This window comes from Leisingera sp. CC-HEC096 (assembly GCF_059429235.1).
In genome coordinates this window covers 666,922-719,034 of record NZ_JCAIJS010000001.1, presented here as the reverse complement: position 1 = coordinate 719,034, position 52,113 = coordinate 666,922, and the positions used below count along the sequence as shown (strand labels likewise).

64 protein-coding genes and 1 tRNA gene (1 of these 65 only partly in view) are annotated in these 52,113 nt (G+C 60.9%); 29 read left to right on the top strand and 36 right to left on the bottom strand.

The window, feature by feature from the left end:
• Positions 1-271: 271 nt before the first annotated feature.
• The 3 genes from AC5STI_RS03605 to AC5STI_RS03595 all read left to right on the top strand — a co-directional run bounded on the left by AC5STI_RS03605 (position 272) and on the right by AC5STI_RS03595 (position 2,052).
• A complete protein-coding gene (locus AC5STI_RS03605; protein WP_495445614.1) occupies positions 272-742 on the top strand; it encodes a transglycosylase SLT domain-containing protein in 471 nt (156 codons plus the stop codon).
• A 162-nt stretch (positions 743-904) separates the two neighbouring features.
• The gene (locus AC5STI_RS03600) at positions 905-1,372 is read left to right on the top strand and encodes a hypothetical protein (RefSeq protein ID WP_495445613.1); all 468 of its coding nucleotides are present in this window, start codon (positions 905-907) and stop codon (positions 1,370-1,372) included.
• Positions 1,369-2,052 carry an HTTM domain-containing protein gene (locus AC5STI_RS03595; RefSeq protein WP_495445612.1) on the top strand — a complete coding sequence of 228 codons (684 nt, stop codon included), beginning with the start codon at positions 1,369-1,371 and terminating at the stop codon, positions 2,050-2,052. Before AC5STI_RS03600 ends, AC5STI_RS03595 begins: the two co-directional genes overlap by 4 nt.
• 66 nt (positions 2,053-2,118) lie before the next feature.
• On the opposite strand, the gene tig is transcribed toward AC5STI_RS03595, so the two are convergent.
• The 3 genes from tig to AC5STI_RS03580 form a co-directional block, all read right to left on the bottom strand.
• Positions 2,119-3,450, bottom strand: a complete 1,332-nt coding sequence (gene tig, locus AC5STI_RS03590; RefSeq protein ID WP_495445611.1) for a trigger factor — start codon at positions 3,448-3,450, stop codon at positions 2,119-2,121.
• 196 nt (positions 3,451-3,646) lie between these two features.
• A complete protein-coding gene (locus tag AC5STI_RS03585; RefSeq protein WP_495445610.1) occupies positions 3,647-4,765 on the bottom strand; it encodes a porin in 1,119 nt (372 codons plus the stop codon).
• Between the two features lie 364 nt (positions 4,766-5,129).
• A complete protein-coding gene (locus AC5STI_RS03580; protein ID WP_495445609.1) occupies positions 5,130-6,245 on the bottom strand; it encodes a porin in 1,116 nt (371 codons plus the stop codon).
• Positions 6,246-6,590: 345 nt separating this feature from the next.
• Here AC5STI_RS03580 and AC5STI_RS03575 point away from each other — a divergent pair, with 345 nt between their 5' ends.
• Positions 6,591-6,836: a hypothetical protein gene (locus tag AC5STI_RS03575; RefSeq protein ID WP_495445608.1), complete on the top strand. Its 246-nt coding sequence runs from the start codon at positions 6,591-6,593 to the stop codon at positions 6,834-6,836.
• A 23-nt stretch (positions 6,837-6,859) separates the two neighbouring features.
• On the opposite strand, the gene AC5STI_RS03570 is transcribed toward AC5STI_RS03575, so the two are convergent.
• The 16 genes from AC5STI_RS03570 to AC5STI_RS03495 form a co-directional block, all read right to left on the bottom strand.
• Complete coding sequence (locus AC5STI_RS03570; protein WP_495445607.1) at positions 6,860-7,066, bottom strand: hypothetical protein; 207 nt, start codon at positions 7,064-7,066, stop codon at positions 6,860-6,862.
• Between the two features lie 15 nt (positions 7,067-7,081).
• On the bottom strand, positions 7,082-7,480 hold the full coding sequence (locus tag AC5STI_RS03565; protein WP_495445606.1) for a thermonuclease family protein: 399 nt from the start codon (positions 7,478-7,480) through the stop codon (positions 7,082-7,084).
• 23 nt (positions 7,481-7,503) lie between these two features.
• Complete coding sequence (locus tag AC5STI_RS03560) at positions 7,504-7,959, bottom strand: hypothetical protein (protein ID WP_495445605.1); 456 nt, start codon at positions 7,957-7,959, stop codon at positions 7,504-7,506.
• Positions 7,960-7,998: 39 nt separating this feature from the next.
• Positions 7,999-8,346: a hypothetical protein gene (locus tag AC5STI_RS03555; RefSeq protein ID WP_495445604.1), complete on the bottom strand. Its 348-nt coding sequence runs from the start codon at positions 8,344-8,346 to the stop codon at positions 7,999-8,001.
• Between the two features lie 42 nt (positions 8,347-8,388).
• A complete protein-coding gene (locus AC5STI_RS03550) occupies positions 8,389-8,832 on the bottom strand; it encodes a hypothetical protein (RefSeq protein ID WP_495445603.1) in 444 nt (147 codons plus the stop codon).
• Positions 8,833-8,843: 11 nt separating this feature from the next.
• Positions 8,844-9,506 (bottom strand): recombinase family protein, encoded by a 663-nt coding sequence (locus AC5STI_RS03545; protein WP_495445602.1) that lies wholly within the window; start codon positions 9,504-9,506, stop codon positions 8,844-8,846.
• 331 nt (positions 9,507-9,837) lie between these two features.
• Positions 9,838-12,324 (bottom strand): tetratricopeptide repeat protein, encoded by a 2,487-nt coding sequence (locus tag AC5STI_RS03540; protein WP_495445601.1) that lies wholly within the window; start codon positions 12,322-12,324, stop codon positions 9,838-9,840.
• Positions 12,325-12,638: 314 nt separating this feature from the next.
• Positions 12,639-12,962, bottom strand: coding sequence for a winged helix-turn-helix domain-containing protein (locus AC5STI_RS03535; RefSeq protein ID WP_495445600.1), 324 nt, complete (start codon positions 12,960-12,962; stop codon positions 12,639-12,641).
• Positions 12,925-13,170, bottom strand: a complete 246-nt coding sequence (locus tag AC5STI_RS03530) for a hypothetical protein (RefSeq protein WP_495445599.1) — start codon at positions 13,168-13,170, stop codon at positions 12,925-12,927. The genes AC5STI_RS03535 and AC5STI_RS03530 overlap by 38 nt, the downstream gene beginning before the upstream one ends.
• A 170-nt stretch (positions 13,171-13,340) precedes the next feature.
• The gene (locus AC5STI_RS03525; protein ID WP_495445598.1) at positions 13,341-13,703 is read right to left on the bottom strand and encodes an HNH endonuclease signature motif containing protein; all 363 of its coding nucleotides are present in this window, start codon (positions 13,701-13,703) and stop codon (positions 13,341-13,343) included.
• Between the two features lie 159 nt (positions 13,704-13,862).
• On the bottom strand, positions 13,863-14,810 hold the full coding sequence (locus AC5STI_RS03520) for a calcium-binding protein (RefSeq protein ID WP_495445597.1): 948 nt from the start codon (positions 14,808-14,810) through the stop codon (positions 13,863-13,865).
• A 475-nt stretch (positions 14,811-15,285) separates the two neighbouring features.
• Positions 15,286-16,212, bottom strand: a complete 927-nt coding sequence (locus AC5STI_RS03515) for a hypothetical protein (protein WP_495445596.1) — start codon at positions 16,210-16,212, stop codon at positions 15,286-15,288.
• Positions 16,213-16,253: 41 nt separating this feature from the next.
• Complete coding sequence (locus AC5STI_RS03510) at positions 16,254-16,868, bottom strand: hypothetical protein (RefSeq protein ID WP_495445595.1); 615 nt, start codon at positions 16,866-16,868, stop codon at positions 16,254-16,256.
• Positions 16,869-17,117: 249 nt separating this feature from the next.
• On the bottom strand, positions 17,118-17,738 hold the full coding sequence (locus AC5STI_RS03505) for a hypothetical protein (protein WP_495445594.1): 621 nt from the start codon (positions 17,736-17,738) through the stop codon (positions 17,118-17,120).
• Positions 17,739-17,933: 195 nt separating this feature from the next.
• Positions 17,934-18,227: a helix-turn-helix domain-containing protein gene (locus AC5STI_RS03500; protein WP_495445593.1), complete on the bottom strand. Its 294-nt coding sequence runs from the start codon at positions 18,225-18,227 to the stop codon at positions 17,934-17,936.
• A 3-nt stretch (positions 18,228-18,230) separates the two neighbouring features.
• Positions 18,231-18,701, bottom strand: coding sequence for a hypothetical protein (locus AC5STI_RS03495; protein WP_495445592.1), 471 nt, complete (start codon positions 18,699-18,701; stop codon positions 18,231-18,233).
• Between the two features lie 166 nt (positions 18,702-18,867).
• On the opposite strand from AC5STI_RS03495, the gene AC5STI_RS03490 reads away from it, so the two are divergent.
• Positions 18,868-19,551, top strand: a complete 684-nt coding sequence (locus AC5STI_RS03490) for a type VI secretion system-associated protein TagO (protein ID WP_495445591.1) — start codon at positions 18,868-18,870, stop codon at positions 19,549-19,551.
• A 29-nt stretch (positions 19,552-19,580) separates the two neighbouring features.
• Here the strand turns inward: AC5STI_RS03490 and AC5STI_RS03485 are convergent, their stop codons facing one another.
• Both AC5STI_RS03485 and AC5STI_RS03480 read right to left on the bottom strand, forming a co-directional pair.
• The gene (locus tag AC5STI_RS03485) at positions 19,581-19,904 is read right to left on the bottom strand and encodes a hypothetical protein (protein WP_495445590.1); all 324 of its coding nucleotides are present in this window, start codon (positions 19,902-19,904) and stop codon (positions 19,581-19,583) included.
• Entirely contained in the window at positions 19,901-20,137 is a 237-nt protein-coding gene (locus AC5STI_RS03480; RefSeq protein WP_495445589.1) for a hypothetical protein, read from the bottom strand. The genes AC5STI_RS03485 and AC5STI_RS03480 overlap by 4 nt, the downstream gene beginning before the upstream one ends.
• A gap of 86 nt (positions 20,138-20,223) precedes the next feature.
• On the opposite strand from AC5STI_RS03480, the gene AC5STI_RS03475 reads away from it, so the two are divergent.
• From AC5STI_RS03475 to AC5STI_RS03445, 7 genes are all read left to right on the top strand, one after another.
• Positions 20,224-20,484 carry a helix-turn-helix transcriptional regulator gene (locus tag AC5STI_RS03475; RefSeq protein WP_039146292.1) on the top strand — a complete coding sequence of 87 codons (261 nt, stop codon included), beginning with the start codon at positions 20,224-20,226 and terminating at the stop codon, positions 20,482-20,484.
• 323 nt (positions 20,485-20,807) lie between these two features.
• Complete coding sequence (locus AC5STI_RS03470; RefSeq protein WP_495445588.1) at positions 20,808-21,077, top strand: hypothetical protein; 270 nt, start codon at positions 20,808-20,810, stop codon at positions 21,075-21,077.
• A 228-nt stretch (positions 21,078-21,305) separates the two neighbouring features.
• Positions 21,306-21,749: a hypothetical protein gene (locus AC5STI_RS03465; RefSeq protein WP_495445587.1), complete on the top strand. Its 444-nt coding sequence runs from the start codon at positions 21,306-21,308 to the stop codon at positions 21,747-21,749.
• An 80-nt stretch (positions 21,750-21,829) separates the two neighbouring features.
• Entirely contained in the window at positions 21,830-21,997 is a 168-nt protein-coding gene (locus tag AC5STI_RS03460) for a hypothetical protein (RefSeq protein WP_495445586.1), read from the top strand.
• Between the two features lie 77 nt (positions 21,998-22,074).
• The gene (locus AC5STI_RS03455; protein ID WP_495445585.1) at positions 22,075-22,392 is read left to right on the top strand and encodes a hypothetical protein; all 318 of its coding nucleotides are present in this window, start codon (positions 22,075-22,077) and stop codon (positions 22,390-22,392) included.
• Positions 22,393-22,409: 17 nt separating this feature from the next.
• On the top strand, positions 22,410-22,613 hold the full coding sequence (locus AC5STI_RS03450) for a helix-turn-helix transcriptional regulator (protein ID WP_495445584.1): 204 nt from the start codon (positions 22,410-22,412) through the stop codon (positions 22,611-22,613).
• Entirely contained in the window at positions 22,607-23,617 is a 1,011-nt protein-coding gene (locus AC5STI_RS03445) for a site-specific integrase (protein ID WP_495445583.1), read from the top strand. The genes AC5STI_RS03450 and AC5STI_RS03445 overlap by 7 nt, the downstream gene beginning before the upstream one ends.
• 96 nt (positions 23,618-23,713) lie before the next feature.
• On the opposite strand, the gene AC5STI_RS03440 is transcribed toward AC5STI_RS03445, so the two are convergent.
• Positions 23,714-23,798 (bottom strand) — tRNA-Leu (locus tag AC5STI_RS03440).
• 220 nt (positions 23,799-24,018) lie between these two features.
• Here AC5STI_RS03440 and AC5STI_RS03435 point away from each other — a divergent pair.
• On the top strand, positions 24,019-24,546 hold the full coding sequence (locus AC5STI_RS03435) for a Hint domain-containing protein (RefSeq protein ID WP_495445582.1): 528 nt from the start codon (positions 24,019-24,021) through the stop codon (positions 24,544-24,546).
• 6 nt (positions 24,547-24,552) lie between these two features.
• Here AC5STI_RS03435 and AC5STI_RS03430 read toward each other — a convergent pair whose 3' ends face one another.
• On the bottom strand, positions 24,553-26,172 hold the full coding sequence (locus tag AC5STI_RS03430; protein ID WP_495445581.1) for an NAD(P)H-hydrate dehydratase: 1,620 nt from the start codon (positions 26,170-26,172) through the stop codon (positions 24,553-24,555).
• Between the two features lie 171 nt (positions 26,173-26,343).
• Between AC5STI_RS03430 and AC5STI_RS03425 the strand changes: the two genes are divergently transcribed.
• Positions 26,344-26,682 (top strand): P-II family nitrogen regulator, encoded by a 339-nt coding sequence (locus AC5STI_RS03425; RefSeq protein ID WP_008554830.1) that lies wholly within the window; start codon positions 26,344-26,346, stop codon positions 26,680-26,682.
• A 46-nt stretch (positions 26,683-26,728) separates the two neighbouring features.
• Positions 26,729-28,135, top strand: coding sequence for a type I glutamate--ammonia ligase (gene glnA, locus AC5STI_RS03420; protein WP_475051684.1), 1,407 nt, complete (start codon positions 26,729-26,731; stop codon positions 28,133-28,135).
• An 81-nt stretch (positions 28,136-28,216) separates the two neighbouring features.
• On the opposite strand, the gene AC5STI_RS03415 is transcribed toward glnA, so the two are convergent.
• Positions 28,217-29,692, bottom strand: coding sequence for a methyl-accepting chemotaxis protein (locus AC5STI_RS03415; RefSeq protein WP_495445580.1), 1,476 nt, complete (start codon positions 29,690-29,692; stop codon positions 28,217-28,219).
• Between the two features lie 228 nt (positions 29,693-29,920).
• On the opposite strand from AC5STI_RS03415, the gene AC5STI_RS03410 reads away from it, so the two are divergent.
• The 3 genes from AC5STI_RS03410 to AC5STI_RS03400 all read left to right on the top strand — a co-directional run bounded on the left by AC5STI_RS03410 (position 29,921) and on the right by AC5STI_RS03400 (position 33,229).
• On the top strand, positions 29,921-31,168 hold the full coding sequence (locus tag AC5STI_RS03410; protein WP_495445579.1) for an Hsp70 family protein: 1,248 nt from the start codon (positions 29,921-29,923) through the stop codon (positions 31,166-31,168).
• Between the two features lie 94 nt (positions 31,169-31,262).
• Positions 31,263-32,057: a lytic murein transglycosylase gene (locus tag AC5STI_RS03405; protein WP_475051680.1), complete on the top strand. Its 795-nt coding sequence runs from the start codon at positions 31,263-31,265 to the stop codon at positions 32,055-32,057.
• A gap of 338 nt (positions 32,058-32,395) precedes the next feature.
• Entirely contained in the window at positions 32,396-33,229 is an 834-nt protein-coding gene (locus tag AC5STI_RS03400) for a hypothetical protein (RefSeq protein ID WP_495445578.1), read from the top strand.
• Here the strand turns inward: AC5STI_RS03400 and AC5STI_RS03395 are convergent.
• Entirely contained in the window at positions 33,226-33,999 is a 774-nt protein-coding gene (locus AC5STI_RS03395; RefSeq protein ID WP_495445577.1) for a heme-dependent oxidative N-demethylase family protein, read from the bottom strand. The two genes, AC5STI_RS03400 and AC5STI_RS03395, sit on opposite strands and share 4 nt — an antisense overlap.
• Before the next feature lie 149 nt (positions 34,000-34,148).
• On the opposite strand from AC5STI_RS03395, the gene dddP reads away from it, so the two are divergent.
• Positions 34,149-35,492, top strand: coding sequence for a dimethylsulfonioproprionate lyase DddP (gene dddP / locus AC5STI_RS03390; protein WP_495445576.1), 1,344 nt, complete (start codon positions 34,149-34,151; stop codon positions 35,490-35,492).
• Here dddP and AC5STI_RS03385 read toward each other — a convergent pair.
• Positions 35,456-36,046: an NUDIX hydrolase gene (locus tag AC5STI_RS03385; protein ID WP_495445575.1), complete on the bottom strand. Its 591-nt coding sequence runs from the start codon at positions 36,044-36,046 to the stop codon at positions 35,456-35,458. The genes dddP and AC5STI_RS03385 overlap by 37 nt on opposite strands.
• A gap of 158 nt (positions 36,047-36,204) precedes the next feature.
• Here AC5STI_RS03385 and AC5STI_RS03380 point away from each other — a divergent pair, with 158 nt between their 5' ends.
• A complete protein-coding gene (locus tag AC5STI_RS03380; RefSeq protein ID WP_495445574.1) occupies positions 36,205-37,437 on the top strand; it encodes a bifunctional alpha/beta hydrolase/OsmC family protein in 1,233 nt (410 codons plus the stop codon).
• A 248-nt stretch (positions 37,438-37,685) separates the two neighbouring features.
• A complete protein-coding gene (locus AC5STI_RS03375) occupies positions 37,686-37,943 on the top strand; it encodes a DUF6455 family protein (RefSeq protein WP_475051672.1) in 258 nt (85 codons plus the stop codon).
• 72 nt (positions 37,944-38,015) lie between these two features.
• Here the strand turns inward: AC5STI_RS03375 and AC5STI_RS03370 are convergent, their stop codons facing one another.
• Positions 38,016-38,363, bottom strand: a complete 348-nt coding sequence (locus AC5STI_RS03370) for a hypothetical protein (protein ID WP_495445573.1) — start codon at positions 38,361-38,363, stop codon at positions 38,016-38,018.
• An 86-nt stretch (positions 38,364-38,449) separates the two neighbouring features.
• Between AC5STI_RS03370 and purB the strand changes: the two genes are divergently transcribed.
• The 4 genes from purB to AC5STI_RS03350 all read left to right on the top strand — a co-directional run bounded on the left by purB (position 38,450) and on the right by AC5STI_RS03350 (position 42,670).
• A complete protein-coding gene (gene purB, locus AC5STI_RS03365) occupies positions 38,450-39,754 on the top strand; it encodes an adenylosuccinate lyase (protein WP_475051670.1) in 1,305 nt (434 codons plus the stop codon).
• A 156-nt stretch (positions 39,755-39,910) separates the two neighbouring features.
• Positions 39,911-40,444: a tetratricopeptide repeat protein gene (locus AC5STI_RS03360; protein ID WP_495445572.1), complete on the top strand. Its 534-nt coding sequence runs from the start codon at positions 39,911-39,913 to the stop codon at positions 40,442-40,444.
• A gap of 76 nt (positions 40,445-40,520) precedes the next feature.
• Complete coding sequence (locus AC5STI_RS03355) at positions 40,521-41,630, top strand: flagellar motor switch protein FliG (RefSeq protein WP_495445571.1); 1,110 nt, start codon at positions 40,521-40,523, stop codon at positions 41,628-41,630.
• Positions 41,631-41,785: 155 nt separating this feature from the next.
• On the top strand, positions 41,786-42,670 hold the full coding sequence (locus AC5STI_RS03350) for a lysophospholipid acyltransferase family protein (protein ID WP_490397584.1): 885 nt from the start codon (positions 41,786-41,788) through the stop codon (positions 42,668-42,670).
• A 22-nt stretch (positions 42,671-42,692) separates the two neighbouring features.
• Here AC5STI_RS03350 and AC5STI_RS03345 read toward each other — a convergent pair whose 3' ends face one another.
• Entirely contained in the window at positions 42,693-43,394 is a 702-nt protein-coding gene (locus AC5STI_RS03345; protein ID WP_495445570.1) for a DUF1223 domain-containing protein, read from the bottom strand.
• Between the two features lie 222 nt (positions 43,395-43,616).
• Between AC5STI_RS03345 and acnA the strand changes: the two genes are divergently transcribed.
• Complete coding sequence (gene acnA / locus AC5STI_RS03340; RefSeq protein ID WP_495445569.1) at positions 43,617-46,391, top strand: aconitate hydratase AcnA; 2,775 nt, start codon at positions 43,617-43,619, stop codon at positions 46,389-46,391.
• A gap of 105 nt (positions 46,392-46,496) precedes the next feature.
• On the opposite strand, the gene AC5STI_RS03335 is transcribed toward acnA, so the two are convergent.
• Entirely contained in the window at positions 46,497-47,276 is a 780-nt protein-coding gene (locus AC5STI_RS03335) for a substrate-binding periplasmic protein (RefSeq protein ID WP_495445568.1), read from the bottom strand.
• Positions 47,277-47,546: 270 nt separating this feature from the next.
• On the opposite strand from AC5STI_RS03335, the gene AC5STI_RS03330 reads away from it, so the two are divergent.
• From AC5STI_RS03330 to AC5STI_RS03320, 3 genes are all read left to right on the top strand, one after another.
• Positions 47,547-47,831 (top strand): antibiotic biosynthesis monooxygenase, encoded by a 285-nt coding sequence (locus AC5STI_RS03330; RefSeq protein WP_490397588.1) that lies wholly within the window; start codon positions 47,547-47,549, stop codon positions 47,829-47,831.
• A gap of 85 nt (positions 47,832-47,916) precedes the next feature.
• Positions 47,917-48,255 (top strand): DOPA 4,5-dioxygenase family protein, encoded by a 339-nt coding sequence (locus AC5STI_RS03325; RefSeq protein WP_495445567.1) that lies wholly within the window; start codon positions 47,917-47,919, stop codon positions 48,253-48,255.
• 72 nt (positions 48,256-48,327) lie between these two features.
• Positions 48,328-48,621, top strand: a complete 294-nt coding sequence (locus AC5STI_RS03320) for a putative quinol monooxygenase (protein ID WP_495445566.1) — start codon at positions 48,328-48,330, stop codon at positions 48,619-48,621.
• Positions 48,622-48,648: 27 nt separating this feature from the next.
• On the opposite strand, the gene AC5STI_RS03315 is transcribed toward AC5STI_RS03320, so the two are convergent.
• From AC5STI_RS03315 to AC5STI_RS03285, 7 genes are all read right to left on the bottom strand, one after another.
• Complete coding sequence (locus AC5STI_RS03315) at positions 48,649-49,188, bottom strand: DsbE family thiol:disulfide interchange protein (RefSeq protein WP_475051652.1); 540 nt, start codon at positions 49,186-49,188, stop codon at positions 48,649-48,651.
• Positions 49,181-49,336, bottom strand: coding sequence for a heme exporter protein CcmD (ccmD, locus tag AC5STI_RS03310; RefSeq protein ID WP_490397592.1), 156 nt, complete (start codon positions 49,334-49,336; stop codon positions 49,181-49,183). The genes AC5STI_RS03315 and ccmD overlap by 8 nt, the downstream gene beginning before the upstream one ends.
• Positions 49,336-50,067, bottom strand: a complete 732-nt coding sequence (locus AC5STI_RS03305) for a heme ABC transporter permease (RefSeq protein ID WP_490397593.1) — start codon at positions 50,065-50,067, stop codon at positions 49,336-49,338. Before AC5STI_RS03305 ends, ccmD begins: the two co-directional genes overlap by 1 nt.
• A gap of 56 nt (positions 50,068-50,123) precedes the next feature.
• Positions 50,124-50,780, bottom strand: a complete 657-nt coding sequence (gene ccmB, locus AC5STI_RS03300; RefSeq protein ID WP_435659656.1) for a heme exporter protein CcmB — start codon at positions 50,778-50,780, stop codon at positions 50,124-50,126.
• Positions 50,777-51,391: a heme ABC exporter ATP-binding protein CcmA gene (ccmA, locus tag AC5STI_RS03295; RefSeq protein ID WP_495445565.1), complete on the bottom strand. Its 615-nt coding sequence runs from the start codon at positions 51,389-51,391 to the stop codon at positions 50,777-50,779. The genes ccmB and ccmA overlap by 4 nt, the downstream gene beginning before the upstream one ends.
• Before the next feature lie 87 nt (positions 51,392-51,478).
• Positions 51,479-51,832 carry an Mth938-like domain-containing protein gene (locus AC5STI_RS03290; protein ID WP_495445564.1) on the bottom strand — a complete coding sequence of 118 codons (354 nt, stop codon included), beginning with the start codon at positions 51,830-51,832 and terminating at the stop codon, positions 51,479-51,481.
• An 11-nt stretch (positions 51,833-51,843) separates the two neighbouring features.
• Positions 51,844-52,113, bottom strand: the final stretch of a protein-coding gene (locus AC5STI_RS03285) for a TSUP family transporter (RefSeq protein WP_475051643.1). The gene runs 483 nt beyond the window's last position; the window shows 270 of its 753 coding nt (coding positions 484-753); the start codon falls outside the window, past its right edge; its stop codon occupies positions 51,844-51,846.

Sequence of the window (52,113 nt, the reverse complement as noted above, 5' to 3'; positions counted from 1 at the left end):
ATGCCCCACAGGCGTGAGGGGCGATCTGCCTGAGGGTCGTGTTGCCTCAATGCGCATACCCAATATGTAGTGGATAACCATATTTAACAAATGTCTAATATTTAAAGTTTGATGAACCAGGCCGAAATTCGCAAAAACCGTCAGAAGCCGGCGGAAACCCCCTCCTGATCTGGCGATTCCCCGCCGGTTGCGCCGGGCTATGCCACAGCCCGTCTTGCAGCCCGGGGCCGTGCAGCTAGGCTGGCCGCGTGTAACAATATGCGGAGGCCGCATGTCGCGCCGGACCACACTGATCTTATTTTTTGCAGCCGCAGTTCTGGCTGCCTGCGGAAGCACCGCCTCCCCACCGGAGGTGACACGGTACAATCCGCCGCTCCATCCCAATGAAACGCCTGAACTGCGGCAGCAGATCAACTATTGGGCAGACCACTACGAGGTCCCGCGCAGCCTGGTGCACCGGCTGGCGGTGCGCGAAAGCACCCACCGCCCGCACGCGGTGAACCGTCCATATTACGGGCTGCTGCAGATCCTTCCCGCCACGGCGCGCTCGATGGGTTTCGAGGGCCAGCCCAAGGAACTGCTGGACGCGGACACCAACCTGCAGTTTTCCGTCAAATACCTGCGCGGCGCCTGGCTGCTCGCCGATGGCAGCCAGGACATGGCCGTCAAGCATTACTCCCGCGGCTATTATTTTGAGGCCAAACGCCGCGGTATGCTCAAGGAAACCGGCCTGCGTCCCTGAGACGGTTGAGCCGCAGCCCGCAGCGCCCCGCAGGGGCGCTGCCCGGCCCAACGGGGCGCCGGCAGCTTCCGCAGGAAGGTGCCGAGGACGGGCGGGAGCATTTCGCTTTCGATCTGGTGGCATTTTAGCAGAATTCTAACCGGCGCCCGCTTTACTGGCGTGATGCTGACCCTGTTCAAACTGCTGCTGCCAGCACTGATGCCATCCTGGCGCTTTTTCAAATCGGTGGACCCGTCGCCAAGGGTCGAATGGCGGCTGCTGGACAGTGCGTCCGGCGCTCCCCAGCAATGGCGCGAATTCCGGCCGCGCCCGCAGCGGCTGAGCCTGCTGGCGGTGGCCGGGCGGATGCTGTGGAATGCGCGCTGGAACGAAAGCCTGTTTATGGTCAGCTGTGCCGAACGGCTGACGCTGGCGCCAACCGAACACAGCCAGCAGGAAATCCTGCGGCGGATTGCGGCTGACCTGCAGCGTGCGCTGCCGCCCGGTGCTCTCCTGCCCTATCTGCAGTTCCGCCTCGTCTTTCTGGATCGCGGTGAGGACGGCCGGCTGGTCAAGGCAGTCACCTATCAGTCCGAACCGCAGCTGATGGCCGGCCTCTCCGCCCAAGCCGCACAACAGGCCGCCGCATGAGCCTTGAGCTGGCCCTGCGCACCACCGAGGTGCTGCTGGCGCTCGCCTTCCTGCAGCAAAGCGCTGAACATCTGGCGGGTTTCCGCGATGAGCAGATCCTGCACGGCCCCCGGTTGCTGCTGGCCGGGCTGCTGCTGTTCGGGATCGCCACGCCTTGGGTGCTGCTGGGACTGGTGATCCTGGGGCTGTTGCTGCTGCAGCGGTTTCAGGGGCCGTATAATGGCGGCAGCGACAAGATGAGCCTGCTGATCCTCTGCTGTCTGACTGCGGCCCGCTGGCTGCCGTCAGAGCAATGGCAGGAGTATGCCCTTGCCTATCTCGCAGGACAGCTGGTCATTTGCTATTTCATCTCCGGCCAGGTGAAGATTGTGAACCCGGAGTGGCGCTCTGGATGCGCGCTGCAGGACGTGTTCCGTTTTTCAGCCTACCCCGTCAGCGAGGGCCTCCGCAGCCTTGCAGACCGCCCCAGGCTGCTGTGGATGATGGGCTGGGCGGTGATGCTGTTCGAAGTGCTGTTCCCGCTCGCCCTGTTCAGCCAAGAGGCGCTGGTGGTGGCGCTGTTCACCGCGGCGCTGTTCCATCTCGCCAATGCCTGCCTGTTCGGACTGAACCGGTTTTTCTGGACCTGGCTGGCGGCCTACCCGTCGCTGCTGTGGCTGCAGGAGCGGGTGGTTCTTTGACCGGGCCAAGCACGAAAAAGGCCGCCCATCAGGCGGCCTTTCCGTAATCTGGCTAGAGGGAGAGGATTACTCCTCTTCCAGCTCCTCAACCGCCTTCTGCAGCTCGTCCTTGGAGACTTCCTTCTCCTCGACTTTGGCTTGCTCGACGATGTGGTCGACAACCTTGTCTTCGAAGATCGGCGCGCGCAGCTGCTGCTGCATCTGGGCGTTCTGCTGGATGAACTCGAAGAACTGGCGTTCCTGGCCCGGGTACTGGCGTGCTTGCTGCATGATCGCCTGGGTCATCTCGGCGTCGGTCACTTCGACCTCGGCTTTCTGGCCCAGCTCGGCCAGCAGCAGGCCCAAGCGCACGCGGCGCTCGGCCAGCTTGACGTGCTCTTCGGTCGGCTCGATCTCGCCGTGGTCGTGGCCCTGCACTTCCGGGTTGTCCTCGTGCCACAGCTGATGCGCGATCTGCTTGGCTTCGGCGTCGACCAGCGACGGCGGCAGGTCGAAGGAGACCAGGCCGTCCAGCTTGTCCAGCAGCGCGCGCTTCATCACGGCGCGGGCGGCGCCGGCGTATTCGGCTTCCAGACGCTCCGAGATCTGCGCTTTCAGACCATCCAGGTCTTCGGCACCGAATTTCTTGGCCAGCTCGTCGTCGATCTCAGCCGCTTTCGGAGCTTTCACTTCCTTGACGGTGCAGGAGAACACGGCTTCCTTACCGGCCAGGTGCTCGGCCTGGTACTCTTCCGGGAAGGAGACGGTCACGTCTTTTTCTTCACCGGCTTTGGTGCCGACCAGCTGCTCTTCGAAGCCGGGGATGAAGGAGTTGGAGCCCAGCACCAGCGGGTAGTCGTCGCCTGCGCCGCCGTCAAAGGCTTCGCCGTCGATCTTGCCGACGAAGTCGATCACGACCTGGTCGCCGTCTTCGGCTGCTGCGCCTTCTTCGCGGGCTTCGAATTCCTTGGCGGTTTCCGCCAGGTTGTTCAGTGCTTCGGTGACGGCTTCGTCTTCAGCCTTCACAACCAGCTTTTCCAGCTCGACGCCGGAGAAGTCGACTTCGGGGATTTCCGGCAGTGCCTCATAGGACATCTCGACGTTGACGTCGTCGCCTTCTTTCCAGTCTTCGTTGGTCATCTTGACGTCGGGCTGCAGTGCCGGACGGTCGCCGCTGTCCTCGAAATGCTTGTTCATGGCGCCGTCGACGGCTTCCTGCATGGCTTCGCCCATCAGGCGCTGGCCGAACTGCTTTTTCAGCAGCGCCATCGGCACCTTGCCCTTGCGGAAACCCTTCATTTCGATTTCCGGCTGCGCTTCGACCAGCTTTTCGTTGACCTTCTCGTCCAGCTCAGCAGCGGTGACGGTAATGGCGTAGCCGCGTTTCAGACCTTCGTTCAGCGTCTCGGTGACCTGCATCCTATTCCCCATAGAGATTCGGGGCGCGTGCGCGCAGGCGCCCCCAGACAATTTGCGGTCTTCTATTTCCCCCGGCGCGGCGGCGCAAGGGGGATTGCCCCTTTCCTGCGTAATCCCGCGGATTTCCGGGGCCGCGAACGAAAAACACGCCCGCAAAGGGGCGTGTTTCCGTTCCAGAAACCGAGGGAGTCGCGGTTCAGAACTTCCAGCGGGCACCGGCCAGGATGACGTTTGCATCCTGGTAGCTGGTGGCGCTGGTGTCGGCATAGGAGTAGTCGCGGTAGGCCAGGTAGGTTTCGACGTTGTAGGCGTCGATCTTCTGGACCGCAGCCACGCCCCAGGACTCGGCGCTGTCGCCGGCGGTGACCATGTCGGAGCCGTCATAGTAGTCCACCGAGAAGGAGGTGGAACCGGCCGCGATCAGATCCGCCGAATAACCCAGCTTGGCGTAGGCATAGCTGCCCGCAATGTCGCGCTCGCCTGCGGCCACGTTCAGCGACAGGCCGGTGGCCTTGTGCAGAACCGCAAAGGAGCCGGAGATGTCGCGGGTGTCTTCCTCGCCGGTTTCTTCGGTCCAGGAGGCGCCGATGCCGGTGTCGATGGCAAAGCCTGCGGCATCGTCGTTGGCCCAACGCACCGCCACGTCATAGCTTTCGCGGTCGTTTGCGTCCTTCAGCACGTCGGTGCCCCAGGAGGTCGAGAGGGTGAAGCCCCCGAATTCCGGGGAGTCGTAGCGGATGCGGCCCAGGCGGCTGCCGTCCAGATCGGTGAAGGCATCACCGATATCGATGCTGCTGAGCGCGCCTGCACCGGTGCGGAAGGCATAGCCTCCGGCTGAGTCCGCGACCGAATTGGAGGCGCCAAGCCCGGTGCCGGAGAAGTCAGCACCGGTGATGCCGTCGGTCGCCATCGAGCCCTGACCCGCCGAGAAGCCGCCATAGCGGGCAGTGTCGAACTGGAAGTCGACGTGGCGGATGTTGGTGCGGTCCCAGCTGAGGTTGTCGCCGGTTGAGGTCTGGCTGACCCCGTCCGAGGAGCGGAAGCCGAAGGCGGTTTCAAAATTGAACCGCAGGGTGTTCTCACCGTACGCCTGCTCCAGCCAGAAACCGATGCGCGAGTTGGAGGCCGCGTTGTCGGTCAGGCGGTTGAAGTCCTGTTCCCCGTCGTCAAACGACTGGTAGGCTGGATTGAACTGTCCGTACCAGCGGAAGCTGCCGCCGGTGTCGTTGGTGTACGTGGGGCCTGCAAATGCCGGGGCTGCCAGGGCCGCTGCCAGCGACGCCGCGCCGGCACGTGCTGCAAATTTTTTGCTCATTATTCTGAGTCTCCTGTTCCGTCGGCGGCGTGCCTCTCCATCCCTGAGACCGCTGCCGGGGGACTGGGTATCATGCAGATTTCGGCAGCTTCAGGGTTGAAAAACCGGGCTGCTGCCCAGCAAATCAGATAAGCGGAAATCCGCTCAGCAAGATCCCGCCCAGGCGATAAACCGCCTTCTTTCAACGCTTTGAGTGAAGCGCTTCACATTCACCCGGCTTGTTTCGTCAGAGGTGCCATGCGGTTTGCGCAACCCTGCGCCGGCGCGCAGAAACCCATTCATTCCTGCACAGCCCAATACGCCGCCAGGCACAAAAAAACGCCCGGGAGATCCAGGGCGTTTTCGAGGTCTGTCTCCGGCGCCGTCAGAATTTCCAGCGCGCGCCCAGAACCCAGGTCGTCAGATCCTGGTAGGTCGCTGCGGCATCTTCGTATTCATACTCCTGATAGGTCAGGTAAATGTCGGTATTGAGGGTCTCGACCTTCTGCACCGCGCCAATCCCCCAGCCTTTGGCGGTCGAACCGGTGACATTGAAATCCTCACCGTCATAGTAGTGCACCCCAATGCCGGTTTTGCCCCAGGCCAGCCATTCGTCCTCATACGCGATCTTGGCATAGTAATAGCTCGGGTCGCTGGCGCCTGCCGCGTCGTTGTCCCGGGTGCCGCCCGCAACCGTGAAGCTGATGCCGTTGTCCAGCAGCACCGAGGCCGCCCCCAGCACGTCCGACCGGTCGGTGCCGGCATCTTCACGCACCTGATAGGCCAGGGATGCGCTGAATTCGGCAGAGCCCAGTTCCTGCCCGTAAAACAGGCCGATGTCATAATAGTCGGCATCATCCGAAGAGGAGAGCACGTTCTGCCCCCAGGCGATCCCAGCGGAAAACCCGTTGAAGTCCGGCGTGTCATAGCGGATGCGGCCGCGCCGGGAGCCGTCCAGATTGTCGAAAGCATTGACCAGTGCAGGCCCGGTCAGCGCCCCCGTGGTGTCGCGGAACAGAAATCCGGCGTTGGAATCCACGGTATAGGAATAGAGCGCAGCGCCCACATAGGAGAGATCCGTCTCAGCCGCGCCATCCGCCGCCATGCTGCCCTGCCCCGCTGAGAATTTGCCCCAGCTCCCTTCCAGCCAGAAGTCCACATGACGCAGATCCGCACGTGTCCAGCCGCTGTAGTTCGACCCGAACTGATTGACTTCGGTCGAATTCGGAAAGCCCAGCCCGGTTTCGAAGCGGAAGCCGAAGGTGTTGCTGCCAAAGGGCTGGATCAGCCGCAGCCCCACCCGGGAGCGGGACAGGTCATTGTCCAGCACATTCGTCTCTGTCTGCTGCCCGTCATCGACCGAGATAATGGCCGGGTTCAATTGCCCATAGATCTCAACGTAGCCGCCGGAATTGTTGGTGTATTTTAGTTCAGCTGCCGCAGGCTGCCCTAGGACACAAAACCCCGCCGCCGCGCTGAGAAAATGATGAAGACGTGGCATGGCTATCTCCCTCAGCAGAATATTCGGAAAATCTCACCCGGCAGGTAGCCCGCTGATCATTCCGGGCAAGGATCCGTCAATGGCCGCCAGGCCGCGAACGCCCCTGCCCGCGCGCTATCCGCGACCAGCCTTGCCACCGCGGCGAAGAAAACAAAATCCGCATTCTTTAGAGAGGTGGTGCGGGTGAAGGGACTTGAACCCCCACGCCTTGCGGCGCCAGAACCTAAAACTAACGAACAATCAATGATTTCAACGAACATAGCCTGAAAGTTTTATAGGACATTGCAAGAACGGAGCGTGAAAGTATAAAACGGAACAAACCAAGGACAAACTTCACCCCCTCACATGCGCGCCAAAGACTACCTACTGCCGACGGTTGAAATCTGTTGCAACTATTGCAGCCGGTATGGGCGCTATAAGAAAGAGCGGTTTGTGGAGATCGTCGGAAGCGAAACGGAGCTGCCCCAGGCACTCAGCATCATTGCCGCCGACTGCCCGGAAGATCGCGCAACCCCCGACAACATGCACGGCCGCTGCCGCCCCTACTACGCGCAGAATTGGTGGAGCGCCGGGAGCAAAGCACCGGGCTAGCCCCCTCGCGCTCCCGATATGGATCAAATGAACAGACCCAACACCTGATTTGCTTCAGCTTCTATGATTGCCAACTTCAGACTGGGTCCAGATGGAAAGTGCACTCTAAGCAATACGTTTCCGTCTCCACCACCAGCTGTGATCTGCACCCAAGTTACCTGTTCCCTGTTTATTCGAACCTCGCTGATTTCTTTCGGGAGGTACTTTTTCTCAATAACAATCACCACCATTCTCCCTTGATGCACTTACCGACAATAACTGGCCCGGCGGATCCGCGACTTCGCTGCTGAGGTTTCAAGATGCCGATAGCGCCCACCAGAGTACCGCCGGCAGTCCAGAGCGTAGCCCGCAGCAATAACGGCCGCCCCGATATCCACCCCATCAGCATAGCAGAAGCCGACGTATCGGTCATGGGATCGCTCGCCGTTCAATGTGCACTCGACCGTTCTGTTGGCCAAGTAATTCACCATCCAACGACGGGCGTCCTTACCAGCGCCGGTGTCCAGTTCTGGAGCGTCCACCCCCTGCAAGCGAACCGGCGTACCGCTCACCACGATGGTGTCAGCATCGCGCACCTTCACCCCGCCCGCCCAAAGGGGCGTCGCAAGTACCACGAATGCCAGCATGAACAATGCGAGTCGCACACCTGGCTCCTTAGTTGGACCCGTCAGCACTGCTGCAAAACGGGTTTCTGAAATACCGGCCAACTCCCCAAAACTTTCTCGGCAGCTGTATTAATGTCGAACTTCACCCCAATCATTGTATCGCTGCCCGCCTCGTAAATGACGCGAAAGTAGACGTTACCCAACTCCGGTGAGTTAAGCACAATGAAATGTTCGATGTAGAGGTCTCCGACATTGGCAATTTCGGCAACCTTTCCGCTAGCAAAGTCCTCGGGCAACGTCGCGAAGAAAGGGGCAACTTCCCCAAATTTCGCATCATCCATAGTGCTCATAATCTCGCGAAACGCTGTTAATGCACCGGATCTATTGTCCAAAAAGGACGAGACCAAACCGCAAGATAGCTCTGTCGCGCTAGCACTCAACGCTGGACGTACCAACGAAAAACACAGCATAGCGCCGAGAAAAGTTGCTCTAAAGAAATTGGATCTGAAAACAATCATACTGCCTCCTTTTCTGGACAAATCAGTGGATGTCATCAGTCACATTGAGCGCTTGTATTCACCGTATGGAGCGACCGTTTTCACACGGTAAAGGTGATCCTCCCCATCACTAACAATGTTGACATAGGACCCGATGTCTACCGTGCGGTGAGAAGCGTAAATGTCGCACTTCTCAAACCTATCATCATCACGATCATGCGGATCATCTGAGTTGTCGCCGTAGTCCAGGCGGCCGTCTCGGTACAGTACAAATGGGACAACATCAGGCTGGTTCGCACCAAATTTCCCAACTATCCCAAAAGTCGGCAGCTCAAACACTGCTCGGTTGGTTTGATCTAGTATAACATCGATCGTTACGGTTAGCTCACCTGACAGAGCAATATCCACGGGTATTAGAACCACTCGACAAATTTTCAATTAAAATACTCCTTACTTGGACTCTAGGCCAGCAAGCAATTTGATCGCTCGCATCCGCACTTCGTCTGCCTGCCCTGTCGGATTTAGGTCTCTCGCTGCCTCAACGGCAATGTCATATCGGCCATCAGTAAGAGCCTGCTCGATTGTCATGTGAAGAGCATCTTGACGCATACTTTGGTTCCAGAATCTCTCTGTTATGGCCATCATTTGCTCTGCGTTCTGTTCCTCCGGATTGATTGGAGGTTGTCTCACCATCACACCTGCCAAGAAATGAGGCAAAGAAGTGAAAAGCCACAGTAGCGCCAGCATTGCCGCCGGGACAATAACCAACGCCAGCACTGCACGAATACGCTCCCCAATTGGGTCCTGCTCACTGGCACCAGCGGCCTTGTAAAGCCCTAGAACAGCCGTCGCCAATACGATGACCTGCGTTACCAACTCATTGGTTAGAACCAATTCTCACCTCCTTACTCAGACTCATCATCCTGGGGCGTATCGCCTCCGCGGCCATCATCCCATTCCTTCTGCCAAGCATAGTACGCCGCCCGACTGACCGGCGGCCCCGGCATATCCCTGACCTTGTGGAACACGGTCATTCCGCGCTCACCCATCTGCAGCATCATGTCGGCCACCTCGACACGTTCTTCCGTCATGGCAACCGGTCGGCCAGGCTTTTCGCCCCGCGCCTTGGCGCGTTCGATCCCAGCCTTGGTGCGCTCAACAATCAGGTTGCGCTCCAACTCGGCAACATCGCCCATCATCTGCAGCATCGCCTTGCCCATCGGGGTTGTCACGTCCACCCGCTCAGTCAGGCTGAAGAACGATATCCCGCTCTGCTCAAGCATATTCAGCACCTCAAGTATGCCCTCTAGCGTGCGCCCGAGGCGGTCGAGCTTCCAAACCACGAACTCGGTCCCGGGGTGCTGTGCATACCGCAGCGCCTTTATGAATTGGGGCCGCTTCATGGTCCCGCCGCTGGCCCGGTCCACGAAAATCAGCTCTTCCGGAACGCCGTAATCCTTGAGCGCCTGGATCTGCATGTCTGGGTTCTGATCCGCGGTCGAAACCCGGGCATAGCCGATCTTCCGAATGGGCTCTTTCTTGGATTCGGACACTGCTTTCTTACTCAAAATCCTGCCTCACGCGCCCAATCTGGACACAATTTCTGGATAAGGCAACCTGCGCGGTATCAGCCTTCCCTTTTCTCTCCCCCTGCGCGGTGCAAACGCTTGTCTCGGCGAATCCAAAACTGCACGGCCCGAGCGACTGCTATGCCGGACCAAGCCGTCGTTCGCTGCAGGCGCAGCTTGGACGTCCCCTCGTATCTGCTTCGCGCGTCATAGCGACCTTTGCAAAACTACATTCCGTGCGGCGCTGCATAGCGGTGTGGAGCGCCGCTCTCTCTCCACTTGCACTCAAATGTTACGCAAGTGTAGCGAGATCCGGCCCGTAATCTCGGTTTCAAAAGTTCTTTTGATTGAGCTTTTCGAACGCAGCCAACATAGGTTCCAACAGTTCTTTATCTGGCGCTTCACCCAATTCTGAACAGGCCTCTAAATAGTTGCGGTAAAGCTTGTCAGCCAAATGCGCAAAGGCCTTCGGCGAGTGAAGAAAGAGGGGGGCGACAAGAGTGATTGCTTCATGCAGGCTTACATATGCCTCTTTCCGCATATCCATAACTCGATGTATTTGAGACATGGTTCCGAGTGAACTGGCTAAATTCTTATTGAAGGCCTCCGGGCGCGCCTCGGCAAGCTGGCGGAATAGGCAAACCGCCTCTCGAGCCGCAGTGAGTGCTGCCTTGTGATGGCCAAGAGCATAGCTCCTATTGGAAAGACCGTTCAGGGACATGGCCAGATCCGGTGTGAAATCCCCTTGGCGTGTGGCGACAAGCTGGCGTCTCAGATCAACCGCCTCCTGAGCCATTGGAAGCGCCTCTTTGTGATGGCCAAGACTCGAGAGTATATTGGAAAGGCTGTTCAGGGACATGGCTAGGTCCGGATTGAAATCCTCCGGGCAGGCCTCGGCAAGCTGGCGGAATAGTCCAACCGCCTCTTTTGCCGCAGTGAGCGCTCCCATGTAATTGTCAAGACTTACGAGCCTATAGGCAAGGTTGTTCAGGGATCCGGCCAAATTCGGAGTGAAGTCCTCCGGGCGCGTGGCCACAAGCTGGCGTCTCAGATCGACCGCCTCCTGAGTCGCAGAGAGCGCCGCTTTGTGATGGCCAAGATTAGAAAGTGTATTGCCAAGGGTGGTCAGGGACGCGGCCAGGTTCGGAGTGAAATCCTCTGGGCGCGCCGCTGCAAGCTGGCGGTTTAACTCAACCGCCTCTTGAACCGCAGCGAACGCCGCATTGTGTTGGCCAAGATCATTGAGCCTATTAGCAAGGTCGTTCAACACCCCCGCGCGAGTACCCGTCTTCAAATTCGGATGGCCGAGGGCAATTGATGTTACAACAACAGAAAATTCGCGAAGGGAGACCGTGAAATGAGGAAGTCGCGCTGCAAGCTGGATCGCCAAAGGGGGGGCAATTGAGTTCTCTTGCATCCAGTCAGCTGCAAGCTTACCCAGAGGTTCCCCAAGGGATGACGCGTGCTTGCAAATGGCATTCAATTTGCTCTCTGGGTCCTGCCGTAAGATTGCGTCGAGAAGTTGAGCTGCACTTTTTTCATCTCTTCGAGCCAGCCAGGTAATGCGGGTCAAGGCAGATAGGATTTGTGCGTTGTTTTGCGCGGGGCAAAGTGCGTGGTTGCCCAGATATTTCACGGCCTCGTCGCCGAGGAGGTCCAGCCCAACCCCTTCGACAGCTCCGTCCGGGTGCGGATAGAGTTCAGAAATGGTTCGAACCAAGGCCGTTTTCGCTGCTTGGCTCTGATCCGCAAGAAGTGGGATGTTCGAAACAAGCTCAAGGCCTTCGTTAATATCAGCAATCGCCCCTTGTAGCCCGTAAAGCGTCAGCGTGGCTGCGACCAGTTCTTGTGCGTTCTGTTCTAGCAATAGTTCCGGCACATGGTATTGGCGTGCAGTCTTTTCCCAATAGCTTCGCTCGTGATCGAGAACACGTTTTAGAATGCTCTCGTCCGTCGAAGTGGAAATGCTCTCCTCATCTGTTGCGGCAAGCAACGCCGCAAGAGACAGAAGCCCACAATCCGGTGTCAGGTCGTTGGGGAAGGTTCTTGCATGCGCAGGAACGCCCAGATCCTCACAGGCAGCTTCAAAGAATGCTCTGGGGTCAGGAACAAAATCCAAGGCCTCGTCATGAATTTCGACGACAGCACGGTCGCGCAAATCAGAGTCGCGCAGAAGCGCGTCAAAAACTTCGGTACGCTGACGTGCAATGAGAACAATGCGCGTCAACTCCTGCCGTCCAGAATCCATGGCCTCTAAAGCAGCCTTGAGGAGACCGGTAATGTGCTTTCTTGATCGGCCTTCGGCATAATCAACAATCAGGCACAGATCATTCCTTGAGGCGAATGGAACCGACAATGGACCATTGAAGTCGGAGGCATCGGCTTTGGCCAGCTTCTCAAGGTCTAGAAAACCTGCAGACCAACTGCCTTGTGTCTGGCCCGGTCGCACAGGCCCATTGTCGCGCAGGCTGCCCGCTAGTTCGACCATAAGGCGTGTTTTTCCCCGCCCCGAGCCCCCGGTTACAAGACGGACTGATAGCTTTTTGCTTGAATCACCGCACCAAGCTCGGAAAGAAGCGATTTCAGGTTCCCTAAATCTAAAACCGACAGCCTGATACATCGGCCGTAGCTTTCCAGCACCGACAAGATCAGGCGGTGCAACACTCCGAGGATCTTGTAGAATTTTCTCGTGGGTAAGGCGATCAAGCGCAAGTTGCTGCGTTGCTGGGTCCGTGAAAAGTTTGGCGATGTCTCCAAATCCGAAAACTCCCGCAACCGCGCTCCCAGAATGAAGCGCTCGCTCCAAGAAACCTGCCATTGCGGGGTCCTTTCCTTCAACATTCTGCAGCAACGATGCACTTTTCACGCGAGCAGGGTCAATGCGGGGAAGTCCTTGTATGAGCGGCTCAAGTGGGTTTCTCAACCATGAGCACTCGGCGCAAAGCTATTCCACAACCTAGTCAGAGTAATGAACTTAGGTTCGCTTTGGGCTGTGACCGACGTGCCGCGCCAGCGAAGGGCCGCACCCAGGGCAATGACGGCTCAGGGCTCGTTGCTGCCCTTCGCTGACTTCCGCAAGCAGGAGTCCAGAAACCGCCGCCCATCAAAAGCCCGGTGAACGCCGGCCGTTCATCACTGGCTCGCTTTGCTTTCGACCTCGCACTTCTGGAAAGACCAGCCGCGCCCTCTATGCGTCACAATGCGACCTGCGGTCTCCGGGACACGCATACGGACTTGCCGCACCATAACGTCAATAACTTCGATACCGGGCAGATCACCGTCCGGCCTTGTTGCATAAACCAAGTCGAACAAGCCTTCCCTGCCTACGACACAAGGGGAACGGTCAAACAAAATCCCGGCAATAGTCCGCTGCGTTGGGGTGAGATAAACACCCCAAGCATCCACTGGATGCAACGCGTTAGCGAACACCGGCACAATTTGCTCGATGATGCCCAAAAGGTATTCCACACCGTCCCGCGGCCGCATTTCCTCTGCTGTTGTGCGGCTTCAACCGGTCAACGGTCGGATGACACAGCGGCAGCGCCAGCCGGTCAAAGGTCCAACGCAGTTCGCCGGTCAGCCCTTCCGGCCGCAGTTCCTCCAGCCGGATCCGGGCGCGTTCATCCAGGTTGTGCAGCTGGCCGCCGTCTTCGGTGAGCGGCACAACCTTTTCTTCTGCTGGTTTCCGCCCCCGCATGACCCTGCTTAACCCCTTCTCCAGTGTGGCTTTTTCTATCCAATTTCGACTTTGCGCACAGAAAGGTTCCCCCTCCGGTTTCCACCGAAAGCGGATTTTCTTGCGACCCTCCCCCTCCCATTTGGAAGTCGGCGACCCTATTCATTGGCCGGGTGCATCGGGTCGAGCGGCCAGCCATCCTCGCCGCGCTCTTCCGAATAGCCCCGCGTTTCCAGCCGCTGCTTGTTCTGATCGTGATCATCCGGGCAAAGCGTCTGCAGGTTTTCCGGATCCAGAAACAGCGCCTTGTCACCGCGATGCGGCACGCGGTGGTCGACCACCAGAAAGCGCCGCCTCGGATTGGCCTGCTGCTCGCCCGACGAGGTCAGCGAGCCATCATTGATGATACCGCGCCGCAAGCACGCACGGCACAGCGGCTCCCGCTGAAGATGCTGGGGCCGCAACTGCCGCCGCCAAGCTGAGAGGTTGTAAAGGTGGTGGTACTCGCTCCGAGCCGTCATAAGCGACCCTCCAAAACAAATGCGCCCAGCAGGTTCCTGCGGGCGCATTTCGTGATGCTTCCTACTTTGCAGTACGCAGATGAGCTAAGCGTCAAGCTCGTCTTTAGCGACCTATTCTGTTGAAGGACAGGGGTTTTTGTTCAAAGCCGAAATTACTCGCTAGAAGATGAAGTTGTCGGAAACCTGCAAATCTTGAATATAAACGCTTTCAACCAAAATTTTGACATTCCGGAAAGTGACGAAAACATCCTGACCGACCTGCTCAAACCCTAATTGATCGAAACTATTTGCACCTCTACCAATTTTGATATGATCCACACCGATCTCAAAGTCAGAGATAGTGTCTGAACCGTCTCCTTTGTTAAAAACGAAAGTGTCAGCTCCTCGGCCACCAGACAACTGGTCTCGTCCTTTCTGCCCCAGAAGCGTGTCAGACCCCGCACCGCCGTCTAGTGAATCTTTGCCTCCGCCACCAAAGAGCTTGTCATTGCCTTTACCGCCTTCGAGTGCGTCACGACCAGCTAAGCCTTTCAGCACATTGCGTGCCTCATTCCCAACGATGACGTTGTCCAGCTCATTGCCTTTGCCACTTATCTTCTCAGAGCCAACAAGTTCCAAGTCTTCGAGGTTTGAACCCAGCGTCCAAGAAATAGTGCTAACGACTTTGTCAGCCGGGTCTGGGTCATTGTCCCAGTACGGTACATAGCTCTCGCTCACGACATCGCCGAAATTGTCAACGAAATAGGTATCCCCTCCATCACCACCGATCAATGTGTCCCGCCCGGCACCGCCATTCAGCAAGTTCCCACCGGATCCGCCACGCAGATAATCCTTCCCATTACCCCCGGAAAGCTCATTGAAACTTGATGAGATCCAAGAATCTAGGAAGTCATTCCCTCCGCCACCAACTAGCCTATTTGAGTAGGCCCCGCCCGAAAGAGTGTCATGCCCAGACCCTCCGAAAATGACATTGCCATGCAAAAAGGCGCCTTCCAGTTCATCGTTCCCGCCCCGCCCCTTCATGTAGAAGGTTTTGCTATAGGGAAACTCGCTGCTTATTTCGAAACGGTTGTCTTCATTAGTACCGACATAGTCAAAAGTTGGCATTCCTAGCCTGCTCCACTTTAAAAATTGTCTTCTCCGGGTTGCACGCAAGAGTAAATCCAAACGCCAGCGCACTCCATTACCGCGAAATCTAGGAGTTCACCTGAGTCACCGCAATCAAATATTGTGGGGCAAAACACGCATCCTTCAGCACGTTCACCACTTAGGATCTGCATAGAGCTTGTGGGCAACGAGGGCTGCGACTTTACCCGCCGCGCCTTCAGCTTTGACTGCCGCTGCGCCTCATGATGGTCACAGTGGGACAAGCCTGGCAGCGCTAGGTCTTCGCAGCCCGACGCCACGCAAACCTTCAGACGCGCCACAGGAACCCCATCGCCGGGCTTTCTCCGGCTGGCCGCATGACAACCTCCGATTTTCGAGAGTACCAAAGCAAATGCGCCCGGCAGTTTCCTGCGGGCGCATTTCGTGATGATGCATATTCATTGGCACGCGGTCGTACTAACCGTCAATACCCTTTCTACCCATCCGGGTTTTCAGCGCACGCACGCATGTGCCGAGCAGCAACCCGCAAGGACCGGGCAAGGCTTGCCTCCGTTTCAGCCAGGGTTTCATTTCCTCTCATCTTTTCAACGCTCTTGGCGAACTCCTGATGTTTATCCGCCTGCTCCTGCAGCCAATCAGCAGCCAGGCACTGCTGCCCGCGCGTAATCGTTTCCTTGCCCTTCGCATCCACAACGACTCTCCTTTTCGTAAAATGTCCCGCCATCCGGTCAAGCGCATCGCACAATGCAGCCCTCAGCGCCTTGATGTGCTTTCCCTGCGCCCTTTGACCTGGCGCCACCCAGCCGCAGGAACTCAGCACCTGCGAGAGGGTCAGGCCCGCAACACAAACCAGATACACAAGCCGCTGATCACTGATCAGCCCTCGCTTGTTCCGGTCAGACGGCCGGACGCGGCGCACCTCCAAAGCCACCCGACCGCCAATCCGCCGCCGCCAATGATCAAGCCGCTCACGGTCCCGCAGCAGCGCGTCAATATACTCACCACCGCCGCCGTCCCGCTGCTGGCTCAGAGCCTCGATCGAGGTGCAGCGAACACCTGCACACTCCAGCTTTTCATAAAGCGCGCCATAGGCCCGCCCGATATCCTTCTGCTCCGCAGTGAACAGAACTTTCCGCGCCTGCGCTTCCATCGTGTCGAAAGCGTCAGAGATTTGCATAGCCTTCCGCCCGCGGTACCCTGCGGACTTGACCGCGTATCCCTCGCCATCCGGGAATAGCTGATAAGGGTCAAACACCCGAAAGGTCCCGCGTGCCGGAGCCTCCGGTATCATCGGCCCGCACTCCGCCGGCACAGCCCCGCGCGCCTTCACTTCTACGATCCGCGTCGCCTCTTTCTTTTCCCGAAGCTGGCGGGCCGCCAGGTATTCTTCAACCGGCGTCATGACCGCCTCACCATCTGCGGCCACCACTGCTACATGCTCGCTCACGCCTGCATCCCTTCTTTCACTCCAGCCCCTTCCCGGGCCGCCTTGCCTTCCATCACCCACGCCTCGCACTTCTTCAGCGTGCGCTCGTACCAGCGGACGAATTCCCCCTGGTCGTGGATATCCGGGAACCCGCGCGCGCGCCGTTCCATGATCTTCTGATATTCGCTGTTGAACTCGGCAGCCTGCCGCCGAACCCGGTCTTTCTCCGGCCCCTTTGCCGGGGGGCGCTTGTTATCCCGCCAGAACAGGTATTCCGCCAGCAGAACACCGTCCCGCATTGCCTCCGCCCCGGCGCGGGACCGGAACCACCCCAGCAGCTCCGGCAGCTCATCAAGCGGGCGGTGCTCCAGCGCCTCCGCCCAGCCCATCACCGTTGCGCGGCACGGCCAGAAGCATTTCGCCGAGCCCTCACCCTTGGTCTGCAGGGACTGCTGCAAGGCAATCAGCCCCTTGTCGCTCATGTAGGCGATGGAGTCCGCCAGCCGGTCCAGCATAGCCCGCTGCCTGTCCTCCGGCGTGCCCTTCGGAAACTTGAAGCCCAATTCCTGCAGCGGCTGTATCACCAGCCGCCGCACCCGGGCGCGCTTGCTTTCGGTTTGGTCATTGCACATCTGCCTTCACCGCTCCTCTTTCTAAGCCTGTCCGACCTATCCACAGGCAGCCCGTTCCCGATGGCGCGACCCGCGAATATCTTTTCGTTTCATTTCGTTTCTTCTCTTTTCGGCGGTCACAGAAACCGCGCAAAAAAAGGGACAACCGGAACAGAACACGGGAAATTCCGTGTTTTTCCGGGCCGGTTCCGTAACTTTCCCGGAATAGTCTGTAACCGTCACAGAATGCACAGATTCCACCAGAGCCGATCACGGAGCGCATTCCGTCTGGAATTCGTCCAGGGCAGAACGAACAAACGCCTCGCGCCGCTGCGTTCGCGGATAGCGTTCCTCCAGCCAGTCATTGAAGCGCTCAAGGAAGCCAGGCGCACGCAGAAGCTGGCCCGCGCCGATCCGGCCTTCGATCATTTCCCGGAGATCCTTGAGGCGCTTGTTGTACTTTCGCTCCTCCTGATCCGCCTTGTTCTTCCGGCTTGATCCAAGCGCCTCTACGGCCACCTCCATCACAACCGGATGAGCCCAGCGGATTTCCCCGTTGTCGCACCGCACCCGGTGCCAGTTGTGCAGCGGGGTGATCTTGCGCTCAATCAGCGCATGCCACTTTTCCAGCGGCAACCGCAGCTCATACGCCAGTTGCTCATCATCGCAGGGCAACGTGCCAATGGGCGTTTCATCCTGCGCAATGAAAAAGAGCTGCATGCCGTACCAGCCAACATCCGGATCGGCCTTCCGGCGGAACTCGCTGGCCCGCCAGCGCTTGAGGTTCCACTGCAGGAAGTAGTGCGAGTCCAGCCGGTCGCTGGCTGAAATAGGGTATTCCTCCAAATCCTCGGCATCGATCGGCTGCAGATGCCTTGCGTGTGCATTCATTGCCCTGCCCTTCCTCTTGTTATCGTTCCAACCCGCCCTGCAGCGGGCCGCAATTTCCTGTCAGCCCCGGCCCGCGCGCACCGATGAAAACGGCCGGCCATGCGCATCTTCGTGCCGGATGAAATCAGCGGACCCGGCGCGCTCAGCCAACTGCCGCCGCAGCTCGTGACAATCTGCCTGGATAACCGGCCGCTTCTAGCAGCGCTCCCGCTCCTGCTTGAGGCCAAACCAAACCGTCGTGTGACACTGCAGGTGCAGAGCCTGGGCGATCTGCGGAGTGCTCAGAGACGTGCGGTTCCTGATCATCGCCATTGCCATCTGCCGCGGCCAGGACACCCGACGCTCCCGGCTTGGGCCGGTCAACTCCCCCTTCCGGAGCTGATAATAGACCCGCACCACATCGATAATTTCGGCCACATGCAGCCGCCTCTTCGGCGACGGCACCTCTTGTTGCAGCGTCGTTTCGTCAAGCGCTTCGGGATCAGACATTGATCAGCACTCCCCGATCGAACTCGGCAAGCCCGAGCCCGCCGTCTCCCCACCCAGCACATAAACCGGCTTGTGATCCGTCAGCGCCAAGCAGACCGTCCGCCACACACAGGCCGACCGCTGCCAGCCGGGCACCGGCGGCACAATCACCAGATCAGCATAGCGCAGCACATTTTCCGGCTCCGGCACGTCCCGCCCGGCCTCAAAGGCCAGATAGGCGGGCGCCAGCGGCAGAAACCCTGCCGCCGCGGCCCGGTCCATCCAGATCATCGCCGCATCGGCCGCCTGACCCGGCCCGCCGCAGACATTCGCAAAGGGCGTTGCCAAACAAGCAAGCTTGCCGCCCGCATCTGCGGCCACCACAGCCAGGCGCGCCCGGCGGCTCAAAAGCCCGGCAGGCTCCCAAAACCAGCCCAACCAAAGCCAATCCGGCTCCGCAGGAAAGTCGGCGGCGATTTCCACCAGATCACGCATGACGCAACCCCGCAGAAAAAGGGGCGCACAGCGAGACACCCGTTGCGCGCCCTAGTCCAACAGGGAGGGAAATGGGGGCTGCTTGCAGGTACACCTGCCCCCGGTCGGCGTGTCCCCGAGGTCTGCCCACCCCGACACCTGCAGCATTTCCGCAGACAACCGGGGCTTGTCCGCCGCCCCGATTGCCTGCACCTTCTGCGGTAGCCAACAAACTGACGAAAAGGATTCTTTGATGCGTTTTCCACGGCACCTCGCAGCCGCCTTGATGTTCGCAGCAATCACGGCCCCAACCGCCACATTCGCCAACGCCTGCGCCGCGATCGAGAATGATCTGGATCGCCTCGCCTGCTACGACAAAGAGGCAGGTGTGACGCCCACCCCGACCGTCACCGCTTCGCCCGAGGGCAACTGGAACGTCCGGATCGACAAGTCGGAATTCAAGGACACAACAGATGTATTCGCGTCTCTTCAGTCTGAAAATGAACTCGCATGCCGAAACTACGGCACGCCGCAGAAAGCAACTCTCCTCCTCCGTTGCTCCGAGAACACAACCGCAATTTACATCGCGACCGATTGCCACTTGGCTTCCGGCGTAGGCGGATATGGGCGAGTAGAATATCGCTTCGGAGACAAGCCTGCTCACTCTCGGGAATTCAATGCCAGCACTGATAACGCTGCTCTTGGCCTCTGGACCGGCGGCAAAGCAATCCCATTCATAAAAGCTATGACTGGGAGCAAACGCGCGATCTTCCGCTTTACGCCTTACGGCCAAAGCAAAGTTGTCGCGCGGTTCGATATTACCGGCATCGAAAAGGCGATCGAACCATTGCGGAAGGAGTGCGGCTGGTAATTGGCCGTTCTCTAGTCTGGCGGCACTCATTACGCCGCCCTCGCCAATTCATCACCGAAAAACGCAGCCGCGCCCGGATCGGTCAGCATGACCAGAAGCGCGATGTGGCTTGCGGGCGCGGTTACCGCGCCCCACCAGTTCAGCGCGGTCTGAAAGCTCACATCGCAGAACAGCGCGACCTCGCGTGGGCTGCCGAACCGGGCACGGAAGTAGGCCGACCAAAGATCAGGAGCGCTAACCTTAAGCGCATAAGGGTCAAACTGATTTGACCAAGACTTTTGACCGGCCGCCGCGCCACGCTCACCGCATGGCAAATCATTGTTCACAATCAGGGTCAGGCTGGGGCGGCTCATGCGGCATCCTTCCCGCTCGCATCCGGATGCCCCTTGAACAGATGTTCGGGGACTTCAATACCATGTTTTTCACAGTAGCTCCGAACAGCCCAAAACCAGTGCGCGGGGAAGAGCCCCACACGTTTGGCGCGTGTCACCAACTGCACCGAGAACCCAGTTTCTTTCTGAAACTGCACCCGTTCGGCGACATCAAGAAAATCTGCAACTGTTTCTGTTCTGCTCTCAGCACTCATGCGCCTAGTAACTACGCAATTTGCGTAGGATGTAAATACGCAAATTGCTCAGTGCTGCAATTCAGCTTCAACGGTAGAAATTGACCATGCTTGAAGATCAAGAAGACAACATTGAAGCAGTCGCAGCCCGGCTCAAACGCGTGCGCGAGATCCTCGGACTCACAAAAAAAGAGTTCGCAGAACGAGCAGGTATGACCGAACAGACGTATGGACCGTTTGAAAACGCGCGACGCGAACTTTCCCTAAGCGCCGCTAAGAAGCTTCGAAAATGCTACAGCTTACCGCTTGAGTTCATGTATTTCGGAAAGATCGAAGACTTGCCCACTAGGATCTCCAGGGACCTGTAATCCAGTCCTTCCGTGATGTCTGCCCAGAAGTCCAACGGTAGGCTCGACTTGGCTCGCGCCTCTTTTAACAACCTTAACAACTTTTCTTCATTCGTATCCATTTGCCTAATTCCGCATGAATTGCGCGAAAGTAGGGGGACGTCGCCTAATGAACCCCTCGCCAGCATGGCAGAATCGCTAACCTCAGAATCCCCCCGCAGGCAGTAGCCTTACAGAATGGTAAACCTCTCGCTAACAGTTGCTACGCATATTGCTTAGTTTTACCCTTGACCTACGCAATTTGCTTAGTTTATCGGTATCCCTATCAACCGATGGAGGATTGAATGCAAGACATAAACAACACCGCCCGGCAGATTGCTGGCTCACCGGAACGCTACCTTGACGATACCGCCCTGTTCACCCAGGCATGGGCCGCAATGAAGGCCGCCCGCGGCCAAGGCTTTGACCCGGCACGCCTCCGCGCGGCTCACCTGATTGACCGCCCGGAACCGGCACCGGAGCCGACAGACCAGACACTTGCGCGCGTCGGCGCCAAGGTGCGCGCCCTCATCGCGGAAAAGAACATCCCGGTGCCGCGCTGCGATGCGGCCTGACGCACAGCCCGTTGCTGCCGTCCGTGTAACCGCACCTGGAATCGGAAGCACCGGCCGGGCACACCCAAGGGCACCACCCCACCCAAATTAGCCGAAAGCGGCGCGTGACGGAGGATCGACGCGCCGCTTTTCCTTGAGGTTTCGCGCCCGTCTTGCGGCGCGGATCAGCGCGGGCGGTGCAGTCCTCCAAACCATCCGCCGCCCGCGCACAAATGATCAGGATCCCGCATGCAGACGCACCCCACATTGACCGCCGCCCGACCCTGCACCCCGCAGGAGCTTTATGCCGCCGCACGCGCCATGCGCGCCCGCTGCCGCTTCGGCCAAGCGATACTGCTGCAGGAGATGGGCGGCAAGATCACCCCGGGCAGCACCGATCCCGGCGACCGCTTCGATTTCGAAGCCACGCGCTGGTATGTGACCCTGCTGGGCGTTTCCGCCTCCGGCGATGACATGCCCGCGGCGCTGGACGCCTGGATGCGGGCCGCGCAGGTCCACCACAATATCGACGGCACCCGCCGCGCCACCGATGGCCGCCCGGATTGCCCGTTCAACGGTGCGGCTCCGCTGCCACCCGCACACACACGTTGCCGAGGCCATCTGAAACCTGCGCCTCAGCAGACTGGCCAGGGGCACGTCCCGAACCGCCACCGACCCTTTTCCAGAAACTGAACCCCGTCAGATCCGCCGGGCGCGGCTAAGTCCACCACTCACGAAGCCGCGCCGCACCCGCCCTGCAGAAAGGCAAGCCAATGCCCACGGAACAGAAAAAGCGCTTTGAGGATCTGCCGCCATCGACACAGGCAGGCATCCTCTGCAATTGCCCGCGGTTTCAGACTTTCGCAGCCCAACGCTGCGGCTACCCGGACAAGATGCTGACCCAGGGCGGTGCGGCTGAATACGTCCGCCAGGTCTGCTAGGTCAGCAGCCGCTGCGAGCTGCTGCACAATCAAGCCGCCGCCGACCGCTTCCAGGCCCTGCGCACCGAATTCGACGCATGGACCGGCAAACTCGCAACCCCTATCCGGTGATCGGAACGCTCATGCAAACGGCAACAGACACCGCCGCCCGTGTAGCTGGCACAGATACACAGAACGGATCAAAGAAGCCCCGCAAGCCATTGGCAAAGGTTGAGCTATTCGGCCTCAGAGCGCTGTGGTTGCACTTCGCGGATGAAATGGATCTGCGCCGCCTTGCCAAGCTTCACGTCCGCATCCGGGTAAAAGAGCGAGCCCTGCACGACCTGAAAGAAGAGCGCCGCCAGATCATGCGGAAATGCACCCGCCGGATGCAGCGCGCCCAAGGCAAGAACTGAACCAGGAGACGGATTCCGTGGCCACCGCAAACCAAATCCTAGCGCGCGAAAGCACAGCAGCTAAGATGCTGGATATGCCGCTTAAGGAATTCCGCGCCCTGGTGGAAGCGGGCAGCTTGCCCAAGCCAGTCAAGATAGGCGGCAGGGTTGAGCGCTGGTCCGTAAAACAGCTTGAGGCGATTAGCTCAGGCGCCATGCTGAATGAAGACTTCGAATGGTAAAGAAGAACTCAAAACCCTATCTGGCCCGGATCCCGCGGGGCGGCAAAGACTATTGGTACTTTCGCAAGGGAAAGACCCTTATCCGTCTGCCGGACGACCCGGATAGCGAGGAATTTGACCGGGAATACTGGGCCATCAGGTCCGGCCAGCACCAGGGGACTGTCAAAACTAGCTTTGACGCCCTGATTACTAGCTACTACCAGACACCGCGCTTCAAAGGGCTCAAAGCAAGCACCAAAGCCGAGTACCGCCGCACGCTGGAACTGCTCCGCGAAAAGAACGGTCCAAAGGACTTTACCAAACTGCGCCGCAAGCACGTTATCGCAGCGCGAGACAAGTATGCAGACCAATGGCGCAAGGCAAATACAATGGTCGAACAGCTTTCGATTTTGGCCCGTCACGCGATTGATCTGGAATGGATCACCGCCAACCCCGCCCAGGGCGTCGAGAAGCTGAAAGGCGGTAGCTATGAAGCCTGGCCAGAACCAAAGCTGGCAGCATTTGAGCGCTACTGCGAGCAGCATGGCCTGACGATTCAGCGAGCGATTTATGAACTCTGCATCGGCACCGGACAGCGCATAGGCGATGTGGTTGCCATGGAATGGGCGCACTTCCAGGGCGGCTATATGGACGTTGTGCAGGAGAAAACCGGCGCCCGGCTTTCGATTTTCTGCCCGGAGCGTTTGCAATCCTTCCTGGAGTGCCTGCCTCGCAACGGAAAACACATTCTGGCAAAGAACCTGACCCAGCACCTCAGCAAAAGGCGCGCACAAAGCCTTGTAGCCGAGGTCCGCAAGAAGATCGAGGCAGAGGACTTTGTAATTCACGGCTGGCGCTACACCGCCGCGAAAGAGCTGGCAGAGGCAGGGTGCTCAGACACGGAAATTCAGTCTGTGACCGGGCACAAGTCGCTGGAGATGGTCAAGAAGTACCGCCAGCAAGCCAGGCAAAAGCAGCTGTCCAAAACGGCCCAGCTGCGCCGGAACAGAACAAAAACAGAATAAGAACAGAAGCAAGAGTGTAAAACAAAGTGTAAAACACTCTTAATCACCCGTCGCTGGCCGCGTCGCACAATTCCATTTTTTCCTTTAAAATCAAAATGGTGCGGGTGAAGGGACTTGAACCCCCACGCCTTACGGCGCCAGAACCTAAATCTGGTGCGTCTACCAATTCCGCCACACCCGCACGTGCGCCGGGACAGACCCGCCGCGTGACGCGCTGAATAGCAAAGCTTGGCGGGGGATGCGAGCGGAAAACGCGGCCCGGATGCCGATGTGCAGATCGGCAACAATCCGTCCGCATAATTGCAACAATGAGCGGATTTTTGCCGCGGAAGGCTGGGCCTGGAATCCGGTTCTGCCGTAGCTTGGCAAAAAAGTCTGAGGCAGACAAAGCGAGCAATAATATGAAACCGTTTGGAAATGCGGCCCTGCGCGCGCAACTGGCGGCGCGCGGCCAGACGCAGCCACGGCGCCTGTTTCAAGGCAGCCAGAACATCAGCCTGCTGCGCGGAACCATCGTGCTGACCCGGGAGGGCGAGCGTCCCGCAGAGGACATCAAAGCAGGCGACAGCCTGATCACCCGCACCCAAGGCATGGCCCAGGTCGAAGCCGTGCGAACCCGCCGCGCCATGCTGCAGGCAGTTTGCATCGCCGCCGGGTCATTGGGCGACACCCGGTGTGAAGATGATCTGACCGTGCCCTGGGACCAGCGCATTCTGATCCGCGACTGGCGCGCCAAGGCGATGTTCAGCCAGCCGCAGGCGGTGGTGCCGGCTTATGAGCTGGTGGACGGCGAATTCATCCGCGACCTGGGCCTGCAGATGATGGAGCTGACGGTGCTGGAGTTCTCCCGTCCGCATGTGATCTATGCAGGCGGCCTTGAGCTGGCGGCAGCCGCCGCGCCGCAAGAGAACCTGCGCCCGGCGGCTTGAGCCTGCTTACATCCCAAGCTTGCGGAACACCGCGGGGATCTGCTCCGGCAGGTCCTCGGCAATCAGGCCGGGGCCGAATTCCAGCGCGCATTCGACGTGGAGATAGGCGGCGGTTTCCGCTGCCTGCATCGGATCGAACCCGCGCGCCATCAATCCGGTGATGAACCCCGCCAGCACGTCTCCAGATCCGGCTGTGGCAAGCCAGGGCGCGGAACGCTCGTAATGGGCGGAATTGACTGAGCAGCGCCCGTCCGGCGCGGCGATTACCGTATCCGGCCCCTTGAACAGCACCACGCAGCCCGCGCGCTTCGCCGCCTCGCGGGTGGCGTCCACCTTGGAATAGGCCGGGCCTGAGGTGGCGGGCGAGTTCAGCTTGTCCGCCAGGTCCGGGAACAGTTTGGCGAATTCGCCGCCATGCGGCGTCAGCACACAATTCTCGTGCAGGATCTCAAACAGCGCCTCGGGTTTCAGCTCGAACCTCGTGAGCGCGTCGGCGTCCAGCACGGTGGCGCGATTTTCCTTCAGCACCGCCATCACCAGCGCCTGGGTATCGGCGCCGCGGCCCAGGCCAGGGCCGAGGCAGACCGCATTGAAACGCGTGTCCTCCAGGAGCTCGCTGACCCCATGCGCGCCGTCGATCTGTTTTAGCATGATGGCGGTCAGATTGGCGGCGTTTTCAAACATCGCCGAGCGCGGCGAGCCGACGGTGACCAGCCCCGCCCCGATCCGAAGCGCGCCGCGGGCAGCCAGCCGGGCGGCGCCGGTTTTGCCATGACCGCCAGAGAGGACGAGGGCATGGCCGTGGGTGTACTTATGCCCCGCCGCCTTGCCGCCGGCAGATGGCGCCGCAAGCGTCACCACTTCGCCCGGCACCGCGGGGCTACCCCTGTCAGCGAGGCCAATGTCCTTCACAACAACTTTGCCGCACCCTTCCGCGCCGGCAGACAGGAATTGCCCAAGCTTTGCCCGGTGGAAGCTCACCGTGAGATTTGCCATCACAGCTGCATCGAACGGGTTTTCACCCGCGCACCCCCGGTACAGCCCGCTATCCGCGCAAGCGCCGCTGGGCATATCGACTGCCACAACCCGCGGGGCCGCGCCACGGCTGGAAGCGGCCTGCCACAGCTTCAGCTCGCTTTGAACCTCGCCGTGATCCAGAAACGGCCGCGCCAGCCCCGTGCCGAAGACCGCATCAACCACCAGATCTGCATCCTCTCCAGCATCAATCACTTCCTCACAAAGCGGCCGCACCGCCCCTATCTCCCGCCACCGCTCATAGTTCACCTTCGCATCCGGCGGCAGCTTGGCCGGGTCTCCATAAAGAAACACCTCCGCCTCCCAGCCGCGCTCTTTCAACAGCCGCGCCACCACAAAGCCGTCACCGCCATTGTTGCCCGGCCCGCACAGAACCACCGCCCGGCGCGCCCCTTCATCTTTCTCCAAATACTCCGGGGAGCGCGAGGGGCCGGCCCCTCGCTCTTCTGCCAGCTCCGGCCATTCCTCAAAGATGGCCTCAACCACCCCCTGCCCGGCGCGCTCCATCAGTTCCAGCCCGGTCACCTCGCCGGACTCTATGGCGGCCTGCTCAATGGCCCGCATCTGGGCTGCGGTCAGCAGTTCGGTCATGTTTTGCCCTTCCCCGATTCAATTCTGCGCAATTTCCGGGCGCAGTGCTTAATTTTTGGGCAGTCACGATCAAATCCTGCCCACAATTGCCGCAGCCGCACAGCTGTGCATTGCTGCCTTCATTTAGAAGTGAAATGACACCTCCAACAAGCTTGCGAGGAGCCAAAGCCGATGAAAAAGATCGAAGCCATCATCAAGCCTTTTAAACTGGATGAGGTGAAGGAAGCGTTGCAGGACGTTGGCGTCCAAGGCCTTTCGGTGATCGAGGTGAAGGGCTTTGGCCGTCAGAAGGGCCACACCGAGCTCTACCGCGGCGCCGAATATGTGGTCGACTTCCTGCCCAAGGTGAAGGTCGAGGTTGTGCTGGACGACGATCAGGTCGACCAGGCGATTGAAGCCATTGTCGATGCTGCCAAGACCGACAAGATCGGCGACGGCAAGATCTTTGTCTCGCCCGTCGAGCAAGCGATCCGCATCCGTACCGGCGAGACCGGCCCGGACGCACTCTAAAGACTTCAACGAAAATCCTTACATCTCTACAAAAAGGACCGAGGGAATGAGCGTAGACGCAGTTCTCAAGACACTTAAGGACGAGGACGTCGCCTATGTCGACATCCGCTTCACCGATGTGCGCGGCAAGCTGCAGCACGTGACCGTGGATGTGGATCTGGTCGACGAAGACTTCCTGGAAGAAGGCTTCATGTTCGACGGCTCGTCGATCGCCGGCTGGAAGTCGATCGAAAACTCCGACATGAAACTGGTCGCCGACACCGAGTCCGCCTACATCGACCCGTTCTATGCGGAAAAGACCCTGTGCCTGCACTGCTCCATCGTGGAGCCGGACACCGGCGAAGCCTATGAGCGCGACCCGCGCGGCACCGCCCAGAAGGCCGAGGCCTACCTGAAGTCCTCCGGCATCGGCGACGTGGCCTATATGGGCCCGGAAGCGGAATTCTTCCTGTTCGACGACGTGCGCTACTCCAACACCATCAACAAGGTGTCCTACGAGGTTGACGCAACCGACGGCTCCTGGAACACCGACGCCGAATTCGAAATGGGCAACATGGGCCACCGCCCGGGCCTGAAAGGCGGCTACTTCCCGGTCAACCCGACCGACGAAGCGCAAGACCTGCGGTCTGAGATGCTGTCGACCATGAAGCGCCTGGGCATGAAGGTGGACAAGCACCACCACGAGGTTGCCTCCTGCCAGCACGAGCTGGGCCTGATCTTTGACTCGCTGACCAAACAGGCCGACGAGCTGCAGAAATACAAATACGTGATTCACAACGTGGCGCACGCTTACGGCAAGTCGGCAACCTTCATGCCGAAGCCGATCTATGGCGACAACGGTTCCGGCATGCACGTGAACATGTCGATCTGGAAAGACGGCAAGCCGCTGTTTGCAGGCGACAAATATGCCGACCTCAGCCAGGAAGCGCTGTACTTCATCGGCGGCATCCTGAAGCATGCGAAGACGCTGAATGCCTTCACCAACCCGTCCACCAACTCCTACAAGCGCCTGATCCCGGGCTTCGAGGCACCGGTTCTGCGCGCCTACTCCGCCCGCAACCGCTCCGGCTGTGTGCGTATTCCGTGGACCGAAAGCCCGAAAGCCAAGCGCGTCGAGGCCCGCTTCCCCGATCCGGCGGCAAACCCCTACCTGTGCTTTGCAGCACTGCTGATGGCCGGTCTGGACGGCATCCGCAACAAAATCGATCCGGGCGAAGCCATGGACAAGAACCTGTACGATCTGCCGGCCGAAGAGCTGGAAGGCATCCCGACCGTCTGCGGCTCGCTGCGTGAAGCCGTCGACGCGTTGGCCGCCGACCACGATTTCCTGCTGCAGGGCGATGTGTTCACCAAGGACCAGATCGACGGCTACATCGAGCTGAAGATGGAAGAGGTCCACAAGTACGAGCACACCCCGCACCCGGTTGAGTTCGGCATGTACTACAGCTGCTAAGCTGCTGAAATTACAAAGGAAGAGGCGCCCCAAGGGGCGCCTTTTTCTGTCTGTGCCGCTGGGATACGGCGGATCACCGCGTCAGCCGGCCAGACGCAGGCTGACGCTAGCATCCTCGTCTCCGGCGGCAATCGGGCCGGCTGTTTGCCCGACATCGAAGGATTTTACCAGGTCAGCCAGCGACTGCGCATCCTGGCGCATTGTCACCGTGGCGGCCGTCGTCTGCTCAACCATGGCCGCGTTCTGCTGGGTGACCCCGTCCAGATGCGAAACCCCTGTGTTGATCTCAGTCAGTCCGGTGGTCTGCTCGCCCGCCGAGGCCGAGACCGACGCCGACAATTCCGACACTTTCTTTACGTCAGTCACAATCCGGTTCAGCACCTCTCCTGCCCGGTCCACAAGCGAAACGCCCTCGTCCACGTGGCCTGAGCTGATGTTGATCAGTTCCTTGATCTCCTTGGCCGATACAGCGGCGCGCTGCGCAAGCCCGCGCACCTCAGAAGCGACAACCGCAAAGCCGCGCCCCGCTTCGCCCGCACGGGCGGCCTCGACCCCAGCGTTCAGCGCCAGCAGGTTGGTCTGGAAGGAAATGTCGTCAATCACACCGATGATCTGTGAAATTCTTTCAGAGGAGTCGGCGATTTCCTTCATCTTCTTCACCGCATCGGTCACCACGGAAAAGCCGTCTTCTGCGCAGGCTTGCGCGGTGGCGGCCACGCTGCTGGTTTCCTGGGTCGCGTCGGCCGACGTCCGCATGCTGGCGGTTATCTCCTCAACGGCCGCCGCTGTCTGCTCGAGCGTTGCGGCCTGGGTTTCGGTCCGCTGGGACAATTCCTGCGCAGCGTCGGAAATTTCGCCGGCTGTGCTGTTCAGACCCGTGGCCGAGTCCTGGATGCTGCCAATAACGCCTGCCAGGCTTCCCATCAGCCGGTTGAAGGTCACCCGCACCTGATCATAACGCTGGGGATAATCGCTCTCGCCGGGCGCTGGGATCTTCTGGGACAGGTCACGGGCCTCCATCCGCTCGATCCCGGCGGTGATATAGTCAAAGGCTGTGTCCTGTTCGGCGCGCTGCGCCGCAAAATAGGCGTCGATGACGAAATAGGTATCCAGCGCAAAAACGCGGTTCAGAGCCCCCAGCATCGCAAACAGCTTGCGCCGCCCACCGGGGGTTACCACGGCGCCGAACTTTTCGCCGAGAACCTGCTGGATATGCGATGTTGCCCGTGAATAGGCAGACAGGTACAGCTCGAAGGGAAGCTGGATCTTAAAATGAACACTGCCGACGCGTTCGGCCGAAGCAAAATACTCCTCCGGGAAGTCGCCCCGCAGCAGAAGTTCCCAATGCCGCTTTTGCGCGGTTCTGGCATGGGTAAGGATCTGCTCGTCGGGAAAGAACTTGCTGGCTTCGCTGTCAGCCCGGGCAAAATCATAGAATCTGTCGAGGATTACATCGAAGTAAGGCACTAGCATTTTGCTCGCGCGTGCCAGGTCTTTCTGATGGTCTCCATCAAGCGCAAATTTTGAGATGATGCGCTGGTAATCAGTTTTACTCATCTTCCGAACTCCAAACAACCTGCTCTGGGCGGCAGGCGGTTAAACGGTGACATTCAGGAATTAAGATCTTTTTACGCAGACTTTACTGTAGGGTTTTGAAGGACTTGCACCTCCTGCGGCAATCCGCCCACGTGCATCTTTCGGCCGCATAAGGGGATGATTCGCCTTGATCGCGATTGTCTTATGCTATAGCCGGGCCCGCTCCGGTTTGCGTACAGGATCCCCCTCATGACCACCCCCAGCACCCTTGGTATCGACTTCGGCACCTCCAACTCCGCAGCCGGCATCGCCGTCGCAGGGCGCCCTTGGCTGGTGGAGATGGAACCTGGCGAACAGACCTTGCCCACAGCGGTGTTCTTCGCAGAGGACTCCCGGCAGATGCGGATCGGCCACAGCGCCACGCGGGCGCTGATCAGCGGCGAGGAAGGCCGGTTCATGCGCGCGCTCAAGAGCCTTCTCGGCACATCCCTGCTGCATGAGGAGCGGCGGCTGGGCGGCGAGCGGATCAGCTTTGCCACGATCATCGCCCGTTTCCTGGCAGAGTTGAAACGGCGCGCAGAGGCGGCCACCCGCATGCAGTTCACCCATGCGCTGTCCGGGCGGCCGGTGCGGTTCCACTCCAAAGATGCAGACCGAGATGCACAGGCGGAAAAGGACCTGCGCGCCTGCTATCTTGAGGCCGGTTTTGAGGACGTGATGTTCATGTACGAACCCGAAGCCGCCCTGCGCGCCGCTGCCCCATCGCCGGGGCTGGGGCTGATCGTCGACATCGGTGGCGGCACGTCGGACTTTACCGCGTTCGAGCTGGACGCGGATGGCTCGGCGCGTATCCTGGCCTCCCACGGGGTTCGTCTGGGCGGCACTGATTTCGACAGGCAGCTGAGCACTCATCATGTGATGCCGCTCTTGGGCCGCGGCAGCCAGATCCGCAACACCTTCGGCGGCGGCAGCCTGCCCGCGCCGAACCGGCTGTTCAACGATCTGGCCACCTGGCAGCTGATCCCCTTCCTTTACAGTCCCGAAAACCGCCGCGCCGCGCAGGACCTGGCCGCGAATGCGGTTGAGCCCGAAAAGCTCGCCCGGCTGGTGGCCGTGCTGGAAGATGAGCTGGGGCACGAACTGGCTTTTGCCGTGGAGCGCGGCAAGATCCGCGCCAATGGCGCTGAGAACACGGCAGCAATCGACCTCAAGCTGTTGCAGCGCGGATTGTCGGTTCCGATGCCAGCCGCGGACATGAACCAAACGCTGGCGGAACAGACCCGATCCATCGGCCTCTGTGCCGCAGAGACCCTGGATCTGGCAGGTCTCGAGGGGGCGCAAGTTGACCGGATTGTCATGGTCGGCGGCTCTTCGCTGCTGGCGGCGGTGCAGGCTGAGATGCGGTCTTTGTGTCCAAATGCGCGTGTCGAGACGGAAAATGCCATGACAGCGGTTGCCGACGGTCTGGCACTGGCAGCGGGGACAGCCTTTACATAGGCGGATGGGAACCAATGGCAGGATTTCCCGTTAGACATGGGGCACAGTCACGCTAGGCTGCAGGGACACGAGTCACATTTCGAGAGTTCTATTCATGCGCCGGCTGATTGCCCCTGCCCTGATTTCCGCCTTTCTTGCTTCTCCCGCCGTGGCTGCGACCTGCGGCAATACCTCTGCCGGGTTCGATGCCTGGAAACAGGCGTTCAGCCGCGAGGCCAAACGTGCCGGGGTGCGCAAAGCCGGGCTGCAAGCACTGGCAAATGCGCAATACGCCCGCCGCACCATCGCCGCCGACCGCAACCAGAAGAGCTTCAAATACTCTTTGGAGAAGTTCATGCAGGTCCGCGGCTCTGCCACCATCGTGGCGCAGGGCCGCAAGCGCAAGGCGCGCAATCCCGACTTCTACGCTGCACTGGAACGCAAGTACGGCGTGCCCGCCGGGGTGCTGATCGCCATCCACGGTATGGAGACAGCCTTTGGCAATTACATGGGCGACAGCCAGGTGGTCTCAGCAATCGTGACGCTGACCTACGACTGCCGCCGCTCCGATTTCTTCCGCCCGCACGCGCTGGGGGCGCTGAAGCTGGTGGATCAAGGCGCCATCACCCCCGGCACGCTCGGTGCCAAGCACGGCGAACTGGGCCACACCCAGTTTCTTCCCGGCAATGCCCTGCAATACGGCCAGGACTGGGACGGCAACGGCCGGGTGGATTTCTACAACATGGGTGATGCCCTGGCCTCCACCGCCTATTACTTGCGCAAGAAGGGCTGGAAGCCCGGCAAAGGCTATCAGCCGGGCGAGCCGAATTACCCCGTTCTGAAGCAATGGAACGCCGCCACTGTTTATCAGCAATCGCTAGCGATCATGGGACGCCAGATCGACGGCTGACCGCGGCTGCGATCGTTTATCGCTGCACTTGCCGCCGCCCCCGGCGACGGCGGGAGGCGCAGTTGTGAATCACGCCAGGAACAGTGCAGGCGATTCCCGCTTCATTGTAAGCTCTAGGGCATCAATGTGTTCCGCAGATGCCACAGTTGAGCCGCATTTGAGCTCTTATTTCCCGCAAAACCAATGTTAAACCGTTTAGATTCAGAGTCTTAGAAACTGCCTCATTTGCCCTTTTTCTGTTTGCACAGTTTCCCGCACGGCCTAATCTTCTGCCCCACTTTGAACCCCTTCAATTTTTATTCTTCTTTTATCGGCACCCTGAATGGAGGATCCGGACGGTGGCAAAGAACGTGCAATTTACGGGCAGGCTTGGGCTGGAAAGCCGCGATCAAGAAACCCTTTCCGCTGCGGTTTCCGCGGTGGTGGACACGCTCGAAGACTTTGGCCATTCCGCGGAAACGATCGAGGCCCGCGCCGAGAATGCCGCCCGGCTGCAATGCGATCATTACTTTGTCACTGTACGCCTGCGCCGAGTTCCGCTGCGGCGCTCCAGCCGTCTCACCGGAAGCATGCTGCAGCCCTCGGCACTGCTGGAAGTGTCGCTGTCCCCGGTTCATCCGGAGCATTGCGACCGCGAGATCACCGAGATGCTGCTGGCTGAGGTACTGCGGCGGCTGCTTTCCGCTGTCGAAGCCACCTCCGTCGAGTGGCTTGATACTGAGGTCGCTTTGACCTGCGACCAGTTCCTGAGCGTGTTCGCACCTCAGCCCGCGGTATCCGGCCAGGCAGAAACCCCTGTTGAAGCCAGCCAGCCAAGGCAGCCCCGACCGGAGCGTCCCCGCGGCCGCGCTTGCTTTGCGCCGGTAGACCAAGCCGCGCTTGCGCTTGAGGCCCACTGCGAACGCGCCTTTCAAGATGCAGTAAACCGTGCAGCAGGACCCGGTTCCTCGGCGGCAGCCGAACGAGCACGCGCCCGAAGCCGCAGGCCGCTGCAGGCCGGACCGCAGCCAAGCGGATGGAGCAGCCAGTTGCAGGTCCCGGCTCTGGCCGCTTTCAGCATCGCGCCGCGCCGCCGGCTGCGTTTTGTCAGCCATCTGCTTCTGCTGGCCGCTCTGTTCTTGTTCCTGGACAGCGCAGGCATGGTGCAGGCCGCACGCCCGCTGTTCCCCTAAGGCCGCGCCGCAGGGTTCTCTTCACGGGGACCCCACTGGCGCATCACATCCGCCCGCGCAAGCACATGGGTGTGGATGGCAAACACCACAGCACGGGTCTGCGGCAGCCGCAGGATCACCTGCTTTTCGCTTCGCAGAAACCCGGCCCTGCTGCCGTCCGGTTTTTCACGCGGAGCGTGCTGGCTGCGCGGCTGGTATAGCGCCGGGTCCCGGTACCACAGCGCGTTGAACCGCCACAGCGGCCGGCCCGCCTGCACCCCGTCAAACAACCGCTGCACCCGCGCAGCAATACCCGCGTCATAGCTGTCCACCGGCACATGAATGCCGGTCAATGGCCGCATGAATTTCTCCGCCAGCGTCCAGCTTGCCGGAAAACACAAAACCGCGCCGGTCAGAACATGTTCCTCCGCCCCGTCCGGTTTCTGCAGGATGCAGAAATCCTGCTGCGCTATCCGGCCCAGGGTTCCCAAGGGATCCTCCCAGTCGACCGCGACCCGCACGCGATCCGGCCGCAGCGCGGTATCTTCAGCCCCGGAATCCAGCGCATCCAGCGCCATCTGCAGCAGCTCTTGCGCCGCTGCCACCGCGTTGGCGTCCAGCCGCAGGACCTCGTCCCGCCGGGTGGACAGCAGCCGCTCCCGCTCTGCCATCTGGCCCGCATAGGCATCATCCGCCGCCAGCCAGCCATCAGGCGCAAGCGGCTGAATACCGGGGAGTTTCTTCTCCTCAAGCGGGTTGTAGGGAATGGTCTTCTGCAGAATCGCTTTCATCCCTCTGCGATAGCATTCCAACCGCCGGGAATCAGCCGCAACGTTGCATCTTAGGTCAGAAACGACCGGAAAACCCGTCGCTTTCTGCCGCGATTCCCCCGGCCGCAGGCGGCACATTGGACAGGACTGTGCAGCGACGGAGGCCACGCATGAACGAGCACTACCGCGACATCCGCAAAATCGACCCAACTCGCGGTGACAGGCTGGGCGACAACACCCCGAACGACAACGACCGTGTCGAGATCGGCCCGACCCAGCTGGCTTTCGGCGAATGGGCAGAGGCCGGGCTGCAGTTGCCGGACCTGCAGGCCATGCGCAGATTCCGCTGGGAGCGGCTGACCCGTTTCATCAACGACCGCGGCTATGGCGGCCTTCTGGTGTTCGACCCGCTCAATATCCGCTATGCGACCGACTCCACCAACATGCAGCTGTGGAACACCCACAACCCGTTCCGCGCCCTGCTGATCTGCGCCGATGGCTACATGGTGCTGTGGGATTACAAGCAGTCGCCTTTCTTGAGCGAATTCAACCCGCTGGTGCGGGAACAGCGCGCGGGCGCGGACCTGTTCTATTTTGACCGCGGCGACAAGATCGACGTGGCCGCCGATAAGTTCTCCAACGAGGTTCGCATCCTGCTGGAGGAGCACAGCGGCAGCAACAAGCGGCTGGCGGTCGACAAGGTGATGCTGCACGGGCTCCGGGCGCTGGAAGCACAGGGACTGGAGATCTTCCCCGGCGAAGAGCTGACCGAGAAATGCCGCGCGGTGAAAGGCCCGGACGAGATTCTGGCGATGCGATGCGCCCACCACGCCTGCGAAACCGCAGTGGCGGCGATGGAAACAATCGCCCGTGAGCAGATCCCGGGCGGCAATATCTCCGAGGATGACGTCTGGGCGGTGCTGCACGCGGAAAACATCCGCCGCGGCGGCGAATGGATCGAAACCCGCCTTCTCGCCTCTGGTCCGCGCACCAACCCCTGGTTCCAGGAATGCGGGCCGCGCATCATCAAAAACAACGAGATGATCAGCTTCGACACCGATCTGGTCGGCTCCTACGGGATTTGCATCGACATCTCCCGCAGCTGGTGGATCGGCGACCGGAAACCGCGCCCCGACATGATCTATGCCATGCAGCACGGGCTGGAGCACATCCGGTACAACATGGAAATGCTGAAACCGGGCGTGAACATCCAGGAGCTCTCCAAGGGCTGCCACGCGCTGGACGCAGAGTTCCAGAAACAGAAATACGGCTGCATGATGCACGGCGTCGGCCTCTGCGATGAGTGGCCGCTGGTCGCCTATCCGGACCAGATGGTCGAGGGCGCCTTTGACTATGTGCTTGAGCCGGGCATGGTGCTCTGTGTCGAAGCGCTGGTCTCGCCCGAGGGCGGCGACTTCTCGATCAAACTGGAAGACCAAGTGCTGATCACCGAGGACGGCTATGAGAACCTGACCACCTACCCGTTCGACAAGGCACTGCTGGGAGAAGCGTAACGCCCAACTGCCGGTCCCTCCCGCAAGGAGGGGCCGGGACAGCCTGCGGCGCCGTCAGGCGCCACACCTTCGCAATAGCGGCTCAGGAACCGCGCCAGCTTCTCCCGCAGGACCAGCACACCGGGCGAATCCGTTACCTCTTCCAGCTGATCGAGCGGCACCCAGGCCAGAGCGTGGGATTCATCGCTGGCGGCAATTTCCCCCGCCGCGGCCTGAAACAGGTATCGCACATCGTAATGCACATGCGCGCAGTCGCGGGTACTTGCAGGGATCCCGTGGATATCGACATCGAACACCTGCTTGGACAAGAGCCTGATCCGCGACAGACCGCTTTCCTCATAGGCTTCCTTCAGCGCCACAAAGGGCACGTCGGCAATGCCGTCGCAATGGCCGCCTAGCTGGAGCCAGCGGTTAAGCTTCTTGTGATGGGTCAGCAGCACGCTCTTCCTGTCTGGCGACAGCACAAAAGCGGATCCGGTCACGTGGCCGGTTTCCGGATTGCGGCCGAAGGCCTGGCGTTCGCTGGCGCAGAAGTCCGCCAACCGCTGCCACATCTGCCGGTCCCGCCCGCACTGCGGCCTGAAACATCCGATGCCCTCTATGGTACTGCTGCTCATCTGGCTTCACCTTCCCGTGACGTTGGGGGCTGCTGCCTTGTTCAGGCCACGTTGCGCGCTCAATCTATGCGGATCACCCAATAAAGGCCACGCCAATGCCCATGGAACGGATTTCATTCACCGGCCACGCCGGAAATACCCTTGCTGCCCGTCTCGACCTGCCCGACGGGCCGGTGCTGGCGACCGCCCTCTTTGCCCATTGCTTCACCTGCTCCAAGGACATTCCCGCCGCGCGGCGGATTGCCGGGCGGCTGGCGGCGATGGGGATTGCAGTGCTGCGCTTCGACTTCACCGGCCTCGGCCACTCCGAAGGTGAGTTTGCCAACACCACTTTCACCTCCAACGTGGCAGATCTGATCCTGGCGGCGCAGTATCTGGCCTCGCGCAACATGGCGCCTTCGCTGCTGATCGGTCATTCGCTGGGCGGTGCCGCCGTGCTGCGGGCGCGTGCCGGAATCCCTTCGGCCAAAGGCGTGGTGACATTGGGGGCGCCGTTTGATCCTGGCCATGTCTCGCACCATTTCGATTCAGCCCTGCCGGAGATCGAGGCCAAGGGCCGCGCAGAGGTCTGTCTGGCCGGGCGGCCCTTTGTGATCGGCAAGGAGTTTGTCGAGGATATCAAAGCCGAGGCGCTGGCGCCCGCGATTGCAGAACTGAAGGCGGCGCTTCTGGTTCTCCACGCGCCGAGGGATGAGACGGTGAGCATCGACAATGCCGGTTCGATCTTCACCGCCGCCAAGCATCCCAAAAGCTTTGTTACTCTGGACGATGCCGACCACCTGATCTCGCGCCCTGCGGACGCGGAGTATGCTGCAGAAGTGATCGCGGCCTGGGCCGGGCGCTATATCGGCATGACCCCGCCCGCGCCGCCGCCCGGTGCACCGGAAGGTATCCTGCGGGTGACGGAGGCGGACCCGGACGGGTTTCTGCAGGATGTGCAATCCGGCCCCTATCACCACGCTTTGGCTGACGAGCCGCTGGCCTATGGCGGCACCAACCGCGGTATGTCGCCCTACGGGTTCGTGGCTGCGGGCTTGGGCGCCTGCACGTCGATGACGCTCAGGATGTACGCCCGGCGCAAGGGCTGGCCGCTGGAAGGGATCAGCGTTGATGTCAGCCACGATAAAGTGCACGCCCAGGACGCCCTGCCCTCCGGGCCAGCCAAGATCGACCAATTCACCCGGGTGGTGCGGCTATGCGGCCCCTTGAGCGACGAACAGCGCAGCCGGCTGCTGGAGATTGCCGACAAATGCCCGGTGCACCGCACCCTGGAAAGCGGCGCCAGGGTTGTGACCCGGCTGGAGGCAACGGAACAGGCTGAAGCCTGACACCCGGCAATTTCCGGCGGTGCTCCCGCGCCCGGGCCGTGCAGTAAACCTGCACCGCCAGCGGCCTTGGGCCCGGCGCCGCGCAAGGCGCGGCGCCGGACCGAACTGCGGCAGGCCTTCGTCAGAAGGCCGCAGCGCAGGCGGGAGCCCCAGCCTGCCGTTGAAGTTTGCGCCAAATCAACGTGCCGCCGCGCATTCCCGCCCATGCTGTTTCCAGTCCGGCACTGGCCGGGCACGGGAGGAAAGACATGGGACTTTTTGCAAGACTCGCCCGGAGCGGCGACCTGGTGCAGGGCATGGCCAGCCGTCTGGGCATAGACTATGGCGACATCGTTGCCGCGGACCCGCAGGCGCAGGGCCGGAAATACATGCGCGCAGTCCTGCGCTGCAGCACCTGCAGCAATCAGGACGGCTGCAGCAGTTTGCAACGTGAGGTGACAGACCTGGACGCGCCGCCGCCCTACTGCCGCAATGCCCGGCTGCTGGCGCATTTGCGAGAAAGCTGACCGCGGTCTGCCCGGCCATTCAAGACAGCCGCTCGCCGCTGGATCTTGACGCGATTATGCCCTTGCGCCCGCTCAGCCCTCAGGGTCAGCATAGCGCCCCGTTGCGATGTCCCCGCCCTCGCCGGAAAACCGTACCGCTTGACCGTCGCTTTCCAGCGTATAACAGGCCCAAAGGTCCGACGGCGGCCAGCTGGAGCAATATTTTCCATCGCGCACTCCCCAATAGCCCCAGCTGTCGTGGCCCGCATGATAAAGCGTGCGGCCCGACGCACTGAACTCCTGCCAGGCACCGTCGCCATACACCAGCCTGCGCCCTTCCAGCGCTGCTTGCACTTCATCCCCGGTCAGCACCCGCCACTCTGACGCCCAAACCGGCGACACCGCGCATGATACCGAAATCATCAGGGCAAACTGCCTCATGCTCCCCTCCCAGGCTTGCTGTCTTGCATTTGCTGATCTAAGAGGCCGGGCATCTGCTGCACAATCACATAAAGGTGCTTTCGCCCATGATCCCCCGCTATTCCCGCCCCGAGATGGTCGCAATCTGGTCGCCCGAGACCAAGTTCAAGATCTGGTATGAGATCGAGGCGCATGCCTGCGAAGCCATGGCCAACCTCGGCGTGATCCCGCGCGAGAACGCCGACGCGGTGTGGAAGGCCAAGGATGTGGAATTCGACGTCGCCCGCATCGACGAAATCGAGGCGGTGACCAAGCATGACGTGATTGCCTTCCTGACCCACCTGGCTGAGCATGTGGGTTCGGAAGAAGCCCGGTTTGTGCATCAGGGCATGACGTCTTCGGACGTGCTGGACACCTGCCTGAACGTGCAGCTGGTGCGCGCTGCCGACATCCTTCTGGAGGGCATGGACAAGGTGCTGGCAGCCCTGAAAAAACGCGCGCTGGAGCACAAGAACACCGTGCGCGTGGGCCGCTCCCACGGCATCCATGCCGAACCGACCACCATGGGCCTGACCTTTGCCCGGTTCTATGCCGAAATGGACCGCAACAAGAACCGTCTGGAAAAGGCCCGCTGGGAAGTGGCCACCGGCGCGATCTCCGGCGCGGTCGGCACTTTCGCCAACATCGACCCGGCGGTCGAAGAGCACGTCTGCGAGCAGCTGGGCCTGCGCCCCGAGCCGATCTCCACCCAGGTGATCCCGCGCGACCGCCACGCGATGTTCTTTGCCACACTCGGCGTCATCGCGTCCTCGATCGAGAACATTGCCGTGGAAATCCGCCACATGCAGCGCACCGAGGTGCTGGAAGGCGCGGAATTCTTCTCGATGGGCCAGAAGGGCTCCTCGGCGATGCCGCACAAGAAAAACCCGGTCCTGACCGAGAACCTGACCGGCCTCGCGCGCCTGGTGCGCATGGCCGTGATCCCGGCGATGGAGAACGTGGCGCTGTGGCATGAGCGCGATATTTCGCATTCCTCCGTCGAGCGCGGCATTGGCCCGGACGCCACTGTGACCCTGGACTTCGCGCTCAACCGCCTGGCCGGCGTTGTCGACAAGATGCTGGTGTTCCCGGAAAACATGCTGGAAAACATGAACAAATTCCCGGGCCTGGTGATGTCGCAACGGGTTCTGCTGGCTCTGACCCAGGCTGGCGTCAGCCGCGAAGACGCCTATGCCATGGTGCAGCGCAACGCCCTGAAGGTTTGGGAAGAGCGCGTTGATTTCCGCGAGCTGCTGCTGGCCGATGCCGATGTGGTCGCCGCCCTCGGCGAAGAAGCGATCAACGAGAAATTCGACATGGGCTATCACACCAAGCACGTCGACACGATCTTCAAGCGCGTGTTCGGCGAGTAAGCTCTGCCCGCGCATGGTGTTAACGACGCCCCGCCGGATTGGCGGGGCGTTTCGCGTTCTGCCGCCGGGTAAACGCCTTTGTGAACAAAAATACAGATCCAGACCGGGGTTCCGGGGTTAGAGTGGGCAGAACATTCTGCGTCTGGAGTTTCCGATATGCGATTTCTTGCCTTGGCCGCCGCCCTGACCCTGCCGGTTGCTGCCCTTGCTGCCAGCGGCAACGACTGGAACCCGCCCAAACCCACCGAGACCACCAAGACCTGCAAGGGCAAGCGGGTCTGGGATGAGCAGAAGAAACGCTGCGTTCGGCCCCGGAAGTCCTCACTGAACCAGGAGCAGCTGCTGGGCGCTGCCCGCGAGCTGGCCTATGCCGGCAGGCAGGAGGATGCTCAGGCAGTGCTCAGCGCGATGGCGGATCAGCAGGATTCCGTGGTGCTGACCTACTGGGGTTTCACCCATCGCAAGCTGGGCAATTCAGAACTGGCGCGAGCCTATTACGATCAGGCCCTCGCACGCGATCCGGATAATATCCTTGCCCGTTCGTATATGGGACAAGGCTTTGTGGAACAGGGAAATTTCGGCGCCGCCCTGATACAGTGGAAAGAGATCAAGGCACGGGGCGGCGACGGCACATGGGCCGAAGCATCGCTGCGCAGCGCGCTCGAAACGGGAGCGTCCCACAGCTACTAGGCTTCAGCCTTTCTTTACGGCTTGCGGCTTATCCTGCCCTTCCATGATCGAGAAGAATCTTTGGTAGGGTGCGAGAATGCCTCAAGACAACATGCTGGCGCTTCCAATGGCAACTGGCGGCCCCGACCTGGGCGGGTTTTCCGCCCCGGCGCCGATGGGTGCGGGGAACAGCAGCGGCCTGAGCGGCAAGGCCAAGGCCGCGATAATCGTCCGGCTGCTGCTGAACGAAGGCGCCGAAATCCCGCTGGAGGAGCTGCCGGATGACCTGCAGCTGGAACTGACCCAGCAGATGGGCAGGATGCGGATTGTCGACCGCGACACCTTGAATGCGGTGGCGGGAGAATTTGCCGACCTGCTGGACAATGTCGGCCTGCATTTCCCCAACGGTCTGGCCGGTGCCTTGAACGCGATGGAAGGCAAGATCAGCCGCTACACCCACAGCCGCCTGCGCAAGGAGGCCGGCGTGCGCCAGTTCGGCGACCCTTGGCAGCGGCTGAAGCAGCTGCCGCCGGAAGACCTGGCATCGCTGGCAGAGGCCGAAAGCACTGAGGTCGCCGCTGTGCTGCTGTCCAAGCTGGACACCGCCAAGGCCGCGCAGATGCTGGTGCATCTGCCGGGCCCGATTGCCCGCCGCATCACCTATGCGGTCAGCCAGACGGCCAAAGTGACACCTGAAACCGTCGACCGGATCGGCCTGTCGCTGGCCGCCCAGGTCGAGGCCCGGCCGGAGCTTGCCTTTGACGACACCCCCGGCCAGCGGCTGGGCGGAATCCTGACCGAAGCCGCGGCAGCCAAGCGCGACGAGGTTCTGACCGCGCTGGACGAAGAGGACGAGGAATTCGCCATCAAGGTGCGCAAGGCGATCTTTACCTATGCGCTGATCGGCGAGCGGATGCAGCCCGTCGACGTGCCCAAGCTGATGCGGGTATTGTCTCAGCCGGATCTGGTCACCGCCATGGCCTTCGCCTCGGACGAGGAGGATGTTGCCACCAACGAATTCCTGCTCAAGAACATGTCGAGCCGGATGGCCGACAACATCCGCGAAGAAGTGGCGGAGCGCGGCAAAGTCAAACGGAGCGATGGCGAGGCCGCCTTTGGCTTGATCATCTCGGCCATGCGCGACCTGGTAGCGACCGGTGAAATTGAACTGAAAACCGACGACGAGGACGACAGCGCCGAAGACTGACACCACCCGCCCGGAAGCCGGCGCGCCCTGCGCCCGCGGCACCCGCCCTGAACTGACAGGGCGGACGCCGCCTTCGACATGCTTGTGCCCGCCGGTGCGCCTGCTTATGATGCGGGCTTCCAGGCGCATCTCCGCGCCGCAGCCATCCAGAAGCCATGCCTGTAGACCCTTCCGAGCTCTCCACCTGGAGCCATGTCAAATATTTTGGCAGCAACCTGTTTCTGCGCGGGCTGCTGCTGGGCGCCGGGCTGATCCCCTACCGGCTGCGCGTGCCGCTGATGGGCCGCCTGGTCACCGCCATGGGGCGGCTGGCAGGTTTTGACAAGCGGGTTCGCAACAATCTGGAACTGGTCAGCCCTGAGCTCTCCGGCCTGGATCCTGACCAGCTTTACCGGGATGTGAGCAATAATGCCGGGCGGATGATTGCCGAGCTTTATGATGGCGAGACTTTCCATGAGAAGGCGAAATCGGCACCCATCACCGGCCCGGGACTGGAAGCGCTGGAAAAAGCCCGTGCAGCCGGGCGGCCGGTGCTGCTGGCCACCGCACATTTTGGTAATTACGACGCCGCCCGCGCCGCATTGATCGCCCGCGGCCACGAGATGGGCGCGCTGTACCGGCGGATGGCGAACCCCTACTTCAACGAGCATTACGTCGCAGCCATGAAGAGCACCGGTGAACCGATGTTTGAACAGGGCAAGCGCGGCATGGTCGAACTGGTGCGGCATCTGAAAAAGGGCGGCATCGCTGCCATTGTCACCGACCTCTATGCCCAGGGCGGAGAGCCGATCGACTTTTTCGGCAAGCCTGCTGTCACGTCAACCGTTCCGGCGGAACTCGCGCTCAAATTCGGCGCAGCACTGATTCCGGTCTATGCGGTGCGCCAGGAAAACGGCCTCGATTTCGAAATCATCATGAATGGCGAAGTCCCCGCCTCGGACCCGCTGACGATGACCAAGGCGCTTACGGCTGACCTGGAATCCATCGTGCGCAAGCACACCGGCCAGTGGTTCTGGATCCACCGCCGCTGGAAAACCTGAGCAGCCGCTGCCGAACAGCGGCTCAGTCGGCCCGTGCGGCGGCGATGATCCGGCCAAAGGGCGCTTCCTGAACCAGCACCGCGGCGGGCTGACTGCCGCCCAGCGGCACCGTCAGCTCCAGCGCCTCGGCGCCGTTCCACTCTGCCGCCACCTGCCAGTCCTCCACCACATTGGCATAGGTGAAAGTCTTCCCCGCCAACTCTCCGCGGGTGATGCTGACAGTGCGCTCGGGGGTAAATCGCACCAGCTGCACCAGCAGCCGGACTTCCGCCATCTGCGCCCCCGGCTGCAGACGGATCGCCAGCTGCCCGCCGTCCCGCCGGAGTTTCAGCGACACCGGCCGCGGCTGCTTCTGGTGCTTCCGGATGGCGCTCTCCACCTGCATCGCATCGGCGCCGACCACATCTTCCTGACCCATGATGATCATCTGCGGCGTGTAAATCATCCGGCGCCCGCCAGCACGGGCATAGCCTTTCTGCCGCCGGGTATGCTCCCGCCGGGCGAACTTGTCCTTCCAGCCGATGTAATCCCAATAATCCACATGCAGCGCCAGCGGCAGAACGTCATCGCGGGCTGCCAGTTCGTGCAGCAGGGCATCCGCCGGCGGGCAGGACGAACAGCCCTGCGACGTGTACAGCTCCACCACCACGGGTTCCCTTGCGGTTTGGCCGTGAACCGGCAGCGCCAGAACCAAAGCCGCTATCAATGACGCCAGAATTCTCATGAATCGCCTTCTCAGTTTCTTAGCCCTCTGGTCTAAAGATGTGCTGCAAGTTAGGCCAATCAATCATTTTTGAGGCGTCCTGAACCGGCGCCACCCGAAAATTGTGTACAATCGCATACAAAATGACGCACTGCGGCGATTGAACTATTGAATGGCAAACATTCCTCATGCATGTAACAGTCAGCGAATTCCCAAGTTTCAATTTCTTGAGGGAGGCCAGACATGCCTATCACCGTCGGACAGGACAATGCCAGCGCACGCCGCACACTCAGCGTGAACGGCAAAACGATTTCCTACTACTCCATTCCCGCTGCCACCGAAGCAGGATTTGGCGACTTTTCCAAGCTTCCCGCCGCCTTGAAGGTCGTGCTGGAAAACATGCTGCGTTTCGAGGATGGCGGCTTTTCAGTCTCCACCGATGACATCAAGGCCTTTGGCGAATGGGCCGGCAAGGGCGGCAAGAACCCGCGCGAGATCTCCTACCGCCCGGCCCGCGTGCTGATGCAGGATTTCACCGGCGTTCCCGCCGTGGTCGACCTCGCCGCCATGCGCGACGGCATCGTCGGCCTAAAAGGCTCAGCCGCCAAGATCAACCCGCTGGTGCCGGTGGATCTGGTCATCGACCACTCGGTGATGATCGACGAATTCGGCAACCCGCGCGCGTTCCAGATGAACGTCGACCGCGAGTATGAGCGCAACATGGAGCGCTATCAGTTCCTGAAGTGGGGCCAGAAGGCGTTCAACAACTTCCGCGTGGTGCCGCCGGGCACCGGTATCTGCCACCAGGTGAACCTGGAATACCTGGCCCAGACCGTCTGGACCGACACCGACCAGAACGGCGAGGAAGTCGCCTACCCCGACACTCTGGTCGGCACCGACAGCCACACCACTATGGTGAACGGCGCCGCGGTGCTGGGCTGGGGCGTTGGCGGCATCGAGGCGGAGGCCGCGATGCTGGGCCAGCCGATTTCCATGCTGATCCCCGAAGTGGTCGGCTTTGAGCTGACCGGCGAGATGACCGAAGGCACCACCGGCACCGACCTGGTGTTGAAAGTGGTGGAAATGCTGCGTGCCAAGGGCGTGGTCGGCAAGTTCGTGGAATTCTTCGGCGAAGGCCTCGACCGGCTGCCGCTGGCGGACCGCGCAACCATCGCGAACATGGCCCCCGAATACGGCGCCACCTGCGGCTTTTTCCCGATCGACGATGAAACCCTGCGCTACCTGCGCAACACCGGCCGCGACAAAGACCGCATCGCGCTGGTCGAGGCCTATGCCAGGGAAAACGGTTTCTGGCGGGACGAGAACTACAAGCCGGTCTACACCGACACGCTGCATCTGGACATGGGCACCGTCGTGCCCGCGATTTCCGGTCCGAAACGGCCGCAAGACCACATCGCGCTCGACAAGGCGGCGACAACCTTCCACGACTATGTCGAAGGCCAGCGCAGCGCCAAGGACGCGGGTGAACGTGCCGAAGGCCGCTGGGAGGCCGAGGGCGGCCAGCCCGAACCGCAGGACATCCCCGGCGACAAGGGTCATCACAAGTCCGGCTTTGTGACAACGGACGACGGCAAGTACCAGCTGCACGACGGCTCCATCGTGATCGCCTCGATCACCTCCTGCACCAACACCTCGAACCCCTATGTGATGATCGGTGCGGGGCTTGTGGCAAAGAAGGCGCATGAGCGCGGCCTGACCCGCAAACCCTGGGTCAAGACTTCTCTGGCGCCGGGCTCGCAAGTGGTGTCGGAGTATCTTGAGGCCGCCGGCCTGCAGGAGCACCTGGATGCCATCGGCTTCAACCTAGTCGGCTACGGCTGCACCACCTGCATCGGCAACTCCGGTCCGCTGGCGGAGGAAATCTCCAAATGCATCAATGACAACGACCTGATCGGTGTGTCGGTGCTGTCCGGCAACCGCAACTTCGAGGGCCGCATTTCGCCTGATGTGCGCGCCAACTACCTCGCCTCGCCGCCGCTGGTGGTGGCCTATGCGCTGGCCGGTGACATGAACATCGACATCACCACCGCGCCGCTGGGCCAAGACCAGGACGGCAACGACGTCTTCCTCAAGGACCTCTGGCCGAGCCAGAAGGAAATCGCCGATCTGGTCGAGCAGACCGTGACGCGCGAGGCGTTCCAGTCGAAATACGCCGATGTCTTCAAGGGCGACGAGAAGTGGCAGGCGGTGGAGGTCACCGACGCGGAGACCTATGACTGGCCCGCAAGCTCGACCTACATCCAGAACCCGCCCTACTTCCAGGACATGGGCCCCGAGCCGGGCACCATCGAGAATATCGAGGGCGCCAAGGTTCTGGCTATCCTGGGCGACATGGTGACCACCGACCACATCTCTCCCGCGGGCTCCTTTGCCACCACCACGCCCGCAGGCCAGTACTTGCTGGAGCGCCAGGTTCAGCCGCGTGAGTTCAACTCCTACGGCTCGCGCCGCGGCAACCACGAGATCATGATGCGCGGCACCTTCGCCAACATCCGCATCAGGAACGAAATGCTGGACGGCGTCGAGGGCGGCTATACCAAAGGCCCCGACGGCGAGCAGACCTCAATCTACGAGGCCTCGATGGCGCATCAGGAAAACGGCACCCCGCTGGTGGTGTTCGGCGGCGAGCAGTACGGCGCCGGCTCCTCGCGCGACTGGGCGGCCAAAGGCACCGCGCTCTTGGGTGTCAAGGCAGTGATCGCCGAGAACTTCGAGCGCATTCACCGCTCGAACCTGGTGGGCATGGGCGTGATCCCGTTCGAGTTCACCGGCGGCGACACCCGCAAGACGCTGGGTCTCACAGGCGAGGAAACCGTCTCGATCCGCGGTCTAGACAGCATCAAGCCGCTACAGGAAGTGCCGTGCGATATCACCTTTGCCGATGGATCGGAGAAGACCATCACGCTGAAGTGCCGTATCGATACCGCACCGGAGATCGAATACATCGAACACGGCGGCGTGCTGCATTACGTGCTGCGCAACCTGGCCAAGCAATAAGCCCGGTCACCGCCAGACCATTAAGGGCGCCCAGCCGGGCGCCCTTTTCTGATGTATCCTAAGTCTGCAAAAGGGCAGCACCGCCTGCTGCCCGGCCGGTTCGGGCTAATGGCTGTAGCTGCGGCTGTGCAGGATCCGGCCGATCTCCCCCTCGGCCTTCAGCTCCCTGATCGCGCGGTCGAACTCTTCCAGATAGGCCCCGGCGCCGCTGGCGCGGGACAATCCGAAGTGCGACGTGCGGCTGGAAACGGGTGTCCCGGCAGCGGCAATCCGGTCCTGCCAGCCGTTCAGGCGCACGTGATAACGCCCCACGGCGTCGTCAATTGCGATCAGGTCCAACTGGTCGAACATAAGCATTTGCATCAGCCCCGTCACGTCGCTGCCTCTTATGATCCGGTTGCGGGAGCTGAACGCCGCCTCCATTTCAGGGTCGATGACGCTGCCATTCACCATGCCAAGCCTCAAGCGGGACACTCCAGCGTATCCTTCGCCCCAGTCCAGCCCATCCGGAAAGCGCTCCCTGTTGTACCAGAAGGTATTGGTCTGCTGGAACGTGCCCTCGGTGAAGGCCAGGAATGCCTCCCGTTCCGGGGACTTGAACAGCGGCAGGATTCCGTCCGCCTCCCCCGTTTTCGCGTGAGCCAAGCACCGCTGCCACGGAAGCAACACGGTTACGGCCTCCAGGCCGTCGATCCGCTGCATGACCTTTTGCAGCAGCTCAACCTTCAGACCGCCTTCAGGAATACCACCGTCCCCCACGGTGTAGGGAGGGTAGTGATCATAGCAGAATGTGAGCACGGTCTTCGCATGTGCCGCCGCAGCAAACAGGCCCAGGGCAGCAGCAAAGCTTAGGCCTGACTTAAGGAAACGCGCCAGATCAGCCACTTTCCACTCTTTCCCAACAATTGTGCGTGACACGCACGCAGTGCCTCAAAACTCTCCAATTCTCAACAGCCTGATCCCCCGGCATTCAACAAAAAATTGAAATCGTCTGCAAGGAAACCCGCCGACTCTGGCCGCGGCACCGGCCGAGCGAGGAAAAGCTTTCATCTCCCGTTGCGTAATCGGCTGTACCGGAGGCAGTTGGCGTGTAAATGTTAATATTAAATAAACCTTTTCTCATCCTGATCGCATTGAAGGGCCAGACACAAAAGCATGAAAGAAGCCGTAGTTGCCGTTATTTATCCGGCTGCAGACACATTCGACGACCACGCTGCAACGGTGCTGGCAATGATACGCGAGACCCGGCGCTTCCCGGGGTGCATTGAAGCACACGCCGGTATCAACCGCGAGCGCCATGAAATCTGTGTGTTCCACATTTGGGAATCAAATGAACACCTTGAGCAGTACCTGACCTGGCGCGCCGAACGCGGCGACCTGGACGCCCGCAGTGCCACGATGCGGCGTGAACAGGACTTCCGCACCTATTCAGTCCCCTGACCCGGTCAGGATGGACCGTGCTGCACATCTGATGTTCGCTTACGCCAGATTGCGCTGCCGGGGACTTGGCGCCAATCTTGCGGCCATGAAACAGACCAGCAGTATCACCGGCTACCACGCCCACGTCTATTTTGACGAAACCACCGTTGAACAGGCCCGGACCCTCTGCCGGTACGCCTCAGATCAGTTCGGGGTCCAGATGGGCCGTATGCATGAAAAAAACGCCGGCCCGCACCCAATGTGGTCCTGTCAGCTGGCGGCCACCCCGGAACAATTCACAGGCCTGCTGCCTTGGCTGGCCCTGAACCGGCAGGGTTTGATCGTGTTTGCGCATCCTGAAACCGGCGACGAGCTGGCAGACCACCGTGACCACGGAATCTGGCTGGGGACCGGTCTGGCTCTGGATCTCAGCATTTTCGGCTGATATGCGGCGCCTCCAGCTAACACTTACGGGCAGCTGACAGGACCGTTGCCCCTTTGACTCGCGGAGCTTTCTTTGACCGAAGCGGTAATTATTCAGCTGCAGCCTTTGCCGGGGCAATACACCCGGCTGGCGGTTCTGGTGAAACAGATGGTGGCGCAAGTCCGGGACTATCCGGGTTGCCTGCAAGCCGACACCCTGCTCGCCCCGGACCGGGACGAGGTCGCCATTTTCCAGCGCTGGCAAGACGCGGAAGCCTTTAGCGACTACCTGATCTGGCGCTCCAAGCAGGAGGACTTCGAACAGCTTCACAAGCTGCTGGCATCGGAGCCGGATTTCAGAAGCTTCACCCTCGGCACATCGGAGTAACGCACCCGGCCAGCTTTGGCTGCCCGGTTACTGGCCCGCCGCCTTTTCCATGGCCGGGCGCAGGGTACTTTCGATCACGCGCTGCGTAATCGGCCCAGCAAAGCGCAGCACGATCTTGCCGTCGCCATCCACCACATAGGTTTCCGGAACGCCATACAGGCCCCAGTCGATAGCCATCCGGCCCTTTTCGTCCCGGCCAATGGCGGTGTAGGGATCGCCGAGCTCCTCCAGGAAGGCTTCGGCATTGGCCAGCTGGTCCTTGTAGTTGATGCCGTATATCGGGATGCCTTCCTTGGACAGCGCCTCAAGATTGGGATGCTCGACCCGGCAGGGCGCGCACCAGCTGGCCCAGTAGTTCACCAGTTTCACCGTGCCGTCGCGCAGGGTTTCGTCGCTGAACATCTCCTTGCCCGGAAACGCCTCCAGCACCACTGGCGGCGCCGGCTGGCCCTCGCGAGCGGACGGAAGGCTGTTGGGGTCCTCGCGGAACATGCCCACCAGCGCAAGGCCGACAAAGCCTGCAAACACCAGACCGGGGATCGCCATAAGGGGAGAGATCTTAGCCATTCCGTTTCATCCGGGTTTCCAGCGTTTCCATCTCCCGGCGCACCTTGCGGCCGCGCCAGATTGTCAGCACCACCAGCGCCACCAGCAGGATCAGCGAGGCCGCATAGGCCGACAGCACCGTATCGGCGTATTTTCCAAGATCGGGCATCAGGCCTCCAGCCGTTCGCGCGCCATCAACGCCTTAATACGGCGGGCGCGGATTTCAGTACCGGTGCGGTAAAGCACCAGCGCAATGAAGAGCAGAACAAATCCTGCCATGCAGACGTAGAGCGGGCTGGAAAACGCATCATGCACGTTTTCCTTCTCATCCAGCGACAGCGATGCGCCCTGGTGCAGCCCCTGGTTCCAGAAGTTCACCGCATAGCGGCTGAGCACCGCAAAGACCGACCCCACCAGGCACAGGATCGAGGTCAGGTCCGCCGCGGTGTCGGGGTTGTCGATCGCCTCCCACAGGGCGATGTAGCCGAGGTAAAACAGGAACAGCACCAGGAAGGACGTCAGCCGCGGGTCCCAGGCCCACCAGGTGCCCCACATCGGCTGGCCCCAGATCGCCCCGGTCACCAGCGCGATCACGGTCATCACAACACCCACAGGCGCTGCGGCCCGGGCGGCCAGCGCGCTGACATGGTGGCGGCGGATCACCCAGACCAGAGAGGTGACCAGCATCATGAACCAGGCATTGATCGCCATCAGCGCTGAGGGCACATGCAGGAAGATGATCTTGACCGTGGAGCCCTGACGGAAGTCATCAGGCGTGAAGAAAAAGCCCCAGATCAGCCCCACGGTGATGAGCACCGCTGAGCTGACCCACAAGACCGGCATCACCTTTTCGGTGGTGGCCAGGAACTTTTTCGGATTGGCGTATTCCCAGATCGACATGGTGGCTATTTAGGTCCTGCTTCCGGATTTCTCAATTCTTGGTCACGGCAATCATCCTAGCGCAAATTGACGCGCAGGACGGCCGCACTGGCAAAGGGCAGAAGGGCGATGGAGGCGGCGGAGATCCCGGCCAGCAGCAGCAGCGGCGTTTGCACCGCCATGCCCTCGGCCCCGCGGCGGGCGACTTCGGAGCCGAAGATCAGCGTCGGCACATAGAGCGGCATTACCAGCAAAGACATCAAGAGGCCGCCGCGTTTCAGCCCCACGGTCAGCGCGGCGCCAAAGGTGCCGATGACAGACAGCGCAGGCGTGCCCAGCAGCAGGGAGACCACCAGCCACTGGAAACCGGCCACCGGCAGGTTCAGCAGCACCCCCAGCACCGGCGCCGCCATCACCAGCGGCAGCCCGGTGGTGATCCAATGCGCCAGCGCCTTGATGGTCACCGTGCTCTCCAGCGGCAGCGGCGCGGTGGCCAGCAGGTCCAGCGAGCCGTCTTCCCAATCCAGCGCCAGCAGCCGGTCGAGCGACAAGAGGCAGGCCAGCAGCGCCCCCAGCCACAGAACCCCGGGCGCGATCCGGGACAGCAACTCTGACTGCGGGCCGACGGAGAACGGCACCATCACCGTTACGATCAGAAAGAATGCAAGGCCCAATCCGAAACCGCCGCCAGCCCGGAAGGCGAGCTTCAGATCCCGCAGGAGAAGCGCAATCACAGGAAGCCTCCGTCAAAATCGTCGATCTCCGGCGGCTTGGCCTTGTAGGGGCCGACGTCCAGCACCTCTGCCTCCAGCCCCAAGTCGATGTGGGTGGCAATCAGCGCCGAGCCGCCCTGCCCCAGATGCGCCCGCACCGCGTTTGCAAACATCGCGACCGAGGTCTTGTCGAGGCTCACTGTCGGCTCATCCATGATCCAGATCGGGCGGCCCGTGACCAGCATACGGCTGAGGCCCAGGCGGCGTTTCTGCCCCGCCGACAAGGCGCCTGCCTGACGGTCGCGCAGAGTTTGCAGATCAAAGCCGTCCAGCGCCTGTTCAATGCCGTTGCGGCCAAACACGCTGGCCCAAAAGGTCAGGTTTTCCGCGACCGTCAGCGTCGGCTTCAGACCGTCGGAATGGGCAGCATAGGCGATTTGGTCCTCAGCGCCCTCGACCCGGCCCTTCAGCGGCTGCTGCAGCCCTGCAACGGTCCGCAGCAGCGTGGTCTTGCCGATGCCGTTGGGGCCGCGCAGGATCAGCGCCTTGCCGGGCGCCAGCATAAAGCTGAGCCCCTCCAGCACCGGGATGCCACCGCGGGCCACGCCCAGATCCGTCACAGTTAATGTCATGAAGCCCGCATATCCCATTGCTCCGGCGCATGAAAAGCCTGTTTTCGAAATGCCCGCTTTGCGGCAGGTCAAATGAAAATCAGGAAGTCAGACCGGCAGCGCCGCCATGGCAATCCGGCGCCCCTCGGACAGGAGCACATTGTAGGTGCGGCATGCGGCGGGCGAGTTCATGATCTCAACGCCCAGCCCGGCCTCCTCCAGCGCCTCGCGCAGCTCTGCAGGGATATGCGCGATCTCAGGCCCGGTGCCGATGAACAGCACGTCGATCTCTCCGGCCAGTGCCAGCAGCGGTTGCGCATCGGCCATACCGCCCCAAGCCGCAGTGCCCCCCGCCGAGGTCAGCACCGGCCCCTGATGCACCTGTCCGCCAATCCGGAAGAACCCTTCACCATAGCCGTCAACCGGCTGCGCGTCGGAATAGCTTACTTCGTTCAGGCGCATCTGGGGTCCTTTCAGTCAAATACCGGGAGGCTGGATAACACGGCCAGCGCAATCACGGAATAGGAGGCGAAGCGGTAGAGCTTTTCCAGTTTGGGATCAAACAGGGCCTTGCCGGTCAACGTGGTGATCACGTAAGGCACGCCCAGCAGCGCGGCCAGAATGAACGCTTTGAGGCTGGCCATGCCGCCAAAGATCAGGTTGACCGCGATCACCACATCCAGCGCCGCCAGGAACACGATGGTATTGGCCCTGACCCGCGCCACGTCGCGCACGTTGGCCAG

What these genes read in the sequence shown, in the direction of transcription:
- AC5STI_RS03605 (WP_495445614.1), top strand. Translation starts at nt 272, where the DNA reads ATGTCGCGCCGGACCACACTGATCTTATTTTTTGCAGCCGCAGTTCTG.
- AC5STI_RS03600 (WP_495445613.1), top strand. Translation starts at nt 905, where the DNA reads ATGCTGACCCTGTTCAAACTGCTGCTGCCAGCACTGATGCCATCCTGG.
- AC5STI_RS03595 (WP_495445612.1), top strand. Translation starts at nt 1,369, where the DNA reads ATGAGCCTTGAGCTGGCCCTGCGCACCACCGAGGTGCTGCTGGCGCTC.
- tig (WP_495445611.1), bottom strand. Translation starts at nt 3,450, where the DNA reads ATGCAGGTCACCGAGACGCTGAACGAAGGTCTGAAACGCGGCTACGCC.
- AC5STI_RS03585 (WP_495445610.1), bottom strand. Translation starts at nt 4,765, where the DNA reads ATGAGCAAAAAATTTGCAGCACGTGCCGGCGCGGCGTCGCTGGCAGCG.
- AC5STI_RS03580 (WP_495445609.1), bottom strand. Translation starts at nt 6,245, where the DNA reads ATGCCACGTCTTCATCATTTTCTCAGCGCGGCGGCGGGGTTTTGTGTC.
- AC5STI_RS03575 (WP_495445608.1), top strand. Translation starts at nt 6,591, where the DNA reads ATGCGCGCCAAAGACTACCTACTGCCGACGGTTGAAATCTGTTGCAAC.
- AC5STI_RS03570 (WP_495445607.1), bottom strand. Translation starts at nt 7,066, where the DNA reads ATGGTGGTGATTGTTATTGAGAAAAAGTACCTCCCGAAAGAAATCAGC.
- AC5STI_RS03560 (WP_495445605.1), bottom strand. Translation starts at nt 7,959, where the DNA reads ATGATTGTTTTCAGATCCAATTTCTTTAGAGCAACTTTTCTCGGCGCT.
- AC5STI_RS03540 (WP_495445601.1), bottom strand. Translation starts at nt 12,324, where the DNA reads ATGGCAGGTTTCTTGGAGCGAGCGCTTCATTCTGGGAGCGCGGTTGCG.
- AC5STI_RS03525 (WP_495445598.1), bottom strand. Translation starts at nt 13,703, where the DNA reads ATGACGGCTCGGAGCGAGTACCACCACCTTTACAACCTCTCAGCTTGG.
- AC5STI_RS03520 (WP_495445597.1), bottom strand. Translation starts at nt 14,810, where the DNA reads ATGCCAACTTTTGACTATGTCGGTACTAATGAAGACAACCGTTTCGAA.
- AC5STI_RS03515 (WP_495445596.1), bottom strand. Translation starts at nt 16,212, where the DNA reads ATGACGCCGGTTGAAGAATACCTGGCGGCCCGCCAGCTTCGGGAAAAG.
- AC5STI_RS03510 (WP_495445595.1), bottom strand. Translation starts at nt 16,868, where the DNA reads ATGTGCAATGACCAAACCGAAAGCAAGCGCGCCCGGGTGCGGCGGCTG.
- AC5STI_RS03505 (WP_495445594.1), bottom strand. Translation starts at nt 17,738, where the DNA reads ATGAATGCACACGCAAGGCATCTGCAGCCGATCGATGCCGAGGATTTG.
- AC5STI_RS03500 (WP_495445593.1), bottom strand. Translation starts at nt 18,227, where the DNA reads ATGTCTGATCCCGAAGCGCTTGACGAAACGACGCTGCAACAAGAGGTG.
- AC5STI_RS03495 (WP_495445592.1), bottom strand. Translation starts at nt 18,701, where the DNA reads ATGCGTGATCTGGTGGAAATCGCCGCCGACTTTCCTGCGGAGCCGGAT.
- AC5STI_RS03485 (WP_495445590.1), bottom strand. Translation starts at nt 19,904, where the DNA reads ATGAGCCGCCCCAGCCTGACCCTGATTGTGAACAATGATTTGCCATGC.
- AC5STI_RS03480 (WP_495445589.1), bottom strand. Translation starts at nt 20,137, where the DNA reads ATGAGTGCTGAGAGCAGAACAGAAACAGTTGCAGATTTTCTTGATGTC.
- AC5STI_RS03475 (WP_039146292.1), top strand. Translation starts at nt 20,224, where the DNA reads ATGCTTGAAGATCAAGAAGACAACATTGAAGCAGTCGCAGCCCGGCTC.
- AC5STI_RS03470 (WP_495445588.1), top strand. Translation starts at nt 20,808, where the DNA reads ATGCAAGACATAAACAACACCGCCCGGCAGATTGCTGGCTCACCGGAA.
- AC5STI_RS03465 (WP_495445587.1), top strand. Translation starts at nt 21,306, where the DNA reads ATGCAGACGCACCCCACATTGACCGCCGCCCGACCCTGCACCCCGCAG.
- AC5STI_RS03460 (WP_495445586.1), top strand. Translation starts at nt 21,830, where the DNA reads ATGCCCACGGAACAGAAAAAGCGCTTTGAGGATCTGCCGCCATCGACA.
- AC5STI_RS03455 (WP_495445585.1), top strand. Translation starts at nt 22,075, where the DNA reads ATGGACCGGCAAACTCGCAACCCCTATCCGGTGATCGGAACGCTCATG.
- AC5STI_RS03445 (WP_495445583.1), top strand. Translation starts at nt 22,607, where the DNA reads ATGGTAAAGAAGAACTCAAAACCCTATCTGGCCCGGATCCCGCGGGGC.
- AC5STI_RS03435 (WP_495445582.1), top strand. Translation starts at nt 24,019, where the DNA reads ATGAAACCGTTTGGAAATGCGGCCCTGCGCGCGCAACTGGCGGCGCGC.
- AC5STI_RS03430 (WP_495445581.1), bottom strand. Translation starts at nt 26,172, where the DNA reads ATGACCGAACTGCTGACCGCAGCCCAGATGCGGGCCATTGAGCAGGCC.
- AC5STI_RS03425 (WP_008554830.1), top strand. Translation starts at nt 26,344, where the DNA reads ATGAAAAAGATCGAAGCCATCATCAAGCCTTTTAAACTGGATGAGGTG.
- glnA (WP_475051684.1), top strand. Translation starts at nt 26,729, where the DNA reads ATGAGCGTAGACGCAGTTCTCAAGACACTTAAGGACGAGGACGTCGCC.
- AC5STI_RS03415 (WP_495445580.1), bottom strand. Translation starts at nt 29,692, where the DNA reads ATGAGTAAAACTGATTACCAGCGCATCATCTCAAAATTTGCGCTTGAT.
- AC5STI_RS03410 (WP_495445579.1), top strand. Translation starts at nt 29,921, where the DNA reads ATGACCACCCCCAGCACCCTTGGTATCGACTTCGGCACCTCCAACTCC.
- AC5STI_RS03405 (WP_475051680.1), top strand. Translation starts at nt 31,263, where the DNA reads ATGCGCCGGCTGATTGCCCCTGCCCTGATTTCCGCCTTTCTTGCTTCT.
- AC5STI_RS03395 (WP_495445577.1), bottom strand. Translation starts at nt 33,999, where the DNA reads ATGAAAGCGATTCTGCAGAAGACCATTCCCTACAACCCGCTTGAGGAG.
- dddP (WP_495445576.1), top strand. Translation starts at nt 34,149, where the DNA reads ATGAACGAGCACTACCGCGACATCCGCAAAATCGACCCAACTCGCGGT.
- AC5STI_RS03385 (WP_495445575.1), bottom strand. Translation starts at nt 36,046, where the DNA reads ATGTGGCAGCGGTTGGCGGACTTCTGCGCCAGCGAACGCCAGGCCTTC.
- AC5STI_RS03380 (WP_495445574.1), top strand. Translation starts at nt 36,205, where the DNA reads ATGCCCATGGAACGGATTTCATTCACCGGCCACGCCGGAAATACCCTT.
- AC5STI_RS03375 (WP_475051672.1), top strand. Translation starts at nt 37,686, where the DNA reads ATGGGACTTTTTGCAAGACTCGCCCGGAGCGGCGACCTGGTGCAGGGC.
- AC5STI_RS03370 (WP_495445573.1), bottom strand. Translation starts at nt 38,363, where the DNA reads ATGAGGCAGTTTGCCCTGATGATTTCGGTATCATGCGCGGTGTCGCCG.
- purB (WP_475051670.1), top strand. Translation starts at nt 38,450, where the DNA reads ATGATCCCCCGCTATTCCCGCCCCGAGATGGTCGCAATCTGGTCGCCC.
- AC5STI_RS03360 (WP_495445572.1), top strand. Translation starts at nt 39,911, where the DNA reads ATGCGATTTCTTGCCTTGGCCGCCGCCCTGACCCTGCCGGTTGCTGCC.
- AC5STI_RS03355 (WP_495445571.1), top strand. Translation starts at nt 40,521, where the DNA reads ATGCCTCAAGACAACATGCTGGCGCTTCCAATGGCAACTGGCGGCCCC.
- AC5STI_RS03350 (WP_490397584.1), top strand. Translation starts at nt 41,786, where the DNA reads ATGCCTGTAGACCCTTCCGAGCTCTCCACCTGGAGCCATGTCAAATAT.
- AC5STI_RS03345 (WP_495445570.1), bottom strand. Translation starts at nt 43,394, where the DNA reads ATGAGAATTCTGGCGTCATTGATAGCGGCTTTGGTTCTGGCGCTGCCG.
- acnA (WP_495445569.1), top strand. Translation starts at nt 43,617, where the DNA reads ATGCCTATCACCGTCGGACAGGACAATGCCAGCGCACGCCGCACACTC.
- AC5STI_RS03330 (WP_490397588.1), top strand. Translation starts at nt 47,547, where the DNA reads ATGAAAGAAGCCGTAGTTGCCGTTATTTATCCGGCTGCAGACACATTC.
- AC5STI_RS03325 (WP_495445567.1), top strand. Translation starts at nt 47,917, where the DNA reads ATGAAACAGACCAGCAGTATCACCGGCTACCACGCCCACGTCTATTTT.
- AC5STI_RS03315 (WP_475051652.1), bottom strand. Translation starts at nt 49,188, where the DNA reads ATGGCTAAGATCTCTCCCCTTATGGCGATCCCCGGTCTGGTGTTTGCA.
- ccmD (WP_490397592.1), bottom strand. Translation starts at nt 49,336, where the DNA reads ATGCCCGATCTTGGAAAATACGCCGATACGGTGCTGTCGGCCTATGCG.
- AC5STI_RS03305 (WP_490397593.1), bottom strand. Translation starts at nt 50,067, where the DNA reads ATGTCGATCTGGGAATACGCCAATCCGAAAAAGTTCCTGGCCACCACC.
- ccmA (WP_495445565.1), bottom strand. Translation starts at nt 51,391, where the DNA reads ATGACATTAACTGTGACGGATCTGGGCGTGGCCCGCGGTGGCATCCCG.
- AC5STI_RS03290 (WP_495445564.1), bottom strand. Translation starts at nt 51,832, where the DNA reads ATGCGCCTGAACGAAGTAAGCTATTCCGACGCGCAGCCGGTTGACGGC.